Genomic DNA, 55,857 nt, shown 5'->3' with positions numbered 1-55,857 from the left:
CGATCCGATCGGAGAATATCCTGAGGCCCTCGCCAAAGGCGGCAAGGTCGCGCGAAATGCCGATGAAGCCTGACATCGAGTCGTGGCTGTTGAAGGCAAGGCGCTTGTCGCGGATCAGCTCAAGCGGGATCAGCGGCAGGTCGCCGTCGGGTGCATGTGCATGGTCAGCGGTCACCGAGCCACGGCGCATGACGATGGCGCTGGAATAACAATTGCCGCTGCCGCCTTCGACACCATCGTAGGTCGGCTGGCCCAACACCCGCACCTGGCCGCCGAGCCCAGTGGTTTCCATGGGCCCCCAGCACGTCTGGCCAAAAAGCAGCTTGGGATGCCGCCACAATGTCGGCAGGTCCAGTTGCTCGGGGGGCAATGTTGCCGGATCTGGCGCGATGACAGCGCCCGCGGCATCGCGGATACCACCGGCAACCGGCGGCATGTCGGCATTGCGCCGGACAAGGGCTTCGGGCGCGGGGATCCCGTGCTGGCAGATCAGGGTTCGCAGCCGGGCCCATTGCGCGTCGACCTCGCCGCGCATCTCGGGCCAGTCATACATGGGCAGTGCGGCGATGAAGTCGCTCATTGCGTCATTTCAGGCTTGAACGCGGAAAATGGCAAGCGGCAGGTGAGCTTTATTCCTTCGGCGGCTCCGCCGGCACCGGCGCGGTTCCAAGCCCGTTGACGTTGCGCGCCCTGACGCGCGGCACAAACGCCCTGCCCGGTTCGGGCGCGCGGCGCAGGGCGGGATGGCACACCGGCTCCTTGGCACGGAAGGCATAGGCTTTGACCAGCGCGAAATAGTTCGGATAGGCATAACCCTTGTTCATCCGGAGCCACTCCTCGCGGCGCGCACGAAACAGGTCCGGCAGCTTGTACCAGGCGACGGTCGGGCTCTTGTGGTGGACGAAATGCAGGTTGTTGTTGAGAAACAGGATCGACAGCGGCGAGCGCTCGACAATGATTGTCCGCCCCTCGGGGTGCTCCGACCACTGGTGCTCGGCAAAGGTGCGGATCGAGATCAGCGAATGGCCGAGCCACACAGGCACCAGAATGTAGAGCCAGAGCGGCACGCCGAAACCGAACTTGATGACCGGCACGACGATCGCGAGGCCGGCGGCGTGCAGAAGCCAGGCTTTGCGGACTACCTTGTCGCCTGACGCAATCGCTTTGGCGTCGTCGATGAAGAAGCCGATGCAGGACAGCAGCGGCCCGAGCACAAAGCGACCGGCCATGGTGTTGTTGATCCGGAGCACCAGCTTCATCGCCTCCGGCAGATCGTCATGCTGCCACAGCGCGCGGTAGTAGCTCTCGGGATCGTCGAACGGGTCGGTCAGCTTCTCGTCTGCATGGTGGCGCAGGTGAATTGTCTTGAAGCGGCGGTAGGGCCACAGCAACCCGATGGGCAGCGACACCAGCGCCTCGTTGATGCGCGCGTTGCGGGTCGGGTGGCCGTGCAGCACCTCATGCACCAGCGACGACTGCAGCGCCACCGTCAGCACCATCAGCACCAGCGCGGCAACCGGATAGCTGGGCCACACCAGCAGTCCCGCCACAAGCCAGGCACCGTAGCAGGCGGCGATCAGAAACACCGTCGGCCATTCGACCCTGGTGGTCGTGCCGCGTTTGTTTCCCCTGTTAGCCATGCTGCTGCCTGCTGTCCTTGGATGCCTGGAACTCGATGATTCCTGACATAATGCTGTCAGTAGCCTTGCGTTTCTGCAACGAGACAATGCGCACAGATTGTTTACATTGCGCCGCTTAAGCCGCAGGTGTTACACTTAGTAAACAAACTGGAAGATGAATCTATTTTCCGCGGGCGCCTTGCCTGCGTTCCGCAAAACCATTCCACCTTTGGGCAGGCCATGGACAAACGCGATCTATCCGAAGTTTTCCGCGAGCGCCTCAAGGCGTTGGTCCAACGCTCCGGCCTCAATCAGTCTGCCTTTGCCACATCGGTCGGCATCGACCGCTCGGCGCTGTCGCAGCTGCTTTCGGGGGCAACGATAAGGCTCCCTCGCGCCGAAACCCTGCTGACAATCGCATCCGCTCACAAGGTTTCGCTCGACTGGCTGCTTGGCCTCAGCCAGGACGAAGGGGTTACAGGCGAAATCCGCGAAAGCCTCGAGATCGAGGAGGCATCGGGCGGTTTCGAACGCACGCTGATCGCCAAATGGCATGCCGAGGCCGCCGGCACCAAGATCCGCTACGTGCCCGCCGGCATCCCCGACCTGCTGCGCACCGAAACGCTCATCGACTACGAGGCCGGCATCTCCAACAAGAGCCGCGAGAGCCAGGCCGGCGAGACGCAGTATCGCATCGACTACAACCGCCGGCCCGAGACCGACATGGAAGTCTGCATGCCGCGCCACACGCTCGAGATTTTTGCGCGTGGCCTTGGCGTCTGGTCGGGTTTTCCAGACAAGGACCGCAAGCAGCAGCTCCGCCACATGGCCGACCTTCTCGACGATCTCTACCCGACATTCCGGCTGTTCCTGTATGACGGCCGCATGCGCTATTCCGTGCCCTACACGATCTTCGGCCATTCCCGCGCGGCGATCTATGTCGGCGACATGTACCTCGTGCTCTATGCCACCGATCCGATCAGGACGCTGACCCGCCATTTCGACAATCTGATCCGCGCCGCCGACATCAACGCCCACGAGACCGCGGCCTTCGCGCGACGGCTGGCGGTGGCGTCGTTCCCAGCAAGTTGGGGTTGACCGCTCGGTTGAATTTCGTGCTCCGATACGGCAGCGCGCCGCGCATCCCCGAGGAAACCCATGCCACATCATGACCGTGTCGTCGTACCCGCCCAATCGGGCCGTTCCATTCGTGTCTCCAGCGGCGACCTGGTCCGCATCATCGACATCAAGGGCCAGCAGGTCGCCGACCTCTGGGCGTTCACGCCCGACATGAAGGACTGGCTCAGCACCTCCAACACCCGCGATATCGGCGAGCGGCTGTTTCCCAAGACGGGCGAACATTTCTACGGCACGACGGGAAACAAACTGCTGACCCTGGTCGAAGACGCCTCTCCCGGCCCGCACGACATGCTCTACCCCGCCTGCAACCACGCCCTTTATGTCCGTGCCGGCTTCGATGAACATCCCAGTTGCCAGGACAATCTGCACAAGGCACTTGCCTCGGAAGGGCTTGCCTTGCCCTTCACGCCGGACCCGGTCGACCTGTTCCAGAACTCGCTGCCGCAGCCCGATGGCAGCATCGACGTCTTCGCCTCGGTCAATCCGCCCGGCGGTTCCGTCACCCTGCGCGCCGAATGCGACCTGCTGCTCGTCGTCACCGCCTGCTCGGTCGATCATTATCCGACCAATGGCGGCGTCTGCACCGAGATCGCGGTCGAGGTGACGCCGGCAGCATGGCCGGCCATGCAAACGCGTTGACTGGACATAAAGACTTCTTTATATCCTTATCCAATCTCCTGATATGAAAGTCGCTGCGATGACGACCAATCCGATCGATGCCCTGCTGGCCGAAAAGGGCGTGCTGCTCGCCGATGGCGCGACCGGCACAAACCTGTTTGCCATGGGCCTCGAGGCCGGCGAAGCACCCGAGCTGTGGAATGAAAGCGCGCCCGAGAAGATTTCGACGCTGCACCGGAAGTTCGTCGAGGCCGGCGCCGACATCATTCTCACCAATTCGTTTGGTGGCACCCGTCACCGGCTCAAGCTGCATCACGCACAGGATCGCGTGCACGAACTCAACAAGCGCGCTGCCGAAATCGCCCGTGGCGTTGCCGACAAGGCCGGCCGCAAGGTTATCGTCGCCGGCTCCGTCGGCCCGACGGGCGAGCTTCTGGTTCCGCTTGGTGCCATGACCTATGACGAGGCTGTCGATGCATTCGCCGAACAGATCGAAGGCCTCAAGGCCGGCGGCGCCGAAGTCGCATGGATCGAAACGATGTCCGCGCCGGACGAAATCCGTGCGGCGGCGGAAGCTGCCATTCGCGTCGGCCTGCCCTACACCTACACCGGCTCGTTCGACACCGCCGGCCGCACCATGATGGGCCTGCTGCCCAAGGACATCCACGGTGTCGTCGACGGCCTTGCCCAGACGCCGCTTGGCGTTGGCGCCAATTGCGGTGTCGGCGCCTCCGACATCCTGGCCTCGCTGCTCGATATGAGCGACGCCAGGCCGGATGCGACGATCATCATCAAGGGCAATTGCGGCATCCCGGAATTCCGCGGCACCGAGATTCACTATTCGGGCACGCCGGAACTGATGTCGGACTATGTCCGCCTCGCTGTCGACGGCGGCGCCAGGATCATCGGCGGCTGCTGCGGCACCTCGTTCGAGCATCTGGCCGCCATGCGCAAGGCGCTCGACGCCCACAAGAAGGACGTTCGTCCGACCGTCGAGGCAATCGTCGAGCGCATCGGCCCGATGCGCAACAAGCTGGCGGCGCCGAACACCACGGAAACCAGCGAAGGCCGCCGCGAACGCCGTCGCCGCGGCTGAGGCTTTTTCTGATCAGCTGTTTTCTTCGTATCGCGCGAGTGCCGACTTGATGTCGGTGCCCGCGCCTTCGACTGGGCGCATCATCATCACGGCGTCCGATGTGCGCACATCGCCCAACTTCTCCATCGCCAGCCGGAAGCGCTCATTGTTGAGCGCCGACCATGCCGTGCGATGGGCGTCATCGACATCGCTCAGGCGGGAACGCGAGGAACTCGGGGTCGAGACCGGCAACGCCTGCTGGACAGGCTTGGCGGGCACATAGATGTGGCTGCTGGTGGCAGGCGCCGGCGCCTGTGCCGCAGCATCTGCCACGGCGTCGCTATTGCGGTTGGCAGCCTCCGGCCGGGTCGGCATCGCCAAGGCATCGGCGGTGCGAGCAATTGAAACCGCACCCGCCATCACACGTCCAACCAGCATTCTCAAACCACCCCTTGTACACCCGCAGCTGTATTAGCCGGGGATCGTTGCGATCGGGTTCCGGGGCGAATTGGCTTTTGATTCAAATTGTCGGAAACGGCCCGCAAATCTGGCCATTTGCAGGGTTTTGCACAGAAAAAGCTCCCGCCTTGCGGCGGGAGCTCGGGCAGTTCTGGGGCTTTTTGGAATCACAGGTCTTCGAGGTCGCGCCGCGCCTTCTTCAGGATCTCGCGCGCCTTCTCAGCCTGTGCGGCGGTCAGCGAACCGCTGCGCAGTCGGCTGAACACAGCGAAGTTCAGCGCCTTGACTTCGTCGCCGAGGGCGACGCCGCTGACCTGCGTCGAGTTTTCCTCGATCTGGCCATTGATCTTGGCGAGCTCGGCGGCGTTTTCATCGAGATATGCCTGGCCCGCCTCGGTGATCGAGTAGAGCTTCTTGTTGCCATTGGCGACGGAGACGACGAGGTCCGCCTCCTCCAGCATCTGCAGCATCGGATAGATCGCGCCCGGGCTCGGGCTGTAGGCGCCCTGGAACTTGGCCTCCAGCGCCTTGATGATGTCGTAGCCATGGCGCGGCTCTTCGGCAATCAGGCCAAGCACGACCAGGCGCAGCGCGCCGGGATCGAACATGCGCGGGCCGCGTCCGCCGAAGGGACCGCCACGATGTCGGCCGAAGGGACCGCCGCGGCCATGTCGGCCGCCGCCCCTGCCGCCTTCATTCTGGCCCGACATGGACCATTCTCCACGGCAACGATCGTTGAAATTCGGGTGGTTGAACATGTGAGTACCTCTCCAGGATGTTTGCTTCATGTCGCTATATCTATTCAACGATATATCTTTTGCAAGATAGAACGTAAGGAATTTTTCGCGCCGCTCTGCGAACGCGTGCGGAAACAGCCCGGAAGGGAGCGCCCTCCCCAGTCCGATTGAAGGTCGATTTCAGCTTGTTTTCAGCCGCTTACGGCTGGATCGAGATGTCCTCGCAGGGCCACGCCGTCGCAATGGAATTTCGCTCCGTCCGGCACCTAGGCGCCGACAACCATGTCGCCCAGAACATGACTGAAGTGCTTTTCCTGCCGTTCCAGCCACGCGTAAGCCTGCGGCCAGTTGGCCGGATCTGTCATCGCGACCGGATGGTTGGACAGGTAGCACAGCGCGTATTCGCCGCGCAGGCTGACGCCCAGCGCCTTGCCCAATGCGGGCTCGAAGGCGGTCAGCCGGTTCGCGGTTGTGGCATAACCCTCGCCGCGTTGGCCCCTGACGAACAGCCCGACGCTGCGATTGGTCAAGTAGAGCGAAACCACCAGATCGTCGGCGATATGCCGCCAGCGCGAATAGAGGCTGCCATGGCGTATCCGGGGATCGTTGCGGCGGGCGAGATAACAGTCCCAGAAAACCTTGATCTCGCGCGACGACAGCGAGCGCAGCCCGCCATGCGCAATATCCCATTCGTCCAGTTGCCGGTCGGCCATCACTAGTCTCCGAAACACCATCCCAGCGATTTTCGGGTGGACGCCTAGAGATCACAAAAGAACGGCCGGCGGAAAGCCCCCTTTCCGCCGCCAAGAGATCAACAAAGAACGGCCGGCGGAAAGCCCCCTTTCCGCCGGCCGGCCCACCTGCCCCTGCCTGTTGCCTTACTGCTTGTTGCCCTGGAGCGACGATGCCAGCCGCACCAGCGACAGGAATTCGGCGCGATAGCCATATGGGTCGGCACCGCGCGACGCCGAGGCGATCTCGGCGATCCGGTCAAAGCCGAACCTGGCTGTCGCGTCCTCGTCGCGCAGTTTCTGGCCGAAGGCCGCAACCGCCACCGAGAAACGCTGATCGGTGCCGGCGCCGTCGAAGCTCGCGACTTCGTTCGTCTTCGTCACCGGCGTGGTGATCAGCTTGCTCACGTCGCCATCAGGCGCCTTGTAGCGGATCTTCACGAAAGCATACTCGTCGGCATTGGCGACGCCGCCATTGCCTGTCGAAGCCTGGCCGTAGCGCAACGGGTCCATCGCCAGCGACGGGCTGTCCTTGGGCGTGATCTCGTAGATCGCCGTCACCGAATGGCCGGAGCCGATCTCGCCGGCATCGACGCGATCGTTGTTGAAGTCCTCGCGATTGAGCGCACGGGTCTCGTAGCCGATGAGCCGATATTCGGCGACGGCAGCCGGATTGAACTCGACCTGTATCTTGACGTCCTTGGCAATCGGGAACAGCGTCGAGGACGCATCCTGCACCAGCACCTTCTCGGCTTCGGCCAGCGTGTCGATATAGGCCGCCGTGCCATTGCCGTTCTGGGCGATGGTCTGCATCATCTGGTCGTTGAGATTGCCGCGGCCGAAGCCGAACACCGACAGGAACACGCCCGACTTGCGCTTGTCCTCGATCAGCCGCTTGAGCTCGTCGTCATCTGTCTGGCCGACATTGAAGTCGCCGTCGGTCGCCAGCATCACGCGGTTGATGCCGTCCTTGACGAAGGATTTTTGCGCCAGCCGATAGGCTTCGCGAATGCCCGCTTCGCCGGCAGTCGAGCCGCCAGGGGCCAGCGTGTCGATGGCCGACAGGATCTTTTCCCGCTCCGACGCCTTGGTCGGTTCGAGCACGGTACCCGCGTTGCCGGCATAGGTGACGATCGAAACCGTGTCGTCCGCATTGAGCTTGTTGACTAGGAGGCGGAAGGCCGAGCGCAGCAGCGGCAGCTTGTCCGGCTCGTCCATCGAGCCCGACACGTCGATCAGAAACACCAGATTGGCCTTCGGCTGCTCGGCCGGCTTGACGTCATAGCCCTTGATCGCGACGTGCATCAGCTTGCTGTGCTCGTTCCACGGCGTCGGCATGACGCTGACGGTGGTGTTGAACGGCGTGGCGATCGCCTCCGGCCCCTTCCAGTCATAGGGGAAGTAGTCAATCATTTCCTCGACACGTACCGTGTCGGGCTGGGGCAGAACCCCTTCCTTCAGCAAACGGCGGGCGAAGGAATAAGAGGCCGTGTCGACATCGATGGAAAATGTCGAGACCGGATCCTCGAGCGCCGAACGCACCGGATTGGTCTTGAAATCCTCGATGCGATCGCGGTTTTCCGGCGGGGCCATCGGCATGTCGGAGGGCGCGATCACGCCCTGCAGCTCGGTTGTCAGCGTCGGCGCGGACATGCGGCTCACCTGCGCTGTCGCGTCGGCCAGCGGCGCCGGCGCCGGCATGGCGGGCGCTGCCTCGTTCATGACAGCAGCTTCTTCGGCTGTCGCTTTTGCCCCCGCCTTGGCTGCCTGCGAGGCGGCAGCCATCGGTTTGGCCGGCGCGGTCTGCGCCGCGCCTGAATCGGTCTTCTTCAACTCGGCGGCAAGCGGCTCCTTCAGGCGCCCGGAAGGCACATCGGCGATCTCCTGCTCGGCGCCGATATTGAACGGCGAGCCCTCTATCAGATAGAATGTGGCATAGCCGGCGATCGGCAGGGCAACGAGACCGGCGAGGGCCGGCGCTGCAATCAGCTTCTTTTGCATGATGTCTCTCCAGAGCTTTCGTGCTCGTTCGGTGAGACGACAGGTATTGGCGGTTCCTTGGGTGGCCGCGGGATTTTTTTCGAGGTCGTAGGCTGCCATCGCCGCCGCAAGCGCGCGCGCCTTGGCATCGCTGCCTGGAGCGGGCGTCGGAATGTTGCGCAGCATGTCGAGTTCGTTGTCGTCGACCATGGTTACTCTTCCCCGGCCGAGCGCATGAGCAGCTTCAGCCGTTTCTTCGCTTCATGGATGTGCCAGGACACGGTGGCCTCGGCGATCGCCATGGCATCCGCCGCTGCGGCATGGCTCAAGCCCTCGCCATAGACGAGAAGGATCGCGTCGCGCTGCTTGTCCGGCAGTTGCCTGACCGCCGCCCACATCCGCTCAGCCGGATCTTCCGTTTCCAACCCGCCATCTCCCGCGACAAGCGCATGGACGCCATAGGCGGTAGTCTTCGCCGTCTCGCGCACCGATTTGCGCTGCAAGTCGCGCGCGGCATTCAGCGTCATCGCATAGAGCCATGTCGTGAAGGCGGAACCGCCGCGATAGTCGCGAATGGCCCGACCCAGCCGCGCACAGACCTCCTGGGCAATGTCTTCGGCATCCGATCTGTTGCCGCACCAGCGCCAGGCGACACGGTGGACGAATCCGTAATGCCTTTCGACGAGTTCGCCGAAAGCTGTCCTGTCGCCATCGCGCGCTCGTCCGATCAGATCGCCATCGGAGGCTTCGCTTTCGTCCAGCATCATCGCCATCATTTGTCCGTTGGACGAAAGCTTTGAGGCAATCCTTGGGGTGCTGCGAAGAAAAATTTCGGCACCTGCCCAAGGCATGCCGGGCGGCGCGCCACCTCCGTCACGATCCGGGGCAGACCAGCTTGACGCTTACCGTGTTCTTGCCGCTGATGGACATGCCGCCGGTGACATATTTGGCAAATGGCAAGGTGCTGACATCCTGGGACACCTCGGTGTCGACGGTGAAGCTCTCATTGGCGAAGACATTGCCGCCGTCGACTTCTCCTTGCGGACGCATCGACATGCCATGGCCGCCCTTGCACCGGATCTTCACGTCGCCCGGCCTGCCTTTCGACTTGTTGTCGAGAGCCATGGTCAACCCGTCGAGCTCCAGGGCCATGTCGATGTCGTCGTTGATCTGTCCGCTCGAAGTGCATGAAATGCCGGCAATCCTGACGCTCTTGATCTTGCCTGCCCGACGCGTTTTCCCCTTTAGCATCCATGTGTCGGATCCCGGCGAACTGTTGCCCTCCATCTCCACCGACTGGGTGACATAGGAGTAGGTCACGTCGAACTGCGGCCCCTTGATGCGCGGCTCGAGCTTTGCCTCGATGGTAACCGTCCCTTGGTCGACGATGCGCTTGAGCAATGCGCGTGTCGCCTTTGCCTGTTCGCGATAGCGCTCCGCTTCCTCAGCTGCGAAGTGGCTCGGCAGTCTGTCCCAGTAGACGGTGGCGGTGTCTCTTGCGCATTTCGCCCGGTGAACAGCTTCGTGCTCGAGCGCGAAATCCGCGAGTTCCTTGCATTGCGAGCCTGCTTTCAAGGCTTCGAGTGCAGCGGGTTGCTGCTCGCAGCTGCCATATTTCATGTCGACCGTCGCCGGCCCGGTATAACCATGGGCGGGACGGTGGGGTAAGCGGAACCGCCCCATGATTTCGGTCCGTTTCAGCGACGAGCGGTGATAGATGCTGACGTCGGAATCCGGATGCGTCGGGATTTTGTGCGCCTCGATCAGCGGGTCCTCGACTGCCTTGAGCTGAGCTGCCATGTCGGCGAAGAACTTTGCTGCGTAGTCGGCGTTTCTGAGCTCTTCCTGGACGCTCTGCAGGTTCTTGCACGAGCATTGTTGCTGGTCGGCCAAAACAGGCATCACCAGCGCGCCGCCGAGCGCCAGCGAAACGGCAAACGCCTTGATTGTCGAAAACATCCGCACCACACCTTGTGATTGATTCAGGTGGCCGTCGGTATCGGAAACCTCTGTATCCGCAGGATGTTGCGGTGCGGGTGCGTTGGATGCACAACGAAAACAGGGATGAGCAAGGTCAGGCTGCCTGCCCGGCCGCCCAGCCCGACGACCATGCCCACTGGAAATTGTAGCCGCCGAGCCAGCCGGTGACGTCGACGACCTCGCCGATGAAGAAAAGGCCCGGCACCGATTTCACCTGCATCGTCTTCTGGTCGAGCGACCTGGTGTCGACGCCGCCAAGCGTCACTTCCGCCGTACGATAACCCTCGGACCCGGCAGGCTTGATACGCCACTGATTGACAGCAGCATCGACGGCTTTCAGATGCGTATCGTTCAGATCGGCGAGATTGCCGTTGAAGCCGAGCCGCTCGGCAATCGCCTGGGCCAGCTTCTTGGGCAGGTGGGCGGCAAGAACGGTCTGCACCGCCTGGCGCCCGTTGGTGCGCTTGGCCTCGCGCAGGATCGCCGCGACGTCGCTGCCCGGCAGCATCGAGATCGCGATTTCGTCGCCCTCGCGCCAGTAGGACGAGATCTGCAGGATCGACGGCCCACTGATGCCGCGGTGGGTGAACAACATGGCTTCGGAGAAGCTGGTCCTGCCGCAGGCAACATCGGCATCGACAGCGATGCCGGCAAGTGGCGTCAATTTCTGCAAGGTGTTGGCGTCGAAGGTCAGCGGCACCAGCGCTGGCCGCGTCTCGACCACAGGCAGCCCGAACTGCGCAGCAATCTCGTAGCCGAAACCGGTCGCCCCCATCTTGGGGATAGACTTGCCGCCGCAGGCGACCACCAGCGACTTGCACGCGACCCGACTGCCGGAGACAAACAGCTCGAACCCTTCGGCCGTCCTGCTGATGTCCTCCACCGTGGTCGACAGCCTCAGCTCGGCGCCGTTTTCCCGCATTTCCTCGACCATCATCTCAATGATCTGGCGTGCCGAGCCGTCGCAGAACAGTTGGCCGAGCGTCTTCTCGTGATAGGCGATGCCGTAGCGCTCGACGAGGCCGATGAAATTGCGCTGGGTGTAGCGGCTCAGCGCCGAGATGCAGAAATGCGGGTTCTGCGACAGAAAATTCTTCGGGCTGGCGTGGATGTTGGTGAAGTTGCAGCGCCCGCCGCCGGAAATCCGTATCTTTTCGCCGGGCGCCGAAGCGTGATCGACGACCAGCACCGAGCGGCCGCGCTTGCCGGCTTCCACGGCGCACATCATGCCGGCCGCGCCGGCGCCGATCACCACGACATCAAAGGACTGCATTCCGGAGTGTTCCCGCTGGCCCGTCGGCGCCTTGCCGGCGCGCGAACCCTGGTTGTCGGATCAAGCTGTTCGGTGCCTGATAGCCGAAGCTGTCGGGATGGCAAAGTTGGAAGTTATGCCAGCGTTTCCTCAAACAACGCCGTCAGCCGCTTCCAGTGGCGTTCGGCACCGGCGGCATCGTAGACGCCGTGGTCGGATACGCACCAGCCATGGCCCATGCCGACATAGTTTTCGAGAATGTGGTCGACGCCGGCAGTGCGCAGGCTCTCGGCCAGGATTGCCGACTGTTCCGGTGGGAAGCTGCCGTCGACACCGGCAGAGCCGACATAGACACGCGCCTTGATCCTTGCGGCGCTGCGGTGCGGGCTATCGGGCGCATCGCTGGCCAGATTGCCGCCATGGAAGCTTGCCGCGGCCACGATGCTGCCCGGATGGGCGGCGGCAGCGTTGAGCGCACGCGAGCCGCCCATGCAATAGCCGACAGTGCCAATCGGGCCTGTTGCGCCGGTCTTTGCCAACGCGTCGATGAAGGAGGCCGTGTCGCGTGCGGTCATCTCCTGCGTCGTGCCGCCGATCAGGGCACGCAACTCGGTCCGCGTCTTCTCCTCGACGAAGGCCGTCTTGGCGTCGAACGGACCATAGGCGCCTGCACGATAGAACAGGTCGGGTACCAGCACCGCATAGCCGTGGCTGCCCAGCCGTTCGGCCATCTCGTCCAGCGCCGGGCGTGGACCGAAGGCATCCATATAGAGGATCACACCGGCTTTCGCCTTGGCAGGTCCGAAAAGCCCGGCCTTGCAGACGCCATCCGCTGTCCTGATCTCAATCACGCGCTTGGTCGGCATGGCAAGGTTCCTTCTGTCTGCCCCGTCGCGAACATAGGGACTTCGACCCGCCAGACAAGCTCAGGCGGCGATGGTCCGCTCGGTGCGCGCGCCGACATGCAGCGCCCTGCCCGCGCCCAGTCCCGTGATCGCAACGCCAAGGCCAAGGGTTACGAACAGCACCGAAGAAGCGGCGAAGCTGCCGGTCCAGTTGCGGATCAGCCCGACCAGCAGCGGGCCGATGGCCGCCAGCGTGTAGCCCACGCCCTGCGCCATGCCGGAGAGATGGGCCGCGACATGGGAATCCGGCGAGCGCAGCACGATCAGCGTCATGGCGGCGGCAATCAGCCCGCCCTGGCCGATGCCCTGCAGCACGGCCCAGAACAGGATCGTCGAGGTCGGCGCAAACAGGATGCCGAGCAATGCCGTTACGGCAGCCACGACGAGCGCCACATTGACGCCGCGCTGGTCCTTGCGGCGGATGGCGATCGAAGGCATGGCAAGGCAGGTCACAACCTGCGCCATGACCGACAGCGAGACGATCGCGCCGGCCGTCGTGGCATCGAAGCCGCGCTCGCGCAGGATCGGCGCCAGCCAGCCGAAGACGCAATAGGCGAGCGCCGACTGCAGCCCCATGAACAAGGTGACCTGCCAGGCCAACCGGTCGCGCCACAGGCCGATGACGCGGAAGCCGCTTTGGCTCGCCTGCCTGCGGCTGCCGAGCGCCTGCGGTGTCCAGATGAGCAGCACGATGAAGGCGGGAACCGCCCAGGCGGCGAGCGCGCCGGACCAGGAGCCCGTCAACAGATGTTCTATGGGCAGTGTCAGCCCCGAGGCCGAAGCAGCACCAGCGCAAAGCGCCATCGTATAGAGCCCGGTCATCATCGCCGCCTTGTCGGGGAAGTCGCGCTTGACCAGCCCGGGCAAGAGCACGTTGCCGATGGCGATTGCGGCGCCGGCCATGAAGCTCGCGATGAACAGCAGCGGCACGGTGCCGAGGCCACGAAGGACAGTGCCAAGGGCCAGCAGCGCCAGCGCAAACAGCAGCGTGCGCTCGGCGCCGAAGCGCTGCGCCAGCTTTGGTGCCAGCGGCGCGAACAGGCCGAGGCAGAGCACCGGCAGCGTCGTCAAAAGGCTGGCGCCGGCGGGCGACAAGCCGGTTGCCTGCATCACCTCCGGCAACAGCACGGAGAGGCTGGAAAAGATCGGCCTGAGATTGAAGGCGATCAGCACCAGGCTGGCGCCGAGCACAAAACGCGCCATGCCGCTGCGCAGGACGGGCGCCTGCGGTGCCGGCAGGCTGTCGATCTCGGCATCGACAAGCTGGTCGTCGAGACCATCGATGGCGACGGCCTGGGCAGGCCGGCCGGCCGGAACAAAGCTCTGGTTCATTGGTCAAGCAACCTGTCGAGTTCGATAAGCACCGGCGCCATGAAGGCGCGGACTGCCGCGGCAGCCCTGTCCGGATCGCCGGAGGCGACGGCCTCGACGATGGCCGCATGGGCCGGCGCGTCGGGCTCGGGCAGTTCGCCGGCCAGCGTCGCCTTGATCGTCTCGGCGATGGCGCCGGTGAAGAAGTCGTAGAGTTCGATCATTGCCCGGTTGCCTGAGGCCTCGACGACCGACTTGTGGAAGGCGATGTCGCGGCGAATGAAGGCCTCGTGCCCGCCATCGGCAACGATGCCGCGCGCCTCCAGCAAGCGGCGCATCTTCACCAGATCGGCTGGTGTGTGGCGCTGCGCTGCCAGCCGCGCCGCCTCGGCGTCCAGGGCTGCGCGCGTCTCCCATTGGTCGCGCAGGCCGGCGCGCTTGACGCGATCCAGCGCCGCCGACGGATCGACTGCCGAGCGGACATAGGTGCCCGACCCTTGCCGTGTATCCAGCAAGCCCTGCGAGACCAGGGCGCGGACAGCTTCGCGCACCGTGCCGCGGCTTACCGAAAGCAGGTCGGTGAGTGCCGCTTCATTGGGAATACGCTCGCCCACGGCCCAGTGGCCGCTGACGATTTCTGCGCGCAGGCTATCGGCGGCGCTGTCGGTGAGATTGGTTCGCGTGGCTGGCTGCATGGTTATATTCATCAAGTCATCCGATGACTTTGGATAAGCCTGTCAGCTCGCAAAGGCAACAAGCGAGCCAGGAAAGCGATTGGGCCAGTCGGGCGAACTCAGAGGCCGGCGTAGCTCTTCATGTGAAAGGCCTGCACATCGGCCGGATAACGATAGGCCAGCCCGCAGGGACAGGCATTGCGATCGAGGCAGCCTTGCATCCGGCAGGCACCTCCCGAGGATCCGCGCACATGTCCCAGGCATCGTTCATATGCGAAACCCGCCTCCGAATAGGCATCCACAGGACAGGATTTCAGGCAGGGTTTTCCTGGACATAGATCGCAAAGGTGACTCTGTTTGCGAACTTCGTCGAACTCCAGATCGACATCGAACAGCAGCGCGCCACGATAGGCATGCCAGAGCCCGTATTCGGGATGCATCAGGATGCCGAGCGGCGATGGCCTCAGTCCCTCCGCGCGGATCGCCCATTGCTGGAACGGCAGATAGGGCTTGTCGGATGGCGACACCGCACGCACGCCGAACTTGCGCGCGACGTCGCCGATCACCTCGCGCGCCCAGCTGTCGAGCGGATTTTCGAGGTCAGCCGGCTGCGCCTCGCGCCAGCGCAGGAAGTGCGGCCAGACGGCCGCCCCTGCCTGCCCCACCAGCAACACCGACCGCGCCGGCTTGCCCACCGGACCGCCCGGTGCTGGGTTGCTGTGGTCAAAAGCAAAACCGCCGCGCTGGATGAGGCCATGATCGGCCAGCGCGGCGGAAATCTCATCAAGGTCGGGGGACGTCAAGCGTCACCCCTTCTTGTCCGGATCGGAGAATGCGCTCCGCCAGACTTCCTTGTGAATGATGCTGGCGACTTTAGCCCCGCCTGAAACGGGCTCCTTTCACGTGAAGGCGTCGGGCATCGACGCCTTCTTCGCAGCAATGAAGTCCTTGAGGCCGTCGTCGATGCTGGGATCGAGATACGGCGCCTCGTAGCTTTCGAGCCAGCGGCGGGCGAGCTCGTTGGCACGCTGCGGTGCCGTCTTCTGTCCTTCGGCCAGCCATTGCTCGTAGGAATTGTTGTCGGCGATGCTTGAGCGGTAGAACGCGGTCTGGAAGTTCGCCTGGGTATGGTCGCAGCCGAGATAGTGGCTGCCGGGCCCGACCTGGCGGATGGCGTCCATGGCCTGGCCGTTTTCGGAGAGATCGACGCCCTCGGCAAATTTCTGCTGCATGCCGAGCTGGTCGATGTCCATCATGAACTTCTCGTAGCACGAGGCGAGACCACCCTCGAGCCAGCCGGCCGAATGCAGCACGAAATTGGTGCCGGCCAAAAGCGTCGAGTTCAGCGTGTTGGCGCTTTCATAAGCCGCCTGCGCGTCCGGGACCTTCGAGGCGCAGAGCGAGCCGCCGGTGCGGAACGGCAGGCCGAGGCGGCGCGCCAGCTGGGCGGCGCCGTAGGACACCAGCGTCGGCTCCGGCGTACCGAAGGTCGGCGCGCCCGACTGCATCGAGATCGACGAGGCGAAGGTGCCGAACAGCACCGGGGCGCCCTTGCGGATCAGCTGGGTGAACGAAGCGCCGGCCAGCACCTCGGCCAGTACCTGGGTCAGCGTACCGGCAACCGTCACCGGGCTCATTGCGCCGGCCAGGATGAACGGCGTCACGATGCAGGCCTGGTTGTGGCGCGCATAGACCTTGGCCGCGCCCAGCATGGTCTCGTCGAAGACCATCGGCGAGTTGGCATTGATCAGGCTGGTCAGAACCGTGTTGTTCTCGACGAAGTCGTCGCCGAAAACGATTTTGGCCATCGCCACCGTGTCCTCAGCGCGTTCCGGCGCGGTCACCGAGCCCATGAACGGTTTGTCGGAATATTTGATGTGGCTGTAGACCATGTCGAGGTGGCGCTTGTTGACAGGCACATCGACAGGCTCGCACACCGTGCCGCCCGAATGGTGGATCGACGGCGCCATATAGGCCAGCTTCACGAAGTTACGAAAATCCTCGATCGTCGCGTAGCGCCTATTGCCGTCGAGGTCGCGCACGAAGGGCGGGCCGTAGACCGGCGCAAAGACGGTAGCATCGCCGCCGATCTGCACCGAACGCTCGGGGTTGCGCGCATGCTGGGTGTAAACAGAAGGCGCCGTCTTCAGCAGTTCGCGGCACAGCCCCTTGGGGAAGTGGACCCGTTCGCCCTTGACGTCGGCGCCGGCTTCCTTCCACAACGCCAGCGCTTCGGCGTCGTCGCGGAACTCGATGCCGATTTCTTCCAGCACCGTGTCGGCGTTCTTCTCGATGAGGGCGAGGCCCTCCTCGTTGAGCACCTCATACACGTTCACCTTGCGCTTGATGTAGGTGAGCTGCGTGCCCGGCCCGCCGCCGCTGCGTGCTGCGCGTCGCGCAGCCGCGCCACCGCTTGCGCCACGCCCGCGCCTGCCGCCCGCTTGTTCCTGCTCGACTGCCGCGTCTTCGCCCATGGCTCTGCCTTCCGTAAGAATCCGTTTTTCGCCGCCCATGCGGCTCTACGACGGATCGTAATCATGCACCCATATCGAAACGGCTCGCCAGCGCCAACGCCTGTCGCAAAATCGACAAGCCGACAGCCAAGACGACAGCCGGACTGCCAGTCGCTTTCGTTTTGCAGGAGGTCGCAAATCAGCTATGGATTTGCGGCACTTGCAAGCTAGGTATAGCGCAACATCAGCAAGCCGCACTTTAGCGCTGCCTCGAGGGAGCCTTAGAAGATGTCCGACGACGAAATCATCCTGTCCGAGCTTTCCGACGACGAACTCGTGCAGCAGATGCACGACGACCTGTATGACGGGCTGAAGGAAGAAATCGAGGAAGGGACCAACATCCTGCTCGAGCGCGGCTGGGCGCCCTACAAGGTGCTCACCGAAGCGCTGGTCGAAGGCATGCGCATCGTCGGCGAGGATTTCCGCGACGGCATTTTGTTCGTGCCGGAAGTTCTGCTCTCGGCCAACGCCATGAAAGCCGGCATGTTCATCCTGCGCCCGCTGCTCGCCGCCACCGGTGCGCCCAAGCAGGGCAAGATGGTCATCGGCACAGTCAAGGGCGACATCCACGACATCGGCAAGAACCTCGTCGGCATGATGATGGAAGGCGCTGGCTTCGACGTCATCGACCTCGGCATCAACAATCCGGTCGAGAATTATCTCAATGCGATCGAAGAGCATCAGCCCGACATCATCGGCATGTCGGCGCTGCTGACCACGACCATGCCCTACATGAAAGTCGTCATCGACACGATGAAGGAAAAGGGCATCCGCGACGACTATGTCGTGCTGGTCGGCGGCGCGCCGCTCAACGAGGAATTCGGCAAGGCCGTCGGTGCCGACGCCTATTGCCGCGATGCGGCTGTCGCTGTCGAAACCGCCAAGGACTACATGAAGCGCAAGCACAACCTGCGCGCTGCCGGCTGACGACAAAGGGCCGCCCCTTGCGGCGCGGCCCTTTCATTTCGATCTGGCCGATCTGAGTTCGGCCAATCTGAGAAGTGCGGCGGTATGGTGCCTTATTGGACTGTGTCCTCGATGGCGTTCGCAGTACCTTTGACATCCTTGCCGACGCCGCGAATGGTGTTGGCGCAGGAGGCCAGTGCAAGCGCGCAGGCAATGACGGCGATCGGTGCCAGACGTGACAGTTTCATGGACGGTGTCTCCCTCTCTCGATAAACTTCGTCCTAGATCAACGAAGGCCGGATCGACTGGTTCCATGGCCGCAAAGCAGACAACGAAACCCGACATCGAAGGCAGGCTGCTGGTCATAGGCTGCGGCATGATTGCGCGCGAGGTTTTGGCGGTCAAGCAGCAGCTCGCGCTCGATCATCTCGAGCTGACCTGCCTGCCGGCCGATTTCCATTTCCACCCCAGCCGGATCGCGCCTGCCATGGACCAGGCGATCACCGAAGCGAAGGCGGAGGGGTATCGGCACATCTATGTCGGCTATGCCGACTGCGGCACAGGCGGCCTGCTCGACCGTGTCTGCGAAAAGCATGGCGTCGAGCGCATCGCCGGCCCGCATTGCTTTGCCTTCTACCAGGGTGCTGCTGTCTATGCGCAAGTCGGCGAGGCCGACATGATGTCGTTCTACATGACCGATTTCCTCTGTCGGCAGTTCGATGCCTTCTTCATCAAGCCGCTCGGCCTCGACCGGCATCCCGAGCTGGTGAAGGACTATTTCGGCAACTACGAGAAGCTGATCTACCTCGCCCAGACCGACGACCCCGCGCTCGACAAGGTCGCCGAGGATGCCGCCAGAATGCTCGGCCTCGTCTACGAGCGTCGCGCCACCGGCTATGGCGACCTGCCCGAGGCCCTTGCCAACGCATCGGACGCTGCGGCACATCATCAAAGAGCCTGATTCCTCCCCTGAGGTTCGGCCTTTGCAGAGGTTTGCCATGGCTTTTCGACGATTGATTCTTGCTGCTGCTCTAGCAACCACGGCGACCTTCGCGCATGCCGACGGCGTGGTGCAGAAGCTGATCACACCGGCAGACAAGGCCAGGCTCGAAAGATACGAAGCCACGCGTAAGGGAGCGCTTCAGGAGGCCAAGGCAGGCCAGGCACGCGAAGTCGCCGTGCTCGACGCGATCATTGCCAAAAAGCCCATGTCGTTTTCTGATTTCGACATGACCGGCAACTGGCAGTGCCGCACCATCAAAGCCGGCGGTCTCGGCCCGCTCGTCGTCTACGGCTGGTTCAAATGCAAGGTCAGCGACGACGGCTCGGGCTGGATGCTGGAAAAGATCTCCGGCTCACAGCGCACCAAGGGCCGCTTCTATACCGACGGCGACAGCAGACTGATCTATCTCGGCTCCGGCTTTGTCTCGGGCGAAAAGCCCAAGGCCTATGGCCGTGGCCCAGATACCGACCAGGTCGGCTATGCCTTCCGCAGCGGGCAGGCGGAATGGCGCATCGAGTTTCCGGCGCCGCGATACGAATCGAAGCTGGACATCATCGAATTCCGCCGTTGATGTTGCATTCTGCGCGAAGCGACATCACATTCGCACCCTCCGGGGTCATCAAGGATTAACCTGGCCGTCGCACACTGCGATGGGGATTGGCGCGTTAGAAAGCGGGCCGCAAGTGGGCTGAAGGCTGAATGTTAGGGCAAGACAAGCAAACCGACGCAGGCGAATTCGATGCGGCGCCGAAGCGCCGTCGTGGCCGGCGCTTGTCAGCGATCTTCGCCCAGCTCGCCCGCGACGCCAAAGGCAGCATCTCGATAGGCGACATCAGAGACACGCTGGGCAAGCGCAGTTTCGCGCCGCTTCTGGTGCTGTTTGCCGCCTTCAACATGCTGCCGCTGCCACCCGGCGCCTCGGCGGTGCTTGGCCTGCCGCTGCTGATCGTCGCCGCACAGATGGCCTTCGGCAGCAATCGCGCCTGGCTGCCCGACTTCATCACCCAGCGCTCGCTGTCGGCGGAACAGTTCCGCACCGTCACTGACTGGGTCGTCCCCAGGCTGATCCGCCTTGAGCAAGTGGTGCGTCCACGCTACTGGCCGTTCTGGCGCAAGCGCGGGGACCGCGTCATCGGCATCATCGCGCTCATTCTATCCGTTTCGATCACGCTCCCGATCCCGTTCGGCAATTGGCTGCCGGCCTTTGCCACGGCGCTGCTCGGCCTGGCGTTGTCGGAACGCGACGGTATCCTGTTTGCCGTCGGCAGCATCGTCGGCGTGGCATCGCTTGCCGTCGTTTGTGCGGTCGTCGGCGGCGCCGGCTTTGCCACGCACGCCTTCCTGGCCTGGCTGGGGTAGACTGAATGGATCGCAGGCCGATCGTCTTCGTGACTGAAGGCGGCGAACATATCTGGGCAATCATCAACAGCCTGACCGATCGCTTCGGCCCCGTCACTGTCGTTCTGGAAACGCCCTACTCCAAGCGTGAACTGATGAGGCGCCGCGCCAAAAAACTCGGCTGGATCTCGGTCGCCGGTCAGTTGGGCACCATGGTGCTCATCCGTGCAGCCAAGAGTTTCCTGAGCGGTGGCATCGAGCGCATTATTGCCGAGGAAAAGCTGGAAATCGTGCCGCGCGCCAGCCAGGAGATCGTTCCGGTCTCCTCCGCCAATGCCCCCCAACTGATCGACGTCGTCCGCAAGCTGGAACCAGCGGTGATATTCCTCGCCAGCTGCCGGCTGTTGTCGGCCAGGACGCTTGCCGCCATCCCCTGCCCTGTCATCAACTATCACTCCGGCATCAACCCGAAATACCGCGGCATGAACGGCGGCTATTGGGCGCTTGCCACCGGCGACCACGGCAATTTCGGCTCGACAGTGCATATCGTCGATGCCGGTGTCGACACCGGCTCCATCCTCTACCAGGCACGCGGAATTCCTGGAAAAGGCGACACTATCGCGAGCTACGCGATGCGCCAGGCTGCCTTTTCCCGCGACATCTGCATCCGGGCCGTCGAGGACGTGCTTGCCGGCCGAATGACGCCGATCGACACCGGCCTCCCATCCCGCCAATGGTACCATCCGACCATCTGGCAGTATCTCTGGACGGGCATCCGCCGCGGCGTCTGGTAGACGCGTCTGCGGCAATCCTCACTTTATCTTTTTGCGACAGGAGATCGCGTCGCTTTTGAATGCGCGCGCGTCGTCCCATAACAAGCGGCACCCGCATGGTTGCGGCAATGCTCAACGTCATCGAAAGCGAGACCGAAATGGCCGACCTGATCATCGTCTACTGGCGCGACATCCCTGCACAGGTGATCGTCAAGAAGGGCCGGCAGAATGCCAAGCGCGAATTGCCGCTGCGTTTTACCGAAGCGATCGACATGTGCGCCATGCGCACCGGTGCCGGCGACACCGACGCCTATCTGGCGGAGTGGCGCAAGGCCGACCCGGTTCCGGTCAGCGACGACCTCGAGGCGGAAGCTGACAAGGCAATGGCCGAGATAGATGCAAATTTCACACGCGAGCGGCTGGTCGCTCTCGTCAAGGCAGGCGGCAAGGAAGATGGTTGATACCCAGCCTACAGTAACCCAGGCGACCTTGGTCAAGAAGGCCGCGCCCAAAAGCGACTACAAGCCTGCCGATGTATCGCCGCAGCGGCGCGTCCAGCGCAGCTACACGATCAGGCTGTGGTCGATCCGCCATTCGCGCCTGCTTGAATGGTTCTACAGCCGCTTCGCCGACGCCTTCCTGCTGCTCCATCCCCTGTGGAAGGGCATCGGTTATGGCCGTGTCGAGGCCCCGATCAAGTTCGTCGAGAAGCGGGTCAAGGGCCTGATGTTCGACTGCCGGATGTGCGGCCAGTGCGTCTTGTCGTCGACCGGCATGTCGTGCCCGATGAACTGCCCCAAGCAGCTGCGCAATGGCCCCTGTGGCGGCGTCCGCGCCAACGGCAACTGCGAGGTCGAGCCCGACATGCCCTGCGTCTGGGTCAAGGCCTGGGAAGGCTCGCGCAACATGGTCAAGGGCGACGCCATCCTCAACGTCCAGAAGCCGGTCGATCAGTCGCTGCGCGAAACCTCGGCCTGGCTGAGGGTGACCGCTCAGGCTGCCGCAACGCGCGAAACTGCCAGCAAGGAAGTCGCATGACCCCGCCGCGCCCGCGCCAGACCGACGAGCATCCCGATGGCATCGACCTGCCGCTCGACCCCCTGCCCGGCCACTCCTCGCGCGGCCGCCTGGAGCGCGTGCTGCGCCGGGGCGAATTCGCCGTCACCACCGAACTGAACCCGCCCGACAGCGCCGACCCCGAAGACGTCTACAACCGCGCCAAAATCTTCGACGGCTGGGTCGACGGCATCAACGCGGTCGATGCTTCTGGTGCCAATTGCCACATGTCGTCGGTCGGCATCTGTGCTCTGCTCACCCGCATGGGCTACGCACCGATCATGCAGATTGCCTGCCGTGACAAGAACCGCATCGCCATCCAGGGCGACGTGCTCGGCGCGGCCGCCATGGGCGTGGCCAACATCCTGTGCCTGACCGGCGACGGCGTGCAGGCCGGCGACCAACCCGGCGCCAAGCCGGTGTTCGACCTCGACTCGACGTCGCTGCTCGAAACCGTGCGCATCATGCGCGACAATGGAAAGTTCCTGTCGGGCCGCAAGCTGACCACGCCACCGCAGCTCTTCCTTGGCGCCGCAGTCAACCCTTTCGCCCCGCCCTATGATTTCAGGCCTGTTCATCTCGGCAAGAAGATCGCCGCCGGCGCACAGTTCGTGCAGAGCCAATACTGCTTCGACGTGCCGATGTTCCGCACCTTCATGAACCGCGTGCGCGATCTCGGTTATGACGAGAAATGCTACATCCTGGTCGGTGTCGGCCCGCTTGCCTCGGCCAAGACAGCCAAGTGGATCCGCGCCAACGTGCCGGGTATCCACATCCCAGATACAGTCATCAAGCGTCTGGAAGGCGCCCAGGACCAGAAGAAGGAAGGCAAGCAGCTCTGCATCGACATCATCAACGAGGTCAAGGAGATACCTGGCGTGTCGGGAGTCCACGTGATGGCCTACCGGCAGGAGGAATATGTCGCCGAGATCGTCGATGAATCGGGCGTGCTGAAGGGTCGCCGGCCATGGAAACGCGAGGCCCGTGCCGACGACCAGCGTGTCGCCGAGCGGCTCGAGCACATCCTGCACGACGACGTTACCGAATCGCAGGTCGACATGGTGAAGACCGCGCACTGACAGGCAGGCGCGACTGCCGCGCTTGAACGAAACCAGACAACGATATAAAGAAATCTTTATATCTTAGGGAGAACTTCATGACCCGCACGATCGTCGCCTCGGCGACCCGCGAAATCATCATCGGTTTCGATCAGCCTTTCTGCGTCATTGGCGAACGAATCAATCCGACCGGCCGCAAGAAGCTGGCCGCCGAGATGGTTGCCGGCAATTTCGAGACCGTCATCAAGGACGCCCTGGAGCAGGCCGCCTGCGGCGCGACGATGCTGGACATCAATGCCGGCGTGACGGCGGTCGATCCGAATGCGACCGAACCGGCGCTTCTGGTGCAGACGCTCGAGATCGTCCAGAACCTGGTCGACCTGCCGCTGGCGATCGACAGCTCGGTGTCGGCGGCGATCGAGGCAGCCCTCAAGGTTGCCAAGGGCCGCCCGCTCGTCAACTCCGTCACCGGCGAGGAAGAGAAGCTCGAAGCGATCCTGCCGCTGGTCAAGAAGTACAACGTCCCGGTCGTCGCCATCTCCAATGACGAGACCGGCATCTCGATGGATCCCGACGTCCGCTTTGCGGTTGCCAAGAAGATCGTCGAGCGTTGCGCCGATTTCGGTATTCCCGCCCATGACGTGGTCGTCGATCCGCTCGTCATGCCGATCGGCGCGCTTGGCGATGCCGGCCGCCAGGTCTTTGCGCTGCTGCGCCGCCTGCGTGAAGAGCTCAAGGTCAACACCACCTGCGGCCTGTCCAACATCTCGTTCGGCCTGCCGCACCGCCACGGAATCAACGCCGCCTTCATCCCGATGGTCATCGGCGCCGGCATGACATCGGCGATCATGAACCCGGTTCGTCCGCAGGAAATGGAAGCGGTGCGCGGTGCCAACGTGCTCAACGGCACCGACGAGCACTGCACCCACTGGATCAAGACCTATAAGGACTACAAGCCATCGGAGGGCGGCCACGCCGTTGCAGCTCCCGTCGCCGTCAGCGCACCGGGTGACGCCGCCGCCGGCGGCCGCCGCCGCGGCGGCCGTGAAGCCCGCATGGCGCGCGGCTGAGATCAGTCGTGGGACACGACGCGCTCCATTTTTCCCCAGTCGTCCTGTCGGACGGGGAAGCGGAGCCGTCGCATGATTTTCCTTCCCCCCGCACGCGGGGGGAAGTTGCCGGCAGGCAGATGAGGGGCAACCCGATCGCCATAAGGTCGGTGCATTCCGGAGCATTGCAATGAACTCTCCCGCCAACATCACCGATCCGCTTGTCCTGTTCATGCCTTCGGGCAAGCGCGGCCGGTTTCCGGTGGGAACGCCCGTGCTCGACGCGGCGCGTACGCTTGGCGTCTATGTCGAAAGCGTGTGCGGCGGACGCGCCACCTGCGGCCGCTGCCAGGTCGAGGTGCAGGAAGGCAATTTCGCCAAGCACAAGATCATCTCGTCGAACGACCACATCTCGCCCAAGGGCCCGAAGGAAGAGCGCTACGAGCGCGTTCGCGGCCTGCCTGAAGGCCGGCGCCTGTCATGTTCGGCGACGATCCAGGGCGACCTCGTCATCGACGTACCACAGGACACCGTCATCAACGCGCAGGTCGTGCGCAAGGCAGCCACCGATCGCGTCATCGAGCGCAATGCCGCCGTCCAGCTCTGCTATGTCGAGCTGGAGGAGCCCGACATGCACAAGCCGCTCGGCGACCTCGACCGCCTCAAGGTAGCACTCGAAAAGGACTGGGGCTGGAAGGACCTGCTGGTCGCCCCCCACCTCATCGCCCAGGTCCAGAAGATCCTGCGCACCAAGCTGCCCGACCAGCCGGAGGTTACGCCCGGCAAATGGGGCGTGACCGCGGTAGTCCACCGCGACATGGATTCCTCGCGCCCCTTCATCATCGGCCTGTTCCCCGGCTTGAAGAACGAGGCCTATGGCATCGCCTGCGACATCGGCTCGACGACCATCGCCATGCATCTGGTGTCGCTTTTGTCCGGCCGCATCGCCGCTTCGTCAGGCACGTCCAATCCGCAGATCCGCTTCGGCGAAGATCTGATGAGCCGCGTCTCCTATGTGATGATGAACCCCGACGGTCGCGAAGCCATGACCAAGGCCGTGCGCGAGGCCGTCAACGGGCTCATCGGCAAGGTCTGCGAGGAAGGCCAGGCCAACCGCGACGACATCTTCGACTGCGTCTTCGTCGCCAATCCGATCATGCATCACCTGTTCCTCGGCATCGACCCGACGGAACTCGGCCAGGCGCCGTTCGCGCTCGCCGTTTCAGGCGCGCTGCAATTCTGGGCGCATGAGATCGACATCGAGGTCAATCGCGGCGCGCGTCTCTACACCTTGCCCTGTATCGCCGGGCACGTCGGCGCGGATGCTGCCGGTGCGACCTTGTCCGAGGGACCGTACCGCCAGGACAAGATGATGCTGCTGGTCGATGTCGGCACCAATGCCGAGATCATTCTCGGCAACCGGAACCGGGTCGTCGCCGCGTCCTCGCCCACCGGCCCGGCCTTCGAAGGCGCCGAAATCTCTTCTGGCCAACGTGCAGCCCCTGGCGCCATCGAGCGCGTGCGCATCGACCCTGAGACGCTGGAGCCGAAATATCGCGTCATCGGCACCGACAAATGGTCGGACGAGGACGGCTTCGACGAGGCATCGTGGACCACCGGCGTCACCGGCATCTGCGGCTCGGCGATCATCGAGGTGGTGGCGGAGATGTACCTGTCTGGCATCATCTCCGAAGATGGCGTCATCGACGGATCGATGGCCGAGAAAAGCCCGCGCATCATCCCGAACGGCCGCACCTTCTCCTATCTGCTGCGCGAAGGCCGCCAGGGCGAGCCACGCATCACCGTTACCCAGAACGACGTCCGCGCCATCCAGCTTGCCAAGGCAGCTCTCTATGCCGGCGTGAAGCTGCTGATGGAAAAGCAGGGCGTCGAGACCGTCGACACCATCCGCTTCGCCGGCGCCTTCGGCTCTTTCATCGACCCGAAATACGCGATGGTGCTCGGCCTGATTCCCGATTGCGACCTCGACGAGGTCAAAGCGGTCGGCAATGCCGCCGGCACCGGCGCGCTGATGGCGCTGCTCAACCGCAATCACCGCCGCGAGATCGAGACGGAAGTCGGCCGGATCGAAAAGATCGAGACTGCGCTCGAGCCGCACTTCCAGCAGCTGTTCATCGACGCCATGGCGCTGCCCAACAAGGTCGACCCGTTCCCCAAGCTGCAGGCCGCCGTCAAGCTGCCGCCGCGCAAGGCGGCAAGCGCCGAAGGCGACCTTTCCGACGGTGCACCACGCCGCCGGTCTCGCGAGGAACGCGCCGCGCGTCGCTCCCGCGACTGAACCACAAGGACATCTGCCCAACCGGCGCTTCGACGAGGTTTTCCGCGCCTCGCCGGAGCGCTGTTGTGCTATGATGCACGTATCGGGTGTGTTTCAGTCAGGCAACCATTCGACCTGAAGTTGCTGCTCATACGAAATCGATACGAAACAATCCCGAACTAGTTTCCGCTCGTCAGCCGCCAGCGAGCTTCGCCTCTCAGGCGGCAAACGTGCATGGCCTCGAAGATCGAGTTCGGTTTTTGGAATGGATCAGGCACCGATTCACACGAACCACAGCGTTCACTGCACGCCCCTTGAGGCGCGCGGCGCAGCGGGATTTGCAGGAGACGACAATGTCGATGATGAGAACCATCGGCCGCTTCGGTGCGGCCATCCAGAGCGCCCGCCGCGCCGCCCGATCCGAACGCATGCTGAACAGGTTGCCGCCGGAGATCCAGAAGGACATTGGCTGGCCCGCCCCGGAACATGGCCGGCGCCACGCGACACTGGCGATCTACATTTCGCCCGACCGTTGAGGCGAATGTTTCAGCATCGCGCGCAATCTGAAACAGAAAAGCGCTCAAGCGATATCAACCTGAAACACAAACGAGCATAAGCTTTTGCCCGGCCGGCGGCGCATCCAGTCTCGCGTGGTGCTGCCGGCCCGTCACTCCCAGGAGACGACCATGTCCATCATTGGAGAGTTTCATCAGTACGGCTCGGTGTTGCGCCATGCGTGCCGCGATAGCCGCATCGAGAACATGATGAACGGCTTGCCGCGCGAATTGCAGGTCGAGCTCGGCTGGATCGACGGGGTGACCCACCATGGGTCGGGCGCCGCGGGTCAACTCCACAAATATGGTCGCGTGGCGATGCTGATCGACGCGTTGCCCATCGACATACAGATCGAACTCGGCTGGCCCGTCGGCCCCTTGGCGCCGGCGACAAATGTCATCGCGTTCGCCCGGCCGAAAGCGTGCTGCGCATGACCTTCGCCGAAAAGGTCGGCCTGCTCGCCTTTCGCCAGCGCACCGCCGGCCGGCCTGCCGCGGCCGACCGGCGCCTGCGTATGGCATTGAGGCCACGCCGCCGCACGAGCTGATTGCCGGCACTTCGACAATTGGAATTCACGAATTGAAAGGAGGGCCAGATGCCCCTTTTCGACGATCTCGGCCGCATCGGCGCCCGCTACAAGCAGGCGCGAAGTGCCCGCCGGACGGCACGCATCATGAATGCGCTGCCACCGGAGATCCAGCGCGACCTTGACTGGCACCCGCCATCGTCGCTGATGGCGCGCATCTACCGGTCGATGGCCACCGCTGTCAGGCGCTGAAGCTTAGGGCTTAGACCCATTACCGCGCAGCCAGATGCGGATTTCGACGAGTTTTAGGGCAGCGAGATAGTTTTCTGCCAGCTTGTCATGCCGAGTTGCGATGCGACGGTACTGCTTGACCCTGTTGAAGAAGCACTCGACCAGGTTCAGCGCTCTATGTAGGAACGGACAGAAGCGTATCGGTTCCTTTCGGTTGGCCTTGGGCGGATGTTGGCTCCTGCCTTTCGCTCGATGACGGCACTGCGCAATGCGTTGGCATCTTACCCCTTGTCGACGAGTAGCATGCACCCTCCGGTAATTCCTTGGTTAGCTCTGCTGCAGCAGCGATGTCGCTCATCTGGCCTGCCGTGAGCATCAGCTTGATCGGCCTGCCTTGGGGGGCGACAAGAGCGTAGATTTTGGTCGGCAGGCCGCCTCGTGAGCGGCCGAGACCATTATCTCGATCCACCTTTTGCCGTCGCGCTCTGCTGATGCATTCGAACAACCGAGGTACCGATCATCTGTACCCTGCCGTCATCGAACTTTGTGATGGCGTACATCGGATGGTCCCAAACACCTGCTTTGCACCATCTGACAAAGGATTATCGCAAGTGGTGCGCCGACCGCACCGCTCAGGCAGACGCCATGGCGCTCCAAATCGCAGCCCCCAGAAGATGCCGTTCAGTACGCGGCGGTCGTCTACGCGCGGCACGCCACGAGGCATATCGCGGAGGAGCGGTTCGATGACGCGCATTCGGGGTCAGTCAGGTCATATCGGCTCAAGGGCCGCCTCAACCATATTTGGCCTCAGAATGAAACGCTCCTCAACAAAGACCAGATTGCAGACATCAAACCTGCAGGACTATTCTTTGGCCGGACAACCGCGTTTGTCAGCCTGCGCGGGATCGGGACGCCAATGGCTCGTCAATTCCGTAAGTTGGTTCTTTGGATTGCGCTCGCCGCGGCGGTGCTAGGCTTGGTCGCACTTTTTGTGACGCCCTGGCCCAGCGTACTTGTCATTCGAGCGATCTTCGACCGAGGGGCTGCCGAAGCGTCAGCGAAGCTGGAAAAGCATGTACCGTCCGGGATTAGGGTGGCCAGAAACATACAGTACATCTCTTCCGACCCTGATGCCAAGATTGATATCATCCATCCGCCCGCAGGTACAGCCATGGGGCCGACGATCATTTGGGTTCATGGCGGTGGCTTTATTTCAGGACGGCGGCGCGATGTTGAGAACTACGCCATGGTTCTGGCTGGCCAAGGTTTCGCCATTGTCAATGTCGACTACACCATCGCACCCGAAGCGAGATATCCGAAGCCAGTGCAGCAAGTGATCGCGGCCCTCAGCTTCGTATCACAGGAAGGCACACGCCTTGGCATTGATCCAACTCGTTTGATACTTGCCGGTGACTCGGCAGGAGCGCAAATCGCCGCGCAGGCCGCGAACCTAGTTACGGCGCCCGACTATGCGCGACAGGTCGGGATCTCGGCAAACATCCAGCCTAAGCAGTTGCGCGGGGTGATTCTATTCTGCGGCCCTTACGACCTCAATCTCATGGGCCACGGCTGGTTCATGCGCACAACGACATGGGCCTATAGTGGGTCCCGCAACCACGAGAACGACCGATCATTTCAACTGATGTCAGTCGCCAAGTATGTCACACCGGCATTCCCGCCAGCCCTCATCTCTGCAGGAAACGGGGATCCGTTGCTGCCGCACTCGGTCGCGCTAGAAAACGCCCTCCGAGCACACAATGTAACTGTCGACGCGCTTTACTTCCCTGATCACGAGCCAGCGCTCGGACATGAATATCAATTCGACTTGGACGCTGAACCGGGACGAGAGGCCCTACGACGGGCAGCAGCGTTCGCGCGGAAAATCGGACAGATTTGATGCGAGCTTGCCACTCAAATCCGTATCCCGCTTTTGTCGGTTCATGGCCTAGAACTTGCCGGTCAGGTTGAAGGTCTCGAAGGCCGCGCGGATGTGGTCGGCCGCGGCCTTGACCGGCGCGCTTGCCTCGGGTGCCACGATCATCGCCAAGCTGTAGTTGCCGATCTCCGGCATGCCGTCCTTGACGCCGAGTTCGACGAGCTCGTCGCCGATGAACGACCGCGGCAGCGGTGCGACCGCCAGGTCGGACAGGATCGCAGCCCGCTGGCCGGCCGTGTGCGCGCTCATATAGGCGACGCGGTAGTTGCGGCCATCGCGGCCGAGCGCTTCGAGCGCCCCTGCCCGCCATGCGCACCCCTCTTCCCAGATGGACACCGGCAGCGGCTCGCGCAGATGGGCGCAGCCGCCCCTGGCGCCAGCCCAGACGATCGGCTCGGTCAACAGCGTCTCGGCGCCTGCTGCATTGGCCCTGCAGGCATTGGTCAGCAGCGTGATGTCGAGCGCCCGATCGTCCATGCGGCGCCTGAGATTGCTGCTCTGGTCGATGATGACGTCGACGGCGATCGAAGGATGCGTCTGGGCAAAACGCTTGAGTACATGCGGCAGCACGCGTTCGCCGAAATCGTCGGGCGACCCCAGGCGAACCACGCCGACGATGTCGGGAATGATGAACTTCGACACTGCCTCGCGGTTGATCGCCAGCATGCGGCGCGCGTAACCGAGCAGCATTTCGCCGTCGGTGGTCAGCGTCACCGAACGCGCGTCGCGGAAGAACACCGAGCGCCCGAGAATGTCCTCGAGCTTCTTGATCTGCATCGACACGGCCGAGGGCGTGCGGAACACCGCATTGGCGGCGGTGGTGAAGCTGCCGGTTTCGGCAATCGCAACGAAAGTGCGCAGCACATCGAGGTCGAGCAGCGGCAGCGGATGATTGAGCGGTGCGTTCATGGCCAATGCCCTTCAATATTTCTGATCGAACACATCATTTCATTTCGTTTGATTGAACCTCATCCCTGAGCGATAGTCAACACCATCGAAGCAGCGGCCATGGCCAAGCGTCGACAGATCCCGGAACGGAAGCGCCATGGTGCGCGAGACGGTTGAAGCAAGCGGTGCCCACCGGGCGAGCACCTCAAGCCGGCCTTGAACCGGCCCAGCAGGAAGGAGAGACCGCAATGTCCATTTTCTCATCGATCGGGCGTATCGCCAGCGAACTCAACGCCGCCCGTACCCGCTTTAACACCGCCCGCTCGATCCGCTCGCTGCCGATCGAATTGCAGAAGGACATCGGCTGGCCGGAAGCGTTCGATTCGAACACCGGCTACCGTCGCGGCCACAGCGGTGAAGCGGTCTGAGCAGTGTCGAGGCGAAGTCGCGACCAGTCGCATGGTGTCGACAGGTCATGCGACCTCGCCTCAGCCATGCGAGCGCCGCACGCCTGAGATGAACGGCTTGCATGGCGCCGCAATATCCTCTCAAGAGACTGAAGTAGCTTGATTTTTCGCTGCAACCGACGTCGCATCCGCAGAAATGTCGTATGTCGTGTCGCTTTTGAGGTGTGCCACTTCGCATTTGCAGCATGATCCGCATCGGCCAAGGCCTATATGCGCATCGTCAAACGAGCTGCCCCACTCCACAACGCGAAGGCACCCCGTGTAACCACTGTGCATGGAGACGTGTCATGAAGATTTTTGCCCGCTTGTTCGGCATCCGCCGCGACACCTCGCTGTCGACCGCGATCGAGCGCCAGCGCCTTGCCAGGACGATGCCCGGCCAGACCGGCGCGATCGCCGCAAACCGCCTCGGCATGCTCGTCGGCTGAGTTTTCTTTCGATCCCGTCCTCCCGGATCGAACCATTGGAGCGGCGCAAGCCGCTCTTTTCTTTTTGACGCTGTCATTCGGCGACGCCAGGTGCGACATCACCGGCGTTCGGCCGGCCCGGGCTGCCCCGCCGTTTCAAACGCGTCATTTGTTGGTCAAAGCGAGCCAGCGGCGTTTTGCCCATGTCGCAAACTTTAATTTTAGCGACAGCTTCAACCCCATTGACAGCAAGGGAATTTGCTGTTGACGCTATGCTATTCGCGACATCAAAGTCGCGTCGTTCCCGGCCAGCGCGAGGGTTCCTTGAACGCCATCAGACATCCGATCAAACGATCGCTTGTGTTCTTCCTTGTCCCCGACTTCACCATGGTCGCCTTTGCGACTGCCCTCGACCCACTGCGCATCGCCAATCGCATGCTCGGCTACGAGGCCTACAAATGGCGCCTGGCCAGCATCGACGGTAAGGCCGTGCCCGCCTCGAATGGCGTCGAATGTGCCGTCAACACCTCGCTCGACGAGGAGCGCAAGAAGATGGCCGGGCCGGAACGGCCTTCGATGGTCATCGTCTGCACCGGCATCAATGTCGAGACCTACACCAACAAGTCGGTCTTTGCCTGGCTGCGCGAGGAGTACAATCGCGGCGTCGCCGTCGGCGGCTTGTGCACCGGCGCCTATGTGCTGGCCAATGCCGGCCTGCTGTCCAACAAGCGTTGCGCCATCCATTGGGAAAATCTGCCGGGATTCGCCGAGGCTTTCCCCAAGGCCAATGTCTATGCCGACCTGTTCGAGGTCGACCAGAACATCTACACCTGCGCCGGCGGCACCGCTGCCCTCGACATGATGCTCAAACTGATCGGCGACGATTTCGACGACAACCTCGTCAACCGCATCTGTGAGCAGGTGCTCACCGATCGTGTCCGCAGCCCGACCGACCGCCAGCGCCTGCCGTTGAGGGCACGGCTCGGCGTGCAGAACTCGAAGGTCCTGACCATCATCGAGCTGATGGAAGCCAACCTGTCGGAGCCGCTGTCGCTGATCGAGATTGCCGACCATGTCGGCCTGTCCAGGCGACAGATCGAGCGACTGTTCCGCACCGAGATGGGTCGGTCCCCTGCCCGCTATTATCTCGAAATCCGGCTCGACCGCGCCCGGCATCTTTTGATCCAGTCGTCGATGCCTGTCGTCGAGGTTGCTGTCGCCTGCGGCTTCGTCTCAGCCTCGCATTTCTCGAAATGCTACCGTGAGCTTTATGCACGTTCGCCGCAGCAGGAGCGCATCGACCGCAAACAGTTGATTGCGGCCTGACAGCTACTGTCGCCGGTAAGGGTCGTAACCGTCGTCGCCGTCGTCCTGATAGCCGTCGCAGATGCACTCTGCCGACGATATCTGGTCGTTCCAGCCGCCAATGGAGCGGGCATTGCGGTCGAACTCTTCCGACGCGCCCTGCATGCCGGTGTGCTGGTAGACGACAAGCGTGCAGCCGGGCGCGACGCGCACCGACGAGACGCGGTCGTTCCAGAACCGGCCGGGGCGGAAGCTGATCGACTGGTCGGCCCGCATCGGCAGGACACGGCCGCCATAGCCATTGTGTTCGTACATCTCGCAGGCGACGTCTTCGTCATACTGCGCGTTTGCGCTGCCGACCATCAGGACCGATGCGACGGTGGCAAGGAGTGCTAGGCGTTTCATGTTTCTCAGTGTCCTCGTGGGCCAGAAGACGCAGAGAAAACAGCCGCGTGGCCAAACTTTGGCATTTTCCGCTACTGGATCGCAGCTTACGACTTATGCCTAACGGCTGTCCCACAGCCAGGAGCGGTCGCGCCACAGCTTCTCGCCGATCAGGCAGTCATATCTCGGCTGCGCCTGGGCAAGCACGACAGGCGGATGGGCAGCTTCCTCGGCGGCCCACTGACGTGACGCGGGCCCAGCCAGTTCCAGCACCAGCTTGCGCCGGATCGCCTCCGGAAACTGCGACCACTCATTGACCGGGATCATGAAGGCGCCCGGCCCACCAATGACGCAATCGGCGTAGTAGCGGTCGAGATCCTCGACGTCATAGGCATTGCCAAAGCCGCCATTGGTCATCAGCGGCAGGCCATTGATGGTGATGCCTTGCGCCACGGCAGCGTCGCGCACCAGATCCACCGGCGGCCCCTGATTGTTCGGACCGTCGCCCGAGATGTCGATCACCCGCTTCATGCCCCGGTAGGCGCTTTCGGCAAAGAGGTCCGTGCCGAATTCGAGCGCACTGGAGATCGAGGTGCGGCGCGCGCTGTTGGGCGGCTTGGCCGAGAGTTGCCGCACCACGCGCTCGGCATCGGCGCGATTGGCAATGACTGTCCATGGCACGACGACGATCTGCGACGTCGAGCCGGCCCATTCGACATAGGTCACTGCGATCTTGCCATAGGCGCCCTCGGCGATCGCCTCCAGGACACGCTCATGGGTCAGCGCCGCGGCATAGCCATGGCGCTGGATCTCGAGTTCGTCAGGCGACATGGAGAGCGAGACGTCGACGGCCAGAACCAGTTCGACATCGACCTGTTCGGCTGCATTGGCGTGAAGGCCGAGGCCCAGCATCAGTGCCAAAGCAGCACCGCCTGCGAGAAGAGCTTTGGCCACGGCAGACATAGGCAAAGGGTAAGCGAAATTCTGGTTCTTCAAAAGAAACGCCCGGCCAGAAAGCCGGGCTTTTCAATCACATTGTCGGGAAGCGTACCGCAAATGGTCAGGCTGCCGGGGGATTGCCACGCTTTCTCGACCGGACTTGCAGACCGGCTGTGAGGAACATCGAAACGACGAAGACGACGGTCAGGCCACTCGGCGGCATGATCGCCGTCATGATGGCCGTCCAGACGAGCAGCCCCCAGCCGACAAAGACAGGGATGGGCAGGCTCCTGCGATCGAGCCAGAGGATGAGCGCGCCGAGAATGAGCAGCGGGATCGCCAGCGATCCGACGGATTGCCAGAAGACACCGCCAGAGAGAGCCAGATCGAGTGGCTGCGTCCTCAACGGCACCCAATGATCCCAGGTCCAGAGATTAAGTGACAACCAGTTCGGCAGTTCCGCGGGAATGTCTGCCCCGAGCACCAGCATATGAACGATGCCGAGTGCGATAAGCGCAATGGCGCTCCATTTGACCATGACGTCCACCTCCTGCTGTTGACCTCGGCCACGCCACACGGCATGACCATACGGCACCGTATGTATCGCGGGCGCGCTCACCTGGCCATACGCATCCGTATGGTGTGGCGCGATGCCGCAAGGAGAAGACGTGATGGCTGGAAATGACCTGTCGCCAAAAGGCGGGATAAAGGACCTGACGCGTGACGACTGGTTGAGAGCCGCAGTTGCCGCTCTGGCTGAAGGTGGGGTCGAGGCCGTCAAGGTGGAGCGCCTTGCCAAATCACTGGGTGTCAGCAAGGGCTCGTTTTACTGGCACTTCAAGGACCGGCCACAACTGCTTGCAGCGATTCTCGACTTTTGGGACGCAGATTTCACGCAGCAATTGATCGACAACGCGGCCGATCTGGCAACTCCAAAGGAGCGCCTGCGCCATCTCGCGCAGGATGCCCTGGAAAGAACCGTTTACGGCATCGATTCTGCGCGTGCCGAAGCCGCGATCCAGTCATGGGCTGCGACCGACGTCCAGGTTGCGGACCGTCTGCGAGCCGTGGACGCCGTCCGCCTCGCCTATCTCGAAAAGGAACTCGCAACCGCTGGCCAGCAACCAGACAAGGCCCACGCCAGGGCGAAGATGCTTTATCTGGCCCTGCTCGGGCTATACGCGGCGCGCGGCTACAATCCGGCGCTCGCCGACGATGGCGCCTATCTCGCGCTGGTCGAACTGGCCCTGCAGTAGCCCAAGCTGCGCATCAGCAGCTGGGGTGCGGTTATCATTGCAAACTTGCTGGCATGGGCGTCAGGCAAGCGAGATATGCCGGCAGCGTCACCGTCGGATCGGCCGCCCGCCTTTGCCGCGCCACTCCAACGTCTCGCCTTCTTCCGGCGCTGGCTTGCGCGGCCTGGCCTTCTGGATGCCTCGCGCCGCCCGCCAGTTTGGACCGAAGGGCGGAGGCATCCAGATCAGGAAGCCTTTCGATGCCACCCACAGCATCGCAACTATGCGCAGCATCGACAGGGTAAGGCCGCAAATCCCGACGATCCGCATCGCGGCTTGCGGACTCAGCCTTGCCTGCGACAGCTCCCTGGCTATGAATCCCCCGTCGAGAGGCAGGGCCGGCAGCAGGTTGAGACATGCGAGCGCAAGATTGAGCACCGCGCCCAGCGCAAAGGTCCACCCTAGCAGACGCAAAGGTTCGAGCGGTGGCGGGGCGAGGTTGAGACCAGGCCCTGCCGAGGCAGCGGTCAGATAGTAACCGGCCAGAAACAACAGCCCCAATGCCAAGTTCACCATCGGCCCGGCCGCATAGATCGATGCCCACGACGCGCGGATCTGGCCGAATGGTCTGAACATACGCCCACCGAACAGATAGAGCTCGATGCACTCGGCGGCGATCTTGCTGCGGCGCGCGGCCCAGAGATGGCCGAGTTCATGAAGCAGCACCGCCAAGAACAGCAGCACCGCGACAATGACGGTGAACACCAGGGCATGCCGCGGCCGCACGAACCATTCATGCAGGAACGGCAGCATCACAGGAATGGCGAAGGTCGAATGGACACGGACGGGAACGCCCGCCACGCGGAACGTCAGCGCATCAACGCGCCTTTTTGATCGAACGGTCGCCAGATGCCCCTCCCCGGTCGGCTGGGCCGAGCGTATCAGACCTGAGCCAGGCAGGGGTAGCCGTGTTGAGCGGTCGACACGAGTTTCCGACCGCTCAAAACTGCCATGTCAGCTGCGCGGCTTCAGGTTCTCCGGATCATAGAGCGGCTTGTAGCCGATGCCGACAACCTCGACCGGATAGGTCTCGGCGAAATACTCGACATTCAGCTTGCGGCCTTCCTGGCAATAGGCGTGCGGCAGATAGGCCAGCGCGATGTTCTTGCCGATGGTCGGGCCGAAGGCGATCGAGGTCGTGTAGGACCGGCGCCCGAGCTCGTCGACAAGCACTTCGCCCGTCTGCGGGTCGATGACCGGCAGCGTGCCGACCGGGTAACGCTTTACGCCATTCCTGTCGGTGTTCTCGGTCATGACCAGCGTGCACAGCATTGCCGGCTGGTGATCGCGCGCCTTGTATTCGAGATGCTTGGCCTTGCCGCGGAAATCGACGTCCTTGACCTTCGGGCGGGCAAGATCGGCCTCGATGAGGTTGTATTGGGTCAGCAGGTCGGCGTTCTGCAAGCGCAGGCTCTTTTCCATGCGGCGCGAATTGGCATAGGTCTCGACGCCGAAGGCCATGACGCCGGTCGAGCGCAGCGCATCCCAGACGGCCAGGCCATCCTCGTATTTCATGTGCAGTTCCCAGCCCTGCTCGCCGACATAGGAGATGCGGAACGCTGTGACACTCTTGCCGGCGATCTCGACCTGCTTGATCGCGGCGAAGGCAAAATTTTCCTGGTCGAGGCCAGCAGGGTTCGCCACCACCTTCTTCAGCTTCTCGCGGGCATTCGGCCCCCAGATGCCGATGGTGATGAACTTTTCCGACGTGTCGGTGATGGTGACGTCGAGGCCACGATCCTCGGCGACGCGCTTCATGTAGTGGAAGTCGCGTGGACCGGCATCGGCACCGTTCACCAGCCGGCAGCGGTCGGCCATGCGGAACACGGTGAAGTCGGCGCGCACCATGCCCTCGTCGTCGAGGAAATGAGTGTAGACGCCCTTGCCGATGTTGCCGTCGCCGCCGATCTTGGCAGCGCAGAGCCATTCCAAAAGCTCGACATGGTCGGGGCCTTCGATATCGACCATGTGGAAGTGGCTGAGGTTGACGATGCCGCAATCCTCGCTCATCGCCAGATGCTCGGCATTCGAAACGCGCCAGAAGTGCCTGGAGTCCCACTCGTTTTCGCGCACCGGCACGCGGTTGCCGTACTTCTCCAGCAGGTGCTCATTGGCCTTGTAGCCATGCGCACGTTCCCAGCCGCCAAGTTCCATGAAGTAGCCGCCGAGCTCGACTTCGCGTTCATAGAAGGGCGAGCGCTTGACGTTGCGGCCGGTGGCATAGGGCTCGCGAGTATGAACGGCCGGGAAATAGATCTTCTGCGCCGCCTCGAAGGTGCGGCCTTCGATGAACTTTTCTTCCAGCTGGTGAGGGTAAAAGCGGGCATAGTCGATCGAGTTGTGGTCGATCTCGGTGCGGCCGTCGGTCATCCAGTCGGCGATCAGCTTGCCGTAGCCGGGGCCGTCCTTGACCCAGATGGCGACGCAGTACCAGAGGCCGCGCACCTTCTGGCTTTCGCCGCAGGAGGCGCCGCCGGCAGCGGAAACCTGCAGCAGGCCGTTGAAGGAGTGGCTCTCGTTGTAGCCGATCTCGCCAAGGATCGGCGTCAGCTCCATGGCGCGCTCGAGCGGCTCCATGATCTGTTCCATGTCGAGGTCGCGCTGCGACGGCGAAAGACGCGCCTCGTGTTTTTCCAGGAGCTCGCGCGGATGGCAGAGGCGCGGATTGGTCTGTTCGTAATAGCCCCACTCGATCTGGCCGCCCTCGGTGGTCCTGGGGTCGCCGGTGTCGCGCATATAGGCCGAGTTGCCCTGGTCGCGCAGCAGCGGGAACCCGATTTCCTTGCCGGTGCCCTCGAACTCGTTGTAGGGGCCGAAGAAGGTCAGCGGGTGGTCGACCGGCATGACCGGCAGGTCCTCGCCGACCATTTCGGCGATCAGGCGGCCCCAGATCCCGGCGCAGACGACGACATGGTCGGCCATGATTGTGCCGCGATGGGTGACGACGCCCTTGATGCGGCCGCCCTCGACAATCAGCGACGTCGCCGGCGTATTGCCGAAGATCTTGAGCTTTCCGGACTTCTCGGCGGCATCGACAAGCTTGCCCGCAACCGTCTGCGAGCGCGGAATGACGAGGCCGGCATCAGGATCGAACATGCCGCCCATCACCTGATCTTCCTCGATCAGCGGGAACATCGCCTTGATCTCGGAGGGCGAAACGTAGTGTGCGCGGGTGCCGAACGCCTTGGCCGAGGAAAGCTTGCGCTTGATCTCCTCCATCCAGCTGTCGTCGCCGGCGCGCGCCACCTCGAGGCCGCCGATGCGGGCGTAGTGGCCCATCTTCTCGTAGAAATCGATCGAATATTGCGTGGTCCAGACCGAGAGATAGTCGTGGCTGGTGGTGTAGCAGAAGTCGGAGGCATGCGCCGTCGAGCCGATGTCGGTCGGCACGCCCGACTTGTCGATGCCGACGATGTCGGTCCAGCCGCGCTCGATCAGGTGATGGGCAATCGATGCGCCCACGATGCCGCCCAACCCGACGATGACGACCTTTGCCGTTTTCGGAAACTCAGCCATTACCCACGACTCCGAGATGATATTGCGCGCAGACTATAGAGCGCCGCAGCGCGATTGCAGCCTGTTTGCGACATTGCCACAAGGCCGCGCGACCTCGGCAAAATTGCCGGCATCGATTAGCCACGCCGCCCAGTTATTCTCCTGCCGCCGACGCGCCTCCATCAGACCGCCCACAGCCGGCAGCCTCGGCCGCAAGCATGGCGAAATCGGCCCGCTTAACGCTTTTGTCGCCATTTACCTGTAGTTGAGTACAACAACGTCGTGTCGATCGAGATTGCCGCAGGTGCCGAAGATGAACACCACTTTCACGCCGCCTGCTGCATCCCTGGGATCACGCCTCAAGGCCAAGACAACAAGCCCGCTTTTTCTTTTGGCTGTCGCATTTCTGCTGGTTTGCACCTTGCTTTCGTTGCCGGTCTCCGTGCCGATCGGCCCGATGTATTGGGACGTGCTGATCTATTACGATGCGGCGAACCGCATTTTCGACGGCCAGGTGCCGATCAACGACTTCTTCACCCCCGTCGGCCCGCTCGGCTATTACCTGTTTGCAGGCTGGGTGACGCTGTTTCCCAACGCCCAGCCGGCGCTCGTGGCGCACTGGTCGCTGCTCGCCGTCACCGCGCCGCTGATGGCGCTGGTGCTGTGGGATGTCGGCCAGCGCTCGCGCGGCATCGCCTTTGCGCTGCTGGTGCCTTTCCTGCTGTATGCGCTGCTGCCCTTCAACACGCGCGAATTCTATCCGTTCCCCGGCTCCGACGCCTTCGGCATCTATAACCGCCAGGTCTGCCAGATGCTGTATGTGCTGGTGGCGGCGCTGATGTTCGTGCGCAATCGCTACCTGCTGGTTGCGCTGATTTCGCTCACCATGACGGCGCTGTTCTTCCTCAAGATCACCGGTTTCGTCGCCGGCGGCGTCATCGCCGCCTATGCGTTCTTCGCCGGCCGCGTGAAGTTTCGCTACGCGCTGGAGGCGCTGGTCATCTTCGCCGCCGTCCTTGCCGCCATCGAACTGTCCAGCGGCCTGGTCAGCCACTACATCACCGACATCCTCAAGCTGGTGATGATGAACGGCGGCACGCTGTTGCCGCGCTTCCTGCAGTCCACCTCGATCAATTTCGGCGTCGTTCTGGCGACGTCTGCGCTCGCCCTGGTCCTGCTCTGGTCCGACCGGCACAAGCTGTCCGAGCGCTTTTCCGCCGACCGCAAGACGTCGCTTGCGACAGCGGTTTCTGGGCTTCTCGACCATAACGGGCTTTGGCTGCTCGCTGTCCTGTTCGCCGGCGTGCTGTTCGAGACGCAGAACACCGGCAGCCAGGCGTTCATCTTCCTGGCGCCGCTCATCGTCGCCATCCTGCTCAAGGCATCCAGGCTGCTGTCCAAGCCTATGGTGCTGCTCTCGGTGCTTGGACTTGCGGCGGCTGTGGTCCTGCCGCCAGCGTTGTTCGTCGTCGAGCGCGCGGCCCGCGCCTATATCGGCTCGCTCAAGAACCAGCCCATCGCGCAGCGCAATCTTGGTACACTCGGGGCGGTCAACATGCGCAGCGAGGTTGCCGTACGTGTCGACCACATGCTGAAATTCTACCCGGAACATCGGCAGCTCTATACCGACCTCACCAATGCCGGCGAGTTGCCGACGCCGCTGCTCTATTCCGACTTCGACTTCCAGGTCACCTATCTCAGCAATGTCGACACTGCGGTCGGTTCCATCCGCGAGCTGGAAGCCGACAAGGGCGTCCACTTCAACACGCTGATGTCGCTGAACTTCGTCAACCCCTTCCCCTGGCTGCTCGACCGCTCGGCGCCACTGCACATCGCCATCGGCGCCGATCCGATGCGCGCCGTGCCCGACCCAGGCTCGACCGAAGAGGCTGCGGTGGCGGACACCGATCTCGTCCTCCTGCCCACCTGCCCGCCGACGACGGCCAATGCCGCGCTCTACGACATGTACAAGAGCGCACTGACCCAGCACCGCCGCATCCAGCTCGATGCCTGCTACGACGCCTTCGTCCATCCCAGGTTTCTCGCTGCGCTGGACAAGTAGCGTCGAGCCGCAAACGGAACGGCCTACCTGTTCTCGCGGTCGTAGTAGTCGGTCGTATTCTCGGCCCGGAACATCTTGCGGAGCCCGGGAACACCCCGCTTGCCGGAGACGACCATCACCTTGCCCGAGTCCGGGTACTCGCAGGCATCGACCTCGACCAGCGTCGACAATGCCAGATACCGCATCGTCGTCGTGCCGGTGTTGATGATCTGGTGAGCCACCTCGGCTCCGCCGGTCGGACAGGCGATGACGTCGTGCTGGCGGATCGGATAGCGTTTGTCGCCGAAGCGCAGTTCGCCCTCACCTTCCAGGATGAAGAACATCTCCTCTTCGCCGCGATGGTTGTGGAACGGGCATTGAACCTTGCCCGGCGGCAGGACGGTCAGGTTGTAGCCGAGGTCTTGCGCGCCGATGTGACGGCTTATCGACGCCCTCTTCGACGTGTAGATGCCATTCTCCTCGATGTCGTCGAACTCGACCTCGTCCAGATTGATGATCGGCTTGACCATTCGCTCCTCCCGATTGTTGCTCCGCCGCGCACGAACATGCCGCGCTTGCGGAAGCCGGACAACCGTCTCCCGCCGACAGCGACAACGCCCTCCGGCAGCCAGCCAGCAAAAAGCCGGGTCGAGACCCGGCTTTTGAGGAGACGGGATGATGTTCCCCTACTTCAGCTGGCTTGTGGCGAAGTCCTTGACGATCGAGACGATGCCGCGGCCGAGCAGGCTGTCGAGGGCTACGATCAGCACGTCGACATCGGCGCGGCTGCAGGTCAGCGGCGGGAGCAGGCGCACGACATTGCGGTTGTACTCGGTGAAGGCCACCAGCACGTCGTAGTCCCGCAGCAGCAACGCCCCGACGAAGCCCGACAGCGACCCCTTGAGCTTGTCGTCGAGCACGCTGACTACCGGGCGCAGCACCATCGGCAGCGTCTGCGAGAAGTCGTGGAACTCAAGCCCAACCATCAGGCCCTGGCCGCGAACCTCCTTGATGATCTTGGGGTACTTCGCCTGGAGCTCCTCCAGCCGCGCCAGGAGATAGGCGCCGGTGTCGGCCGAATTCTCGATCAGGCCTTCGTCGTAGAGCACGTTAAGCGTCTCGATGGCCGTGATACAGCCCTCGCCGATACCGCCGAAGGTCGCCATGGCATGGATCATCGCCGTCTTCGGCGTACCATAGGCTTTCATGTAGACGTCGCGGCGGGCGATCATCGCTGCCATCGCCGCCTTGCCGCCACCCAGCGACTTGGCAACCGCGGTGATGTCGGGCACCACGTCATAGTGCTCGAAGGCATAGAAACGGCCGGAACGGCCGACGCCGCACTGCACCTCGTCGGCGACCCAGATGACCCCATACTGGTCGCACAGCGTGCGCAGCTTGTGCCAGAACGCGGCCGGCGCCTTGTTGATGCCGCCACCACCCTGGATGGTTTCGAGCACGATGGCACCGATGGCCGGATCGGACCGGAACGCCTTCTCGATGGCATCGATGTCGCCGAAAGGCACCCGCACGGTGTTTTCGGTGAGCTTGAACTCGCCGCGATAGAGCGCGCCGTCGGTGACCGAGAGCACGCCCTTGGTCTTTCCGTGGAACGAGTTCTCCGCATAGACGATCTTGGGACGTGCCGGACCCGCAGCACGCTCGGCGAGCTTGACCGCGGCTTCCATGGCTTCCGAACCAGACGAGCCGAAAAACACCATGTCGAGATCGCCGGGCGAAATCTGCGCCAGATTGTAGGCCAGTGCCGAGGCGTATTGCGACATGAAGGCGATGCCGATTTCGTGGCGCTTCTCGTCCTGGAACTTCTTGCGCGCCTCGAGCACGCGCGGATGGTTGTGGCCGAGCGCCAGCGAACCGAAGCCGCCGAAGAAATCGAGGATCTTGCGGCCGTTCTGATCGATGTAGTGCATGCCCTCAGCGCGCTCGATCTTGATCTTGTGGAAACCGAGCAGCTTCATGAAATGCAGCTGGCCGGGGTTGAGATGCGCCTTGAACAGGTCGGTCATCCTGGCGACGTCGAGCGCCTTGGCCTGCTCGACCGACATCAGGTTCGGCTTGGCGAGCTTTGCCGAAGTCATTGCCGGAGCAACCGCGACGGCATGCGAATGGGCCGTATCCGGCGTGGTGACAAGCGTCATGTTCATATCCTCTATTCAGCCGGGGCGTGCTGCGTGGACGCAGCGAGGCCGTCCTTCTTGGCGCGATATTCCTTGTAGGCTGCGATGAGCATGTCCTCGTCGCGATACTGCGGCACCCAGCCGAGCTGGCGCTCGCCCTTGGAGACGTCGAGCACGCACTCCTCGTCGGCGATCAGATACTGCTCGGGATCCATGATCGGCATGTTCATCAGGTCGAGCAGGTCGAGCGTCCGCTTGACCGCCCAGCCCGGCGTCGGCAGCAGGATCGACTTCGAACCGGCATGCTTGACCAGGTCGCCGAGCAGCTTGCGCACCGGCGGCGGATTGAGCGAACCGAGATTGTAGGCCTCGTTCGGCACGCCGGCCTTCCAGGCAAGCCGCGCTGCCTCGGCGCAGTCGAACACCGAGATGAACTGGTATGGGTTCCTGCCCGAACCGATCATCGGCACCGGCAGGTTCCAGTCGATCAGCTTGAACAGCTTCTCCAGAATGCCGAGACGGCCGGGCCCGATGATCAGGCGCGGGCGGAACAGCGAGATGTTCATGCCGCGCGTCCGCCACTCGGCCGCCAGTTCCTCGGTCTTCTGCTTCGACCAGCCATATTCGCCGAGCGGCGCCACAGGATGCTCTTCGGTCATCGGATGGGTCACGGTATGACCGTAGATCATATCGGTGGTGTAATGGACCAGCCTCGGCGCTGCCGCATGGTCCATCGCCTTGATGATGTTCTCGGTACCGAAATAGTTGACCGGGAAGAAGAAGTCGTGGCGCTTGGCCCGCACCTGCAGCGGCGACAGCATCTTGGCCGACAGGTTGTAGACCATGTCGTCGGCCTTGATGCCGACGGCGGCGATCGCGGCGGGATCGGTTACGTCGCAATGGACAAAACGCGCGTTGCGGTAATGCGCAAGGTCGCTCTTGACGATGTCGGCAACGACAACCTCTTCGCCGTCGGCGATCAGTTTGGGCGCAAGATGACGACCGACGAAGCCGTCGCCTCCGAAAATGATGTGTCTCATCGCAAAAGCTCGCTTGTCTTGGTGGGTTCGGTAGAGGCCGCGGCGACAATTTCGCCATGGTCGCGGCCGCTTTGGGCGATCAGCACGGTGCCGACGCAGATGAAGGCGATGCCGGCGATGCGCCAGGCATTCAGGTCTTCATGGAAGACGAAGTAGGCAAACACCGCCACCGCCACATAGGCCAGGCTGAGGAAGGGATAGGCGAAGCTGAGCTCGACCTTGGACAGCACATAGAGGTGCGACGCCATCGAGATGACGAAAGTCAGCAGTCCGGCGAAAACCCATGGGCTGAAGACGATCTGCAGTATCTTGATCAGCGGATTGCTGCCTTCGAAAGAAAGCGGACCAAGAGACATCATGCCCTGTTTCAGCATCAGCTGGGCCGCGGCATTGGTCATCACTGTGAAAAGGATGAAGAGGATGTATTTCATTGCTTTGTCCGTCCTTCGCACAACCTATCGGAAAGCCCCTGATATTCTGTGAAGCTTTCCAGGCAATTTGAACTTTTTCCGCACTTCTCTAACAAGCGGCTACTCGGCCGCCTGCGCCGTCTCGCCATTGCGCCCGCCCAGCCGGCCGGCGGTCCGGGCCCAGAAGTCGGACATGAATGCCGGATCGCGCATTGCCTCGAGCCGCTGCCAGTCCGGGAACGAAGCCGCGAATGTCTCAGCCGACATGCGCGCGTCCTTGTAGGGATTGACCGCGCCACCCGCGCCGACGGTGATCCGGTCGAGTTCGGCGAGCAGCTCCAGCGTGCGCCGGCCATGGTTCGGAAAATCGAGCGTCAGCGTGTAGCCCGGACGCGCGAAGGCCAGCAAAGCCGGCGAACGCTGGCTGCCAAAACGTTTGAGCACGGTCAGGAACGAGCCCTGCCCGGCGCGTCGCGCCGCCGCCAGCAATGCCGGAATTGTTTCGCGCGCCATAGCTTCAGGCACGACGCTCTGGTGCTGGTAAAGCCCGCTCGGACCGTAGAGCCGGTTCCAGCCGGCAACGCCGTCGAGCGGAAAAAAGAACGTCTGGTAGCTCGCCTGGCTTTCCCTGAGGCGGCCGCGCCGCCAGCCATAGGCGGCATTGAACAGCTTCAGGAAGGGCCGGTTGAGCAAGGTCAAGGGCGGCTGGAACGGCACCGACAGTCTTGCCGTGCCGCATTCGGCCGTCCGCGCGCCATAGGCGGCGTGGTTGCCGGCAAGCAGCAATCCGCGGCCGGCATGCTTGCCGCCGGCCAGCTGGTCAATCCAGGCAACGGCATATTCGTTGTCGCGGTCGGCGGCTTCGGCGAGATCGAAATATTCGCCCAGGCTACCGAACGGCTTCACCGTCTCGGCGATATCGAGCGAGGGTACCCGCATCAGGCGGATCGCGGCGGACACGATGATGCCGGTCAACCCCATGCCGCCGATTGTCGCCCAGAACAGCCGGGCGTTCTCGCCGGCCGAGCAGGCATAGCTGCGTCCGTCCGAGCGCAGCAATGTCAGGCGTTCGACATGGCAGCCAAAACTGCCGCGACGGTGGTGGTTCTTGCCATGCACGTCATTGGCAATGGCACCGCCGAGCGTGACGAACTGTGTCCCCGGCACGACCGCCGGGAAAAACCCGTGCGGAGCGGCATAGGCGATGATGTCGGCCAGCAGCGCGCCGGCCTCGGCTTCGATCAGGCCGGTCTCGGCGTTGAAGGAAACGACGCGCTGACGCGGCCGCATGTCGACGACGGCGCCGGCGCTGTTCTGGCAGCTGTCGCCATAGCTGCGGCCATTGCCATAGGCGAGCAGCGATCCGGCGCGTGCCGTCCCACCGGCCAGAAGCCGCGTTGCCTCGGCGATGTCGATCGCCTGACTTGCGCCCGGATTGGCGCGGCCAAAGCTCTGGTAACGGGCCAGTCCCACGCTCACAGGCCCGCCACCACAAGCAGCACCGCGCCGGCGAAAACGACGATCTGGCTGCGCCAGTCGCGGATGATGAAGACAACCGGATCGTCATGCAGTTCGTCGCGCCGCGCCAAGATCCAGATGCGCATGGTGAGATAGAGCACGATCGGCGCCAGCGGCCAGACCAGCCAGGGATGCTCATAGAGCTCGCGCACCGCGCTGCTGTCGATGTAGAGCGCCAGAACCAGCGCCGAGGAAAACGCCGACGCCATACCGGCCTGGGCGACGATCTCCTGATCCTCGATGCGGTAGCCGCGCCCTGCGATACGCTCGCCGACGCTGAGGCTGGACGAACGCAGCTCGACATAACGCTTCACCAGCGCCAGCGAGAGGAAGAAGAAGATCGAGAAGGCGAGCAGCCAGAACGACACGTCCACCCCGGTCGCAGCGGCACCCGCCAGGATGCGCAAGGTGTAGAGCCCGGCAAGGGTCAGCACGTCGAGCAGCAGCATCCGCTTGACCGAAAGCGAATAGGCGGTGGTGGCCACGAGATAGACCAGCAGAACGCCGGCAAACTCGATCGTCGTGAAGGCAGCCGTCGCCAGGCTGATGACCAGAAGGACGCCCACGGACGCCAGCCCGAACGGGATCGACAGCTTGCCGCTGGCGAAAGGCCGCTCACGCTTGGTCGGGTGCGCCCGATCAAGCGCCAGGTCGAAGAAGTCGTTGACGATGTAGATAGCCGAGGCGGCAGCGCTGAACGAGACGAACGCCAGGATCGCCGGCACCAGCATCTCGGGATTGAAATATTTGTGCGCCAGCACCAGCGGCACGGCGATCAGCACGTTCTTGAGCCATTGATGGACACGCAGCATCTTGCGGATGGTGCGCAGGTCGGGCTTCGGCGTCTCGATCAGTTCAGACTGATGGCTGGCCTGCCAGCGTGCGGCGGCCCGGTCGGGTGCAACTACAATTGCCTCGCGCGCGGCATCGAACACTTTGACGTCGTGGCGGCTGTTGCCGGCATAATCGAAGCCGCCATCGCCATAGGCTGCCACCAGAGCCCTGCGCTTGCGTTCAGCGGTCAGGTTTTCACCGCCGTCGCTGGCAAGCACCGCGTCGAACAGGCCGAGATGGCGTGCGATGGCTTCGGCGAACTTGCGCGGCGTGCCGGTGGCGAGAACGATCTGGCGCCCGTTGGCCTGCTCTTCGCGCAGGCGTTTCAGCACTTCGGGCCGATAAGGCAAGGTCGCCGGATCGATGTCGACCACCTCGGCAATCGCCTGTTTGAGACGCGCTGGGCCGCCCTTGAGCAGCCAGTACGGCACCATGAAGATGGCGAGCGGATTCTTCTTGAGAAGGGCGAACAGGCCTTCCCACAACAGATCGCTGGCGATCAGCGTGCCGTCGAGATCGACCGCCAGTGGTACTATCTTGTTGTCTGATCGCGCATCCATCAAACTGCCTGCCCTGCCCCTTGCCGGACGGCGTGAACCTTCCGGACCCCTTGCCGCTATAGCGGGCGACCAGGTTCCGGATGGTTAAGGTCGAGGCCGAATGCTAAACGAGCACCAGTCATTTCGCCAGTCATGCTTAAGCAGACGTTAGCAGAATGCAGAAAAGGCCGGGCTGATGCCCGGCCTTTTCGATCATTAGCCTGCGTGTTGACAGGCTTTACTTGATGCGGGCAGCGCCGCCCGAAATCTCTACTGTTTCATCACCGGTCAGCGCTTCGCGGTCGCCATTCGGCAAGGTCACGAAGCAGCCGCTCGAGCAGAACTCGACCGTTTCGCCGGCGGCAAGGGAAAGTTCCGTCTTGGAACCACCTTCCGTGACGATCAGGGTCCGCGGTTCGGCATCGAGGTTTACCGCGCTTGCAGCATGCGCAGCGCCCGACATTGCCAGGACCAGCGCGCCTGCAGCGACAAGAAACCTTTTCATTTGCACTCGGTGTTTCCACCGCCCCTGTTCATCTCAGCAAGGCATTTTCGCCGTTTGCATGAGAGCTTATATGAGTTTGAAGCTGAACGGCAACTGAATGCCTTGTTCATGCCATAATTGCCCGACGCGCCCGGCCGTCACTCCGGATCCGGCTTCCTCGCCCTGCCGGGCTTGCGGCCGGCGGCGGCTTGCGCGGCGCGCTTGCTGCGCGCCTCCTCGAGTTCAGCCACCTGTGCCTCGACCTGTTCGTCGTCGGCAGGCCACTTTTCCGCCGGCTTGACGTCATGCGCCCGGGCCGTTGACGGGATGGCGATGTTTTCGCGCTCGAATGCTTCAAGCACGCCGAAGCGGATATCGTTCTGGACAGTGTTGCTGCCGAGCAGATCAGCCAGGAAGAACCGCATTTCGAATTCCAGCGCCGCCGGGCCGAAATTGGCGAAGAGCACGAACGGCTCCGGGTTCTTCAGCACCATCGGATGCGCGCGCACGATGTCGAGCATGATCTCGTGGGCGCGCTTGGCGTCGGAATCATAGGCAACGCCGATCTTGATGTCGACGCGGCCGAGCTTGTTGCGGTGGGTCCAGTTGCCGACGGCGCTGTTGATCAGGTCCGAATTGGGCAGGATCACCGACTGGCGCTGGAACGTCTCGATCTCGGTGGCCCGCACGCTGATCTTCTTGACCGTGCCCGACACGGCGCCGGCGACGATCCAGTCGCCGACCTTGAACGGACGCTCGGCCAGCAGGATCAGGCCGGAAACGAAGTTCGACACGACGTTCTGCAGGCCGAAACCGATACCGAGGGAGAGCGCACCGGCAACGAGCGCCAGGTTGGACAGGTCGATGCCAGCCGCTGACACGGCAATCAGACCGGCTATCGCCACGCCGGCATAACCGACGGCGAGGCGTATGGAATTGCGCACGCCGGCGTCGACCTTGCCACGCGCCATGACCGAGCCGTCGAGCCAGCCCTGGAACCAGCGCGTCACGAAATAGCCGATGGCAAATACCATGACGCCGGAAAGCAGGCCGGCGGGCGAGAAGGTGAAACTGCCGATCTGGAAGCCCGAGCCAATACGATAGAGCCAGGTGATCATGTCGCCGGGCTGAAAGCCCCAGGTAAACAGGATCAGCGGCACACCGACGGTCAGCACGAGCAGATTGATCACCATGCTGGTGACGAGGCCGAGCTGATCGAGCGTCGCGTCGTCGAGCGTGAACATACGCTTGATGCGCCGGCCGACCGTCGTCTTGATGAAGGCGTTCTCCTCGTTGATCGCCTGCGACGACAGGAAGCCGATATACATGGTCGCGAGGATCGTGCCGGTAATGACGATCTGCTGCGACACGAAGCGCGCAAGCCCGATATAGCCGAGCAGCGCCGCCGCAATGGTGACCCCGCCCAGCGTGAGCACGATGTAGCGGAACAGACGCGGCCAGGGCTTCGGCCGTCCGTCCTCATCGATGAACGGCTTGACCAGGCCGATCAGCATGACCAGCACGCCGATCACCACCGTCGAAGTCAGCGCCTCGCCGACGGTCAACGCAACCGGCGAGCCGAGTACCTGGTAGACCGAGCTCAGGAAGTAATCGAGGCCGGTAAACAGGGCGGTAGCGGTGATCAGGAGCATCAGCCAGCGCGCAGCGCCGCTTTCGACCGGGATCAGCCGCCACTTGGGCAGCCTGGGCGACAGCACGGCCATGCCGAGGCGCGAAACGAAGAACACAATGGCGATGACGTAGAACAGCGACCACAGCATGGCGCCGATGTCGCCGCGCAGCACCTCGAAATAGGCGAACAGATAGTAGGTGACGCCAAGGAAGACGACGAGCGCCGCCGACTGCATGAAGGTCGACCAGAAAGCGACCGAAAGCCTGCTGAGATAGGATGGCTCCTCGACCCGGCCGTCAGGCTCGAACATCCGTCCGAACATGCGCCGGCCGCCGATGATGATGACCGCCGCCGCCCCCAGGGCGAAGAACGTTGCCGCCAGCATCGACTTGAGCTTGAAGCTGACAACGAAACGAACCCAGGACGAGACCGTCCGGTAAAGGTCGTTCATCTCCGTCTTGAAGGCGTCAGCAACCTCCGATCCCAAAGCGAAATTGATCTGGTAGCGCTTGGTCAACAGGTTCTGGAACAGGCTGCGGCGGATCTCGGTGATCTGGCTGATCAGCTTGTCGATGCGAATCGACAGGTTCTCGGCAACGCCGAGCACGGCATTGATCTCGGTTTTCTCCGCATTCAGCTTCTCGCGCTCGCTGGTCACGACAGCGGGCTCGGCCGGCTGACCGTCGGCCGGCGGCTTGCCGAGCTGTTCCAGCCGGGCGTTGATCTCGGTCAGGCGCGGACGGAACGCGACGCCGCTTTGCAACAGGTCGCGCGACAGCTGTTCGAGCTGCAGGCGGATGTCGACGAGACCGGCATCGTCTTCGGCGCTCTGCTCCATCTTCTTCTGCAGCGCATCGGTCCTGGCCGTGATGCTGGCGATGACCTCCTGCTGGTCGGACACCACGCCGGCCGGCGCCTTGCCGAGATCGGCATCCTGCGCTGCGGCGTTTGCCACAAGCACGGCAGTAAAGATGAACAGGGTGGCAGCGATGCGCCGGACTGTGGAAAAAAACATGATTTGTCAGCGACTCGTGGTCAGTTTGCCGATGAAAAGGCGTGGCCATTGATAAAGACGCGCATCTCGGCGGGCAAGCCGATGCGCGCTGGCCCATGGGAAAGTCGGCCTGACGAAAAACAATGGCGGAATATTGGCTTGATCGCCGCAGTGCTGCCTGTAGTGTCCCCGCGCAGCCTGAAGGATGACATGAAGTATGGCGGAATATTCGGCCTTTTCGCTTCTCAAGAACGCGCTCAGCGGCAACCGCGACTGGAAGCCGGCATGGCGCAAGCCGAGCCCCAAGGCCTCGTATGACGTCGTCATCATCGGCGGCGGCGGCCATGGATTGTCGACTGCCTACTACCTCGCCAAGGAGTTCGGCATCACCAACGTTGCCGTGCTGGAAAAGGGCTATCTCGGCTCCGGCAATGTCGGCCGCAACACCACCGCCGTCCGCTCCAACTACCTGTTGCCGCAGAACACGCGCTTCTACGAACACTCGATGAAGATGTGGGAGAACCTTTCCCACGACCTCAACTACAACGTCATGTTCTCGCAGCGCGGCGTGCTCAACCTGGCGCACACGCCGGGCCAGCTCGACGACCTCGCCCGCAAGGGCAACGCCATGCGCCATCTCGGCGTCGACGCCGAACTGATGACGCCGGCCGAGATCGGCCGGCGCGTCCCCGGGCTCGACATGTCGCAGCGGGCACGTTTCCCGATCTATGGCGGGCTGATGCAGGAACGCGCGGGTACTGCCCGCCACGATGCCGTAGCCTGGGGTTATGCCCGGGGTGCCGACCGCCGCGGCGTCGACATCATCGAGAATTGCGAAGTCACAGGCTTCCTGCGCGACGGCGACCGGGTCATCGGCGTCTCGACAAGCCGCGGCGAAATCCGCGCCAAAAAGGTCGCCGTTGCCGTGGCCGGCAGCACCGGGCGCGTGATGCAGCTTGCCGGCATCGACCGCATGCCGATCGAGAGCCACGTCCTCCAGGCCTTCGTCTCGGAATCGCTCAAGCCGTTCCTCGACACCGTGCTGACCTTCGGCATGGGCCACTTCTATGTCGGCCAGTCCGACAAGGGCGGCCTCGTCTATGGCGGTGACCTCGACGGCTACAATTCCTATGCCCAGCGCGGCAGCCTGCCCATCGTCGAGGAAGTAATGAGTGAGATGCTGGCGCTGTTCCCCTCGCTCGCGCCGGTGCGCGTGCTGCGCTCATGGGGTGGGGTCTGCGACATGTCGATGGATGGCTCGCCGATCATCACCACCGGCCCGTTGCCCGGCATGTATCTCAATTGCGGCTGGTGTTACGGCGGCTTCAAGGCAACGCCGGCTTCCGGCTTCTGCTTTGCCCACACCATCGCCAAGGACGCGCCGCACGAGTTCAACGCGCCCTTCACGCTCGACCGTTTCAGCCGTGGCACCGTCATCGACGACAAGGGCCAGGGTCCGACGCCGCGAATGCACTAGGGGTTCGAACATGTTGATCACCTGTCCCTACTGCGGCCCGCGCGACGTCTCCGAATTCGCCTATCAGGGCGACGGCAACCGCACCCGTCCCGATCCCGCTTCGACCGATGCCGAGGCGTGGAGCGCCTATGTCTATGACCGCTTGAACCCGGCCGGCATTCACAACGAGATCTGGCAGCACGCCGGCGGCTGCCGCGCCCATCTCGCCGTCGTCCGCGACACGCTCACCCATGAAATCAAGAGCGTGCGTTTTGCCCGCGAACATGGCGCGCCGCCCCACGGCCGCCGCACATCCGGAGCCAAGGCATGAGCCCGCGCCGCACACCGTCGGGTGGCCGCATCGACCGGTTGCGGACCATCCGCTTCACCTTCGACGGCACCGCCTATACCGGACACCAGGGCGATACGCTGGCCTCGGCGCTGCTTGCCAATGGGGTTTCGCTGTTCGGCCGTTCATTCAAGTACCACCGTCCGCGCGGCGTGCTGACATCCGGCGTCGATGAGCCGAACGCTCTCGTGACGGTGCTGCGCGGCGAGGTCCGCGAACCGAACATTCCCGCCACGATGGTCGAGATCCATGACGGCCTCACCGCCGTCAGCCAGAACCGCTTTCCCTCGCTCGCCTACGACGTCAGTGCCATCAACCAGCTCGGCGGCAAGTTCATCTCCGCCGGCTTCTACTACAAGACCTTCATGGGTCCGGTGATCGGCCCGCTCAAGGGCACCCGCTTCTGGATGCTCTGCGAAAAGATCATCCGCCGCGCCGCCGGCCTCGGCCGCGCCGGCCACGCGCCCGATCCGTCACGTTATGAGCGCATGAACGCCTTCTGCGACGTGCTTGTCGTCGGCTCCGGGCCTGCCGGCCTTGCCGCCGCGCACGAGGCTGCCCAGTCCGGCGCTCAGGTCATCCTGGCTGAGCTCGATCCATGCTTGGGCGGCTCGGCCAACTGGTCGGGCGAAACGATCGACGGCGAGCCCGCCGCAACCTGGGCCTCCGATGTCGTCGGCGAACTCAAGACCCATGACAATGTCCGCCTGCTCAAGCGCACCACCGTCTGGGGCTACTATGACGGCAACACACTGGCCGCCGTCGAACGTGTCAGCGACCACAAGGACACGCCCGCCAAGGGCGCGCCGCGCCATCGCCACTGGACCATCCGGGCAAAGAACGTCGTGCTCGCCACCGGTGCCTTCGAACGGCCGCTGGTGTTCCCCGGCAACGACCGGCCGGGCGTGATGATGGCCAGCGCCGCGATGCGCTACGCCAATCAATACGGCGTGCTGGCGGGCGAGAAGATCGCTGTTCTAGCCAACAACGACAGCGCCTATCGTGCAGCCGCGGCCCTCGCCAAGGCGGGAGCCAGGATCGTCGCCATCGCCGACCTGCGCTCGGACGTCTCCGCGGCCTGCCGCACTCTTGCATCGGAGGCCGGCGCCGAACTGTTGACCGGCCATGCGGTGATCGGTACCGAAGGCGGCAAGAAGCTCTCCGGGGTCAAGCTGGCCCCATTCTCCGCCGCATCGGGTGTCTCCAAGGGCAATGCACGCGACATCGGCGCCGACTGCCTGATCGTTTCGGGCGGCTGGTCGCCGACCATCCACCTCGCCAGCCAGGCCGGGGCGCGGCCGGTCTGGAGCGACGACCTGCAGGCCTTCCTGCCGCCGGAAACCGGCAAGGGCTGGATCGGCGCCGGCGCCTTCAACGGCACCTTCTCGACGGCCGAAGTCATCTCCGAAGGCTTTTCCGCCGGCCGCAAGGCGGCAGGCCAGCCGGCGCTCGAAACCGCCACCCTGCCCGACATCGAACCCGCGCCGCTCGACCCCAACCCGGCACCGGTCTTCGAGATCAAGGCCAAGGGCAAGGCCTTCGTCGACCTCCAGCACGACGTGACGGCTGACGATGTCCGCCTCGCCCACCTCGAAGGTTTCGTCTCGGTCGAGCATCTCAAGCGCTACACCACCCTCGGCATGGCGACCGACCAGGGCAAGGGCTCCAACGTGCCCGGCCTCGCCATCATGGCCGAAGCCCTGGGCAAGCCGATCCCCGAGGTCGGCACGACGCGCTTCCGCCCGCCATACGCACCTGTCTCCGTCGGCGCACTTGCCGCCGAGCGTTTCGGCGACCTCAAGCCTGACCGGCTGACCCCGATGCATGACTGGCATCTGGAAAACGGCGCGACGATGTATTCGGCCGGCCTGTGGTTCCGCCCGATGATCTATGGCGGTCCCGGCGAGACGATCGAGCAGGCCTATGTCAGGGAAGCGGGAGTGACCCGCGAAACGGCGGGCATCGTCGACGTCTCGACGCTCGGCAAGATCGCCGTCCAGGGACCGGATGCCGCCGAGTTCCTCGACCGCGTCTATTCCAACGTCTTTTCGACCTTGCCCGTCGGCAAGGCGCGTTACGGCCTGATGCTGCGCGAGGACGGCCTCGTCTTCGACGACGGCACCACCTGGCGGCTTGGCGAACACGACTTCATGATGACCACGACCACGGCCAATGCCGGCAAGGTCATGCAGCATCTCGAATATTTCCTCGATGTCGTCTGGCCGGATCTCAAGGTTCACCTGACCTCCGTCACCGACCAGTGGGCTGGCGCGGCGATCGGCGGCCCGAAGGCGCGGGACATCCTCGCTTCCTGCGTCACCGGCACCAGGGTCGACAACGAGGCCCTGCCCTTCATGGGCATCGTCCATGGCGAGATTTCGGGCGCGCCTGTCATGATCTGCCGGCTCTCCTTCTCCGGCGAGATGGCCTTCGAGGTCTATTCCGGTGCCGGTCACGGCACCCATGTCTGGGAAGCGCTGATCGAGGCCGGCAAGCCTTTCGACATGGTTCCCTACGGGCTCGAGGCGCTCGGCACGATGCGTATCGAAAAAGGCCACGTCACCGGTGCCGAGATCGACGGCCGCACCTCGGCACGCGACCTCCATCTCGGCTGGATGCTGTCCAAGAAAAAGCCCTTCATCGGCTCGGCCATGATGGACCGCGAAGGACTTGCCGCCTCGGGCAGGCTCGAACTGGTCGGCCTGATCTCACTCGACAACCGGCCGCTCAGCGGTGGCGCGCACATCGTCGAGGAGGTCGACGCCGCCAACCCGCACGGATCGCTCGGCCACATCACCGCCGCCTGCTTCTCGCCCGCGCTCGGCAAGTACATAGCACTTGCGCTGGTCTCGGGCGGCAAGGCGCGCCATGGCAAGCGCGCCCACATCTCCGACCCGTTGCGCAACCGCTTCGGCCCGGTGGAAATCGTCAGCCACCACTTCTTCGATCCCGAAGGGAAGCGCATGCATGGTTGAGCAGCTTTCACCGCTCGAACCGGTATTCCGGCCCGGCTCGTACGGAAATTTCGTCGATGGCGTCGGCGTAACCTTGTCCGAGATCGCACCCGGATCGATTGTCCAGCTTGCCGCCTGGCCGGGCGAGGAAAAGAAGCTGATGGCAACGATCGGTTCGGTCACCGGCCTCAAGCTGGCCGATGGCGCGGGCGCCGGCGCTTCGTCCGAGCGCTGTTCCGCCTTCGGCTTCGCTCCCGGAAAGTTCCTGGTATCAGACGCTTCGGAAGGACTCGCCACAGCCTTTGCCGGCAAGGTCACCGCAGCGATCGGCACCATCACCGACCTGTCACATGGACGCACGGCGATCAGAATTGGCGGCCCGAAATCGGAATGGGTGCTGGCCAAGCTCTTTGCCGTCGACTTCTCCCTGACTGCATTTCCAGTCGGTTCGGGCATCTCGACCACCCACCACGACGTCTTCACCCAGATCCAGCGCAGCGGCCCCCACAGCTTCGACCTCTACGTCTTCCGCTCTTTCGCCCGTTCGTTCTGGAAAATGCTGTGCCATGCATCGGACGAAGTCG

At 63.2% G+C, this 55,857-nt stretch carries 55 protein-coding genes and 1 pseudogene (2 of these 56 running past the window's edge); 26 read left to right on the top strand and 30 right to left on the bottom strand.

Annotated elements, in window-relative coordinates; translation table 11 throughout:
- Both SLT36_RS14000 and SLT36_RS13995 read right to left on the bottom strand, forming a co-directional pair.
- On the bottom strand, nt 1-580 hold the 5' portion of the coding sequence (locus SLT36_RS14000; protein ID WP_432288201.1) for a phosphate/phosphite/phosphonate ABC transporter substrate-binding protein. The gene continues 203 nt to the left of window position 1, outside the view; only the first 580 of its 783 coding nucleotides appear in the window; it begins with the start codon at nt 578-580; its stop codon lies off the left edge, out of view.
- A gap of 49 nt (nt 581-629) precedes the next feature.
- Nucleotides 630-1,640, bottom strand: coding sequence for a fatty acid desaturase (locus SLT36_RS13995; protein WP_432288199.1), 1,011 nt, complete (start codon nt 1,638-1,640; stop codon nt 630-632).
- A 219-nt stretch (nt 1,641-1,859) separates the two neighbouring features.
- Between SLT36_RS13995 and SLT36_RS13990 the strand changes: the two genes are divergently transcribed.
- Genes SLT36_RS13990 through bmt form a run of 3 tightly spaced genes read left to right on the top strand, consistent with a single transcriptional unit; the run spans nt 1,860 to nt 4,473 of the window.
- Complete coding sequence (locus SLT36_RS13990) at nt 1,860-2,717, top strand: helix-turn-helix domain-containing protein (RefSeq protein ID WP_192315756.1); 858 nt, start codon at nt 1,860-1,862, stop codon at nt 2,715-2,717.
- Between the two features lie 60 nt (nt 2,718-2,777).
- Nucleotides 2,778-3,398 carry a DUF1989 domain-containing protein gene (locus SLT36_RS13985; RefSeq protein WP_432288197.1) on the top strand — a complete coding sequence of 207 codons (621 nt, stop codon included), beginning with the start codon at nt 2,778-2,780 and terminating at the stop codon, nt 3,396-3,398.
- Between the two features lie 58 nt (nt 3,399-3,456).
- Nucleotides 3,457-4,473 carry a betaine--homocysteine S-methyltransferase gene (gene bmt / locus SLT36_RS13980; protein WP_432288196.1) on the top strand — a complete coding sequence of 339 codons (1,017 nt, stop codon included), beginning with the start codon at nt 3,457-3,459 and terminating at the stop codon, nt 4,471-4,473.
- Nucleotides 4,474-4,485: 12 nt separating this feature from the next.
- Here the strand turns inward: bmt and SLT36_RS13975 are convergent, their stop codons facing one another.
- The 12 genes from SLT36_RS13975 to SLT36_RS13920 all read right to left on the bottom strand — a co-directional run bounded on the left by SLT36_RS13975 (nt 4,486) and on the right by SLT36_RS13920 (nt 16,955).
- The gene (locus SLT36_RS13975) at nt 4,486-4,890 is read right to left on the bottom strand and encodes a hypothetical protein (protein WP_432288195.1); all 405 of its coding nucleotides are present in this window, start codon (nt 4,888-4,890) and stop codon (nt 4,486-4,488) included.
- A 188-nt stretch (nt 4,891-5,078) separates the two neighbouring features.
- Nucleotides 5,079-5,621: a PadR family transcriptional regulator gene (locus SLT36_RS13970; RefSeq protein ID WP_245431992.1), complete on the bottom strand. Its 543-nt coding sequence runs from the start codon at nt 5,619-5,621 to the stop codon at nt 5,079-5,081.
- Between the two features lie 293 nt (nt 5,622-5,914).
- Entirely contained in the window at nt 5,915-6,361 is a 447-nt protein-coding gene (locus SLT36_RS13965; RefSeq protein ID WP_432288194.1) for a hypothetical protein, read from the bottom strand.
- 165 nt (nt 6,362-6,526) lie between these two features.
- A complete protein-coding gene (locus SLT36_RS13960; RefSeq protein ID WP_432288193.1) occupies nt 6,527-8,569 on the bottom strand; it encodes a vWA domain-containing protein in 2,043 nt (680 codons plus the stop codon).
- Nucleotides 8,570-8,571: 2 nt separating this feature from the next.
- Nucleotides 8,572-9,132 carry an RNA polymerase sigma factor gene (locus SLT36_RS13955; protein WP_432288191.1) on the bottom strand — a complete coding sequence of 187 codons (561 nt, stop codon included), beginning with the start codon at nt 9,130-9,132 and terminating at the stop codon, nt 8,572-8,574.
- A gap of 100 nt (nt 9,133-9,232) precedes the next feature.
- Entirely contained in the window at nt 9,233-10,318 is a 1,086-nt protein-coding gene (locus SLT36_RS13950; protein ID WP_432288189.1) for a hypothetical protein, read from the bottom strand.
- Nucleotides 10,319-10,433: 115 nt separating this feature from the next.
- The gene (locus SLT36_RS13945; RefSeq protein ID WP_432288187.1) at nt 10,434-11,612 is read right to left on the bottom strand and encodes an NAD(P)/FAD-dependent oxidoreductase; all 1,179 of its coding nucleotides are present in this window, start codon (nt 11,610-11,612) and stop codon (nt 10,434-10,436) included.
- A gap of 113 nt (nt 11,613-11,725) precedes the next feature.
- A complete protein-coding gene (locus SLT36_RS13940; RefSeq protein ID WP_432288186.1) occupies nt 11,726-12,457 on the bottom strand; it encodes a dienelactone hydrolase family protein in 732 nt (243 codons plus the stop codon).
- A gap of 60 nt (nt 12,458-12,517) precedes the next feature.
- Nucleotides 12,518-13,828 carry a CynX/NimT family MFS transporter gene (locus tag SLT36_RS13935; protein ID WP_432288184.1) on the bottom strand — a complete coding sequence of 437 codons (1,311 nt, stop codon included), beginning with the start codon at nt 13,826-13,828 and terminating at the stop codon, nt 12,518-12,520.
- A complete protein-coding gene (locus tag SLT36_RS13930; RefSeq protein ID WP_432288334.1) occupies nt 13,825-14,502 on the bottom strand; it encodes a FadR/GntR family transcriptional regulator in 678 nt (225 codons plus the stop codon). Before SLT36_RS13930 ends, SLT36_RS13935 begins: the two co-directional genes overlap by 4 nt.
- A 98-nt stretch (nt 14,503-14,600) precedes the next feature.
- Nucleotides 14,601-15,284, bottom strand: coding sequence for a hypothetical protein (locus SLT36_RS13925; RefSeq protein WP_432288182.1), 684 nt, complete (start codon nt 15,282-15,284; stop codon nt 14,601-14,603).
- Between the two features lie 96 nt (nt 15,285-15,380).
- Nucleotides 15,381-16,955 (bottom strand): trimethylamine methyltransferase family protein, encoded by a 1,575-nt coding sequence (locus SLT36_RS13920; RefSeq protein WP_067960954.1) that lies wholly within the window; start codon nt 16,953-16,955, stop codon nt 15,381-15,383.
- 267 nt (nt 16,956-17,222) lie between these two features.
- Here SLT36_RS13920 and SLT36_RS13915 point away from each other — a divergent pair, with 267 nt between their 5' ends.
- A complete protein-coding gene (locus SLT36_RS13915; protein WP_432288180.1) occupies nt 17,223-17,921 on the top strand; it encodes a corrinoid protein in 699 nt (232 codons plus the stop codon).
- A 92-nt stretch (nt 17,922-18,013) separates the two neighbouring features.
- Here the strand turns inward: SLT36_RS13915 and SLT36_RS13910 are convergent, their stop codons facing one another.
- Nucleotides 18,014-18,148 carry an entericidin A/B family lipoprotein gene (locus SLT36_RS13910; RefSeq protein ID WP_067960946.1) on the bottom strand — a complete coding sequence of 45 codons (135 nt, stop codon included), beginning with the start codon at nt 18,146-18,148 and terminating at the stop codon, nt 18,014-18,016.
- A gap of 65 nt (nt 18,149-18,213) precedes the next feature.
- On the opposite strand from SLT36_RS13910, the gene SLT36_RS13905 reads away from it, so the two are divergent.
- From SLT36_RS13905 to SLT36_RS13850, 12 genes are all read left to right on the top strand, one after another.
- Entirely contained in the window at nt 18,214-18,861 is a 648-nt protein-coding gene (locus tag SLT36_RS13905) for a DUF1638 domain-containing protein (protein WP_432288178.1), read from the top strand.
- Between the two features lie 37 nt (nt 18,862-18,898).
- Entirely contained in the window at nt 18,899-19,474 is a 576-nt protein-coding gene (locus tag SLT36_RS13900; protein WP_432288176.1) for a DUF4893 domain-containing protein, read from the top strand.
- 128 nt (nt 19,475-19,602) lie between these two features.
- Complete coding sequence (locus tag SLT36_RS13895) at nt 19,603-20,262, top strand: exopolysaccharide biosynthesis protein (RefSeq protein WP_432288175.1); 660 nt, start codon at nt 19,603-19,605, stop codon at nt 20,260-20,262.
- Between the two features lie 5 nt (nt 20,263-20,267).
- Complete coding sequence (locus SLT36_RS13890; protein WP_432288173.1) at nt 20,268-21,035, top strand: formyl transferase; 768 nt, start codon at nt 20,268-20,270, stop codon at nt 21,033-21,035.
- A gap of 137 nt (nt 21,036-21,172) precedes the next feature.
- The gene (locus tag SLT36_RS13885) at nt 21,173-21,475 is read left to right on the top strand and encodes a virulence factor (protein ID WP_115733777.1); all 303 of its coding nucleotides are present in this window, start codon (nt 21,173-21,175) and stop codon (nt 21,473-21,475) included.
- Nucleotides 21,468-22,052 carry a methylenetetrahydrofolate reductase C-terminal domain-containing protein gene (locus SLT36_RS13880; protein WP_432288171.1) on the top strand — a complete coding sequence of 195 codons (585 nt, stop codon included), beginning with the start codon at nt 21,468-21,470 and terminating at the stop codon, nt 22,050-22,052. Before SLT36_RS13885 ends, SLT36_RS13880 begins: the two co-directional genes overlap by 8 nt.
- Nucleotides 22,049-23,149, top strand: coding sequence for a methylenetetrahydrofolate reductase (locus SLT36_RS13875; RefSeq protein WP_067960933.1), 1,101 nt, complete (start codon nt 22,049-22,051; stop codon nt 23,147-23,149). The genes SLT36_RS13880 and SLT36_RS13875 overlap by 4 nt, the downstream gene beginning before the upstream one ends.
- A gap of 77 nt (nt 23,150-23,226) precedes the next feature.
- Nucleotides 23,227-24,198 carry a methyltetrahydrofolate cobalamin methyltransferase gene (locus SLT36_RS13870; protein ID WP_432288170.1) on the top strand — a complete coding sequence of 324 codons (972 nt, stop codon included), beginning with the start codon at nt 23,227-23,229 and terminating at the stop codon, nt 24,196-24,198.
- A gap of 169 nt (nt 24,199-24,367) precedes the next feature.
- The gene (locus SLT36_RS13865; RefSeq protein WP_432288169.1) at nt 24,368-26,476 is read left to right on the top strand and encodes an ASKHA domain-containing protein; all 2,109 of its coding nucleotides are present in this window, start codon (nt 24,368-24,370) and stop codon (nt 26,474-26,476) included.
- A gap of 332 nt (nt 26,477-26,808) precedes the next feature.
- A complete protein-coding gene (locus SLT36_RS13860; protein WP_432288168.1) occupies nt 26,809-26,991 on the top strand; it encodes a hypothetical protein in 183 nt (60 codons plus the stop codon).
- A gap of 150 nt (nt 26,992-27,141) precedes the next feature.
- On the top strand, nt 27,142-27,444 hold the full coding sequence (locus SLT36_RS13855; RefSeq protein ID WP_432288166.1) for a hypothetical protein: 303 nt from the start codon (nt 27,142-27,144) through the stop codon (nt 27,442-27,444).
- Nucleotides 27,445-27,605: 161 nt separating this feature from the next.
- Nucleotides 27,606-27,788, top strand: a complete 183-nt coding sequence (locus tag SLT36_RS13850; RefSeq protein WP_432288164.1) for a hypothetical protein — start codon at nt 27,606-27,608, stop codon at nt 27,786-27,788.
- Nucleotides 27,789-27,791: 3 nt separating this feature from the next.
- Here the strand turns inward: SLT36_RS13850 and SLT36_RS13845 are convergent.
- Nucleotides 27,792-28,550 (bottom strand): annotated as a pseudogene (locus SLT36_RS13845) (IS5 family transposase).
- 133 nt (nt 28,551-28,683) lie between these two features.
- On the opposite strand from SLT36_RS13845, the gene SLT36_RS13840 reads away from it, so the two are divergent.
- Nucleotides 28,684-29,664 (top strand): alpha/beta hydrolase, encoded by a 981-nt coding sequence (locus SLT36_RS13840; protein WP_432288332.1) that lies wholly within the window; start codon nt 28,684-28,686, stop codon nt 29,662-29,664.
- Nucleotides 29,665-29,712: 48 nt separating this feature from the next.
- Here SLT36_RS13840 and SLT36_RS13835 read toward each other — a convergent pair whose 3' ends face one another.
- Nucleotides 29,713-30,612, bottom strand: coding sequence for a LysR substrate-binding domain-containing protein (locus SLT36_RS13835; RefSeq protein ID WP_067960915.1), 900 nt, complete (start codon nt 30,610-30,612; stop codon nt 29,713-29,715).
- Between the two features lie 227 nt (nt 30,613-30,839).
- Here SLT36_RS13835 and SLT36_RS13830 point away from each other — a divergent pair, with 227 nt between their 5' ends.
- The 3 genes from SLT36_RS13830 to SLT36_RS13820 all read left to right on the top strand — a co-directional run bounded on the left by SLT36_RS13830 (nt 30,840) and on the right by SLT36_RS13820 (nt 32,791).
- The gene (locus SLT36_RS13830; protein ID WP_067960912.1) at nt 30,840-31,019 is read left to right on the top strand and encodes a hypothetical protein; all 180 of its coding nucleotides are present in this window, start codon (nt 30,840-30,842) and stop codon (nt 31,017-31,019) included.
- Between the two features lie 326 nt (nt 31,020-31,345).
- Nucleotides 31,346-31,486: a hypothetical protein gene (locus SLT36_RS13825; protein ID WP_432288163.1), complete on the top strand. Its 141-nt coding sequence runs from the start codon at nt 31,346-31,348 to the stop codon at nt 31,484-31,486.
- A 366-nt stretch (nt 31,487-31,852) separates the two neighbouring features.
- Entirely contained in the window at nt 31,853-32,791 is a 939-nt protein-coding gene (locus SLT36_RS13820) for a GlxA family transcriptional regulator (RefSeq protein WP_353622437.1), read from the top strand.
- A gap of 3 nt (nt 32,792-32,794) precedes the next feature.
- Here the strand turns inward: SLT36_RS13820 and SLT36_RS13815 are convergent, their stop codons facing one another.
- From SLT36_RS13815 to SLT36_RS13805, 3 genes are all read right to left on the bottom strand, one after another.
- On the bottom strand, nt 32,795-33,175 hold the full coding sequence (locus tag SLT36_RS13815; RefSeq protein WP_432288162.1) for a peptidase inhibitor family I36 protein: 381 nt from the start codon (nt 33,173-33,175) through the stop codon (nt 32,795-32,797).
- A gap of 99 nt (nt 33,176-33,274) precedes the next feature.
- Entirely contained in the window at nt 33,275-34,117 is an 843-nt protein-coding gene (locus SLT36_RS13810; RefSeq protein WP_432288330.1) for a DUF1194 domain-containing protein, read from the bottom strand.
- A 97-nt stretch (nt 34,118-34,214) separates the two neighbouring features.
- Nucleotides 34,215-34,712: a DUF6463 family protein gene (locus SLT36_RS13805; RefSeq protein ID WP_432288160.1), complete on the bottom strand. Its 498-nt coding sequence runs from the start codon at nt 34,710-34,712 to the stop codon at nt 34,215-34,217.
- A gap of 52 nt (nt 34,713-34,764) precedes the next feature.
- On the opposite strand from SLT36_RS13805, the gene SLT36_RS13800 reads away from it, so the two are divergent.
- The gene (locus SLT36_RS13800; RefSeq protein ID WP_432288159.1) at nt 34,765-35,349 is read left to right on the top strand and encodes a TetR/AcrR family transcriptional regulator; all 585 of its coding nucleotides are present in this window, start codon (nt 34,765-34,767) and stop codon (nt 35,347-35,349) included.
- Between the two features lie 87 nt (nt 35,350-35,436).
- Here SLT36_RS13800 and SLT36_RS13795 read toward each other — a convergent pair whose 3' ends face one another.
- Together SLT36_RS13795 and SLT36_RS13790 are read right to left on the bottom strand one after the other, a co-directional pair.
- Complete coding sequence (locus SLT36_RS13795) at nt 35,437-36,189, bottom strand: site-2 protease family protein (RefSeq protein WP_432288157.1); 753 nt, start codon at nt 36,187-36,189, stop codon at nt 35,437-35,439.
- A 153-nt stretch (nt 36,190-36,342) separates the two neighbouring features.
- Nucleotides 36,343-38,904: a GcvT family protein gene (locus SLT36_RS13790; protein ID WP_432288155.1), complete on the bottom strand. Its 2,562-nt coding sequence runs from the start codon at nt 38,902-38,904 to the stop codon at nt 36,343-36,345.
- A 292-nt stretch (nt 38,905-39,196) separates the two neighbouring features.
- Here SLT36_RS13790 and SLT36_RS13785 point away from each other — a divergent pair, with 292 nt between their 5' ends.
- Nucleotides 39,197-40,945, top strand: a complete 1,749-nt coding sequence (locus SLT36_RS13785; RefSeq protein ID WP_432288153.1) for a hypothetical protein — start codon at nt 39,197-39,199, stop codon at nt 40,943-40,945.
- Nucleotides 40,946-40,968: 23 nt separating this feature from the next.
- On the opposite strand, the gene SLT36_RS13780 is transcribed toward SLT36_RS13785, so the two are convergent.
- The 8 genes from SLT36_RS13780 to SLT36_RS13745 all read right to left on the bottom strand — a co-directional run bounded on the left by SLT36_RS13780 (nt 40,969) and on the right by SLT36_RS13745 (nt 50,535).
- Nucleotides 40,969-41,454, bottom strand: coding sequence for a cupin domain-containing protein (locus SLT36_RS13780; RefSeq protein WP_432288151.1), 486 nt, complete (start codon nt 41,452-41,454; stop codon nt 40,969-40,971).
- Nucleotides 41,455-41,610: 156 nt separating this feature from the next.
- A complete protein-coding gene (locus tag SLT36_RS13775; protein ID WP_432288328.1) occupies nt 41,611-43,023 on the bottom strand; it encodes an aspartate aminotransferase family protein in 1,413 nt (470 codons plus the stop codon).
- A gap of 71 nt (nt 43,024-43,094) precedes the next feature.
- Nucleotides 43,095-44,102: an NAD-dependent epimerase/dehydratase family protein gene (locus SLT36_RS13770; protein ID WP_067960875.1), complete on the bottom strand. Its 1,008-nt coding sequence runs from the start codon at nt 44,100-44,102 to the stop codon at nt 43,095-43,097.
- On the bottom strand, nt 44,099-44,533 hold the full coding sequence (locus SLT36_RS13765; protein WP_432288150.1) for an EamA family transporter: 435 nt from the start codon (nt 44,531-44,533) through the stop codon (nt 44,099-44,101). Before SLT36_RS13765 ends, SLT36_RS13770 begins: the two co-directional genes overlap by 4 nt.
- A 99-nt stretch (nt 44,534-44,632) precedes the next feature.
- Complete coding sequence (locus SLT36_RS13760) at nt 44,633-45,985, bottom strand: FAD-binding oxidoreductase (RefSeq protein WP_432288327.1); 1,353 nt, start codon at nt 45,983-45,985, stop codon at nt 44,633-44,635.
- A gap of 2 nt (nt 45,986-45,987) precedes the next feature.
- On the bottom strand, nt 45,988-47,424 hold the full coding sequence (locus SLT36_RS13755; RefSeq protein WP_432288148.1) for a UbiA family prenyltransferase: 1,437 nt from the start codon (nt 47,422-47,424) through the stop codon (nt 45,988-45,990).
- A gap of 217 nt (nt 47,425-47,641) precedes the next feature.
- Nucleotides 47,642-47,908: a hypothetical protein gene (locus SLT36_RS13750; protein ID WP_067960870.1), complete on the bottom strand. Its 267-nt coding sequence runs from the start codon at nt 47,906-47,908 to the stop codon at nt 47,642-47,644.
- A gap of 137 nt (nt 47,909-48,045) precedes the next feature.
- On the bottom strand, nt 48,046-50,535 hold the full coding sequence (locus SLT36_RS13745) for a mechanosensitive ion channel domain-containing protein (RefSeq protein WP_432288146.1): 2,490 nt from the start codon (nt 50,533-50,535) through the stop codon (nt 48,046-48,048).
- A gap of 196 nt (nt 50,536-50,731) precedes the next feature.
- Here SLT36_RS13745 and SLT36_RS13740 point away from each other — a divergent pair, with 196 nt between their 5' ends.
- The 4 genes in view from SLT36_RS13740 to soxG are tightly spaced (at most 10 nt apart) and all read left to right on the top strand, a layout consistent with a single transcriptional unit that may run on beyond the window.
- A complete protein-coding gene (locus tag SLT36_RS13740) occupies nt 50,732-51,991 on the top strand; it encodes a sarcosine oxidase subunit beta family protein (RefSeq protein ID WP_432288144.1) in 1,260 nt (419 codons plus the stop codon).
- Nucleotides 51,992-52,001: 10 nt separating this feature from the next.
- Entirely contained in the window at nt 52,002-52,301 is a 300-nt protein-coding gene (locus SLT36_RS13735) for a sarcosine oxidase subunit delta (protein WP_182573463.1), read from the top strand.
- Nucleotides 52,298-55,294 carry a sarcosine oxidase subunit alpha family protein gene (locus SLT36_RS13730; protein ID WP_432288143.1) on the top strand — a complete coding sequence of 999 codons (2,997 nt, stop codon included), beginning with the start codon at nt 52,298-52,300 and terminating at the stop codon, nt 55,292-55,294. Before SLT36_RS13735 ends, SLT36_RS13730 begins: the two co-directional genes overlap by 4 nt.
- Nucleotides 55,287-55,857: the 5' portion of a sarcosine oxidase subunit gamma family protein gene (gene soxG / locus SLT36_RS13725; RefSeq protein ID WP_432288141.1), read on the top strand. Its footprint extends 17 nt past the window's final position; 571 of the gene's 588 nt are visible here — the first part of the coding sequence; the start codon lies at nt 55,287-55,289; its stop codon lies off the right edge, out of view. The genes SLT36_RS13730 and soxG overlap by 8 nt, the downstream gene beginning before the upstream one ends.

Origin of the sequence: Aminobacter sp. BA135 (assembly GCF_050859125.1) — a bacterium.
In the GTDB taxonomy this organism is placed as follows: domain Bacteria; phylum Pseudomonadota; class Alphaproteobacteria; order Rhizobiales; family Rhizobiaceae; genus Aminobacter; species Aminobacter ciceronei.
Note: the sequence above shows the minus strand (reverse complement) of the source record. Positions and strands in the feature narration are given on the sequence as shown.

Bases quoted from the DNA above. Each gene is read 5' to 3' on its own strand.
- SLT36_RS13995 (WP_432288199.1), bottom strand. From the start codon at position 1,640: ATGGCTAACAGGGGAAACAAACGCGGCACGACCACCAGGGTCGAATGG.
- SLT36_RS13990 (WP_192315756.1), top strand. From the start codon at position 1,860: ATGGACAAACGCGATCTATCCGAAGTTTTCCGCGAGCGCCTCAAGGCG.
- SLT36_RS13985 (WP_432288197.1), top strand. From the start codon at position 2,778: ATGCCACATCATGACCGTGTCGTCGTACCCGCCCAATCGGGCCGTTCC.
- bmt (WP_432288196.1), top strand. From the start codon at position 3,457: ATGACGACCAATCCGATCGATGCCCTGCTGGCCGAAAAGGGCGTGCTG.
- SLT36_RS13975 (WP_432288195.1), bottom strand. From the start codon at position 4,890: ATGCTGGTTGGACGTGTGATGGCGGGTGCGGTTTCAATTGCTCGCACC.
- SLT36_RS13970 (WP_245431992.1), bottom strand. From the start codon at position 5,621: ATGTCGGGCCAGAATGAAGGCGGCAGGGGCGGCGGCCGACATGGCCGC.
- SLT36_RS13965 (WP_432288194.1), bottom strand. From the start codon at position 6,361: ATGGCCGACCGGCAACTGGACGAATGGGATATTGCGCATGGCGGGCTG.
- SLT36_RS13960 (WP_432288193.1), bottom strand. From the start codon at position 8,569: ATGGTCGACGACAACGAACTCGACATGCTGCGCAACATTCCGACGCCC.
- SLT36_RS13955 (WP_432288191.1), bottom strand. From the start codon at position 9,132: ATGGCGATGATGCTGGACGAAAGCGAAGCCTCCGATGGCGATCTGATC.
- SLT36_RS13950 (WP_432288189.1), bottom strand. From the start codon at position 10,318: ATGTTTTCGACAATCAAGGCGTTTGCCGTTTCGCTGGCGCTCGGCGGC.
- SLT36_RS13945 (WP_432288187.1), bottom strand. From the start codon at position 11,612: ATGCAGTCCTTTGATGTCGTGGTGATCGGCGCCGGCGCGGCCGGCATG.
- SLT36_RS13940 (WP_432288186.1), bottom strand. From the start codon at position 12,457: ATGCCGACCAAGCGCGTGATTGAGATCAGGACAGCGGATGGCGTCTGC.
- SLT36_RS13935 (WP_432288184.1), bottom strand. From the start codon at position 13,828: ATGAACCAGAGCTTTGTTCCGGCCGGCCGGCCTGCCCAGGCCGTCGCC.
- SLT36_RS13930 (WP_432288334.1), bottom strand. From the start codon at position 14,502: ATGCAGCCAGCCACGCGAACCAATCTCACCGACAGCGCCGCCGATAGC.
- SLT36_RS13920 (WP_067960954.1), bottom strand. From the start codon at position 16,955: ATGGGCGAAGACGCGGCAGTCGAGCAGGAACAAGCGGGCGGCAGGCGC.
- SLT36_RS13915 (WP_432288180.1), top strand. From the start codon at position 17,223: ATGTCCGACGACGAAATCATCCTGTCCGAGCTTTCCGACGACGAACTC.
- SLT36_RS13910 (WP_067960946.1), bottom strand. From the start codon at position 18,148: ATGAAACTGTCACGTCTGGCACCGATCGCCGTCATTGCCTGCGCGCTT.
- SLT36_RS13905 (WP_432288178.1), top strand. From the start codon at position 18,214: ATGGCCGCAAAGCAGACAACGAAACCCGACATCGAAGGCAGGCTGCTG.
- SLT36_RS13900 (WP_432288176.1), top strand. From the start codon at position 18,899: ATGGCTTTTCGACGATTGATTCTTGCTGCTGCTCTAGCAACCACGGCG.
- SLT36_RS13895 (WP_432288175.1), top strand. From the start codon at position 19,603: ATGTTAGGGCAAGACAAGCAAACCGACGCAGGCGAATTCGATGCGGCG.
- SLT36_RS13890 (WP_432288173.1), top strand. From the start codon at position 20,268: ATGGATCGCAGGCCGATCGTCTTCGTGACTGAAGGCGGCGAACATATC.
- SLT36_RS13885 (WP_115733777.1), top strand. From the start codon at position 21,173: ATGGCCGACCTGATCATCGTCTACTGGCGCGACATCCCTGCACAGGTG.
- SLT36_RS13880 (WP_432288171.1), top strand. From the start codon at position 21,468: ATGGTTGATACCCAGCCTACAGTAACCCAGGCGACCTTGGTCAAGAAG.
- SLT36_RS13875 (WP_067960933.1), top strand. From the start codon at position 22,049: ATGACCCCGCCGCGCCCGCGCCAGACCGACGAGCATCCCGATGGCATC.
- SLT36_RS13870 (WP_432288170.1), top strand. From the start codon at position 23,227: ATGACCCGCACGATCGTCGCCTCGGCGACCCGCGAAATCATCATCGGT.
- SLT36_RS13865 (WP_432288169.1), top strand. From the start codon at position 24,368: ATGAACTCTCCCGCCAACATCACCGATCCGCTTGTCCTGTTCATGCCT.
- SLT36_RS13860 (WP_432288168.1), top strand. From the start codon at position 26,809: ATGTCGATGATGAGAACCATCGGCCGCTTCGGTGCGGCCATCCAGAGC.
- SLT36_RS13855 (WP_432288166.1), top strand. From the start codon at position 27,142: ATGTCCATCATTGGAGAGTTTCATCAGTACGGCTCGGTGTTGCGCCAT.
- SLT36_RS13850 (WP_432288164.1), top strand. From the start codon at position 27,606: ATGCCCCTTTTCGACGATCTCGGCCGCATCGGCGCCCGCTACAAGCAG.
- SLT36_RS13840 (WP_432288332.1), top strand. From the start codon at position 28,684: ATGGCTCGTCAATTCCGTAAGTTGGTTCTTTGGATTGCGCTCGCCGCG.
- SLT36_RS13835 (WP_067960915.1), bottom strand. From the start codon at position 30,612: ATGAACGCACCGCTCAATCATCCGCTGCCGCTGCTCGACCTCGATGTG.
- SLT36_RS13830 (WP_067960912.1), top strand. From the start codon at position 30,840: ATGTCCATTTTCTCATCGATCGGGCGTATCGCCAGCGAACTCAACGCC.
- SLT36_RS13825 (WP_432288163.1), top strand. From the start codon at position 31,346: ATGAAGATTTTTGCCCGCTTGTTCGGCATCCGCCGCGACACCTCGCTG.
- SLT36_RS13820 (WP_353622437.1), top strand. From the start codon at position 31,853: ATGGTCGCCTTTGCGACTGCCCTCGACCCACTGCGCATCGCCAATCGC.
- SLT36_RS13815 (WP_432288162.1), bottom strand. From the start codon at position 33,175: ATGAAACGCCTAGCACTCCTTGCCACCGTCGCATCGGTCCTGATGGTC.
- SLT36_RS13810 (WP_432288330.1), bottom strand. From the start codon at position 34,117: ATGTCTGCCGTGGCCAAAGCTCTTCTCGCAGGCGGTGCTGCTTTGGCA.
- SLT36_RS13800 (WP_432288159.1), top strand. From the start codon at position 34,765: ATGGCTGGAAATGACCTGTCGCCAAAAGGCGGGATAAAGGACCTGACG.
- SLT36_RS13790 (WP_432288155.1), bottom strand. From the start codon at position 38,904: ATGGCTGAGTTTCCGAAAACGGCAAAGGTCGTCATCGTCGGGTTGGGC.
- SLT36_RS13785 (WP_432288153.1), top strand. From the start codon at position 39,197: ATGAACACCACTTTCACGCCGCCTGCTGCATCCCTGGGATCACGCCTC.
- SLT36_RS13780 (WP_432288151.1), bottom strand. From the start codon at position 41,454: ATGGTCAAGCCGATCATCAATCTGGACGAGGTCGAGTTCGACGACATC.
- SLT36_RS13775 (WP_432288328.1), bottom strand. From the start codon at position 43,023: ATGACTTCGGCAAAGCTCGCCAAGCCGAACCTGATGTCGGTCGAGCAG.
- SLT36_RS13770 (WP_067960875.1), bottom strand. From the start codon at position 44,102: ATGAGACACATCATTTTCGGAGGCGACGGCTTCGTCGGTCGTCATCTT.
- SLT36_RS13765 (WP_432288150.1), bottom strand. From the start codon at position 44,533: ATGAAATACATCCTCTTCATCCTTTTCACAGTGATGACCAATGCCGCG.
- SLT36_RS13755 (WP_432288148.1), bottom strand. From the start codon at position 47,424: ATGGATGCGCGATCAGACAACAAGATAGTACCACTGGCGGTCGATCTC.
- SLT36_RS13750 (WP_067960870.1), bottom strand. From the start codon at position 47,908: ATGAAAAGGTTTCTTGTCGCTGCAGGCGCGCTGGTCCTGGCAATGTCG.
- SLT36_RS13745 (WP_432288146.1), bottom strand. From the start codon at position 50,535: ATGTTTTTTTCCACAGTCCGGCGCATCGCTGCCACCCTGTTCATCTTT.
- SLT36_RS13740 (WP_432288144.1), top strand. From the start codon at position 50,732: ATGGCGGAATATTCGGCCTTTTCGCTTCTCAAGAACGCGCTCAGCGGC.
- SLT36_RS13735 (WP_182573463.1), top strand. From the start codon at position 52,002: ATGTTGATCACCTGTCCCTACTGCGGCCCGCGCGACGTCTCCGAATTC.
- SLT36_RS13730 (WP_432288143.1), top strand. From the start codon at position 52,298: ATGAGCCCGCGCCGCACACCGTCGGGTGGCCGCATCGACCGGTTGCGG.